Here is a 48,028-nt window from a genome sequence, read left to right as displayed (position 1 = left end):
ATGTCGATGCCCGGATAGTCGGCGGCAATCGTCTGCAACAAGGCCCCGTAGCTCATGGCTTTGTTCTGGAACGAGCGGCTCTTGCGTTTGACATCGAGATTGTAGGTGGGAGAAACGGCTTCGAGAGACAAATAAAACACGTCACGCACCGCCTTGATGCCGATCTCCAGAACGATTCCGGCAAAAAGCGGCGTGGCGTTGCCGGCGGCGTCTACCTGACTGATTTCAATGGGGGTCTGCGCCTGAGTCATTTGCACATAGCTGTCTTTCATTTCTTCCGGCACGATTCCGGTTAACGTGAGGCGGGCATGCTCATTCATTTTCTTCGTGATCGTCAACTCTACGAGATGAATCAATTCATAGGGAGAGACTTGCAAATTGTTGTAAGCAATAACGGAAAGACTCATTTTCCTTCCTCTCCTTTCGCAGCATCATCTGACTCAATCACCAGCGAATCCATCATTCCCCAGGCTGCCAGCTTCCAGTCTGCAAGCTCCTGCTCCGTGCAGTTGAATGTGCACAGCAGCGCACGCCCCTGCAGGGAGACAAAGCTTATCAGGTTGTAGATGTCCGCATCCAGCGCGGGCGTGATAAATTCGAAAAAGCCGACGTTTTTGCCCGCAATCTCCCGGATGCCTTCCTCCTGCCAGCGAGCGAGCGGCTGCGTCTTGCGCAATACCTGCTTCATGACGTCCATGAAAGCCTGGAGCTGGTCAGCAGAATCGGCCAGCTTGCTATCGGTATAGGTAAAAGCCACGTTGATTGAAGCAGTCTGATTGGTATAGATCACCTGCGGTCTGCGCTCGGACGGGTATTTGATGGCTGCGACCTGCGGCGACATCAGCGTAAACGTCCTAGGCAGGCGGATTCGCACACGGTCGTCCAGCAACCGCTTTTCTTCTACCGGAATCGTCCCTTCGCCCACGGTGATAAACGGCTTTTCCGCCATGTCCTGCCGCAGCTTTCCTTTTGGCCCGTAACGTCTCGTGACAGGTTGAGCGTCCTCCTCCGCAAGCTCGTTCATCATGCCGATAATGCTTTCATCCATGCGCTCCATTTGCCATTCCCCTTTCTGTCGTTAATCCACAATCACCCGCTGCCGCCCGGACGCCCTCCACTCCTGTCTGGGCTTGTTCCCGTTCTTCGCTTCCTCCAAGATGCGCCCCAAATATTTGACGATCTGCAGATTGGTGCCCGGACGGTAATTGCTCCCCAAACGGCTGCTTATATAATGAAGAATCAGGTTGCGCTCGACCCTGTCCGCGTTGATCCCTTGCATGGCGAAGGCGAGGTCGTAGGCATTTGTCGTCCCGGTTTTCAGCAACTCGTAGGAAAAGTAGCGCAGGATCGCCGGGGCAAGTGTCGGCTGCTCGTAGCCGGCATGCTCCACGTTTGCAAAAATCCACGTGTTGAATTCCGTGAGCAGATCGAGAAAATACGGGTAGTCCGCGCGCAGTCTGGCTCCTTCCTTGAGCTTGAAGCGGCCCAGCTCGCGCTCATCTTCGCTGATGGCTGTCTCCGAATCGAGCACATAGGATGTCTCGTAGGAAAAAAAGTCGGTCAACGTCGCCTGCTCGGCAAAACGGATTTTCAGCACCGTCTCGTGGCCTGTCGCCGTGTAGGGCAGGCGTTCTTCGCGCTCGAACAAATAGACGCGGCCACGATGCTTGACGATGCCCTTGCCGATGATGAGATGCCGGTCGTCTACCGTGACGTCCATACCGGAAATAATGCCGTCGCTGTACATCTGAAAATGCAAGTCGACAAAATGTCTGGGGTAATCCCGCAAATTTTCAAGCATCTCTCGCTTGAGAATTCGCCCCTTGTGAAACTGGGGATGGAGATGGGAAAACACCGCTGTTCCCCCCTTTTTCGTTCAATATGGCTCTCTCGTTATTTCATCCCGTCAAAGAAATCAAGCTCAGACAGGTCGCTTTCAAATGGACAGAACACTTTTTTGCCCAAAAACAACTGCTCGTTTTGCCGCGCGACCGGAAGCACATGGAAGCCCCATTCGTTGCCGCTGGAAAAGACGAAAAACTTGACTTCTCCGTTTTGGATCGAGTCGGTTTCCTCCTGCGGAATATGTCGGCCGTACTTGGCGCGGATGTCTTCGTAGAGTACAGGCTTGTAATGGGTCCGGTCGTCTGTGTACAAATAGCGTTTGCGCAAAAGGCCGTCGCTTTCCTTGAGGAAAAACTCCACCTCGCTGACTCCGAACGGGCGCGAGATGGCTCCGTGCACATGGCTCAGCTTTTCCTGGCTGCGAATCAGCACGCGCTCCTGCTTGTTGTGGGTAAAAGCGGTCACGGAATACGGAACGACAGGCGCGTGATTGGTAATGTGCGCTTCGATGAAGCCGGCCTTTTTCGCGCTCTGATAGCGCAACGCTCCGCGCAGGCAGGACAGCTTCAAGTCCGGCACTTTGCCCGTCTCCTCTGACCGTTGGCGAAACTCGATGCTGCGGCCTGGCACGAACTCCTTCAACGCTTCGCGGAACACGTCAATCCGGCACGACTGCCCCGTCAGCTTGATGATCGAGAAGTCCGCCAGCCTTCCCTCCTGGTAAAAGTCGTCCAGGAAAACGCGCAAAATCTCGTAAATGTCCGCCTTAATCAAGTGATTGATCTCTTTGCTGGTGAACACGACGTCAGGAAAGTCGTACACATCGCGGAAGCGCCCTTCCTCGCGAATGGACAGCACCCACCGCTCCACTGCGGTCAGCTTCAAATCCTGCTCCTGACGCTGCTCGCCTTCGGTAGTGAAGCGATTGCGCAAAATGCCTGTCTGGCGGAAAAATTCCTTTTTCATCTGCTCCGCGAGGTCCCACAAAAAATAAAAGTTGTTGCGGACGCGCTGGTAGTCGTCGCGGCTCTTGTTTTCGTAGGCTTTGTAGCAGGTGGGCAAAATCGCCTCGGCCTCCCGGTATCGCTCTTCAAACCGTTCATAGACGGAGTCGACGCCAAACTCATCTACATGCCGGAAAATTTCCGAGCCGGGAATGTCAATGAGCTGGTCGATGTCGGTTGTGTGCCGACCTTTGCTGTAGTAGTCCGCAAAGACGATTTTCATGAACTGCATGATCCGGTAGGTGATGTTGTTGCCGCCAAAGTTCGTATCGCCGTTTTCGTAGGTCGTGCTGATGTCGATGCGATACGAAATGTGGCCGTCCTCGATGCGGAAGCTGCACGATGACAAGTCTGTCGTTCCTCCGCCGCAGTCAATGACGAGCGCCTGGTACGTCTCGCCGTCGAGGAAGCTGTCTTTGTCGATTTGATCGGCAATCGTGTTGAACAGCACGGCCATCCCTTCATCGAGCGCGTCTTCTGTTTCGATGCGGTACTCCGGCAAAATTTCGGTAAACATCTCGATAAACTGTGTTTTCAGCTTGACCGGACTGGTGATGTGCAGGTGGCGAAAACGGCATTTGAATTGATGCTCTGCCATCTGGATGACGTGAAGCAAATAGTGGCGCAAAATGTCGCTGCGCTTGACCATCGCGGTATTGCCCTGGCTGTCCATGACCTCTTCCAGCTTGTGATAGCTGTTCACCCAGCGCTTGATGCCCATGAACACCGTCGCGTGCGAGCTGTATCCGTTCTTTTTCATGTGACGCAACGCTTCATAGCCGACGTGGAAGCGGACGTCATGCGGCGAGGAACAATCCGCCACACTGACGACTGTCGGCAGTACCTCGATCCATTCTTCCTTCTTTTGCGTCGTGTCCGGAAACGAGACGTAATTGATCGCATTCAGCTTGACCCGGCCATTCAGCAAATCGTTGCCGGGAGGGGCGCTAATGTATTCGTGGTCCAAAAAGGCGCCAGCCGTTGTCGAAGATGTGCCAAAATCAATCGCCAGCACCGCGTCCGTCTCTTCCAGCTCCCGGATTTCCAGATCGGCGACAGGCACTTTGTAATAGTGCAGATTGGTCGGCGGCAGCGGCTTGTCTTCGCTGTACGCTTTGTACAGGTAGTCCGAGTCCTGCTTGCGGAAAAAAAGCAGACTGTAGCTCTGGTTCACCGTTTTCCGCAGCGGAACGTCCTTGTGCGACAGCAGCCAGTAGTGCCCTGGCTTGTCGTCGTCTTTTCGCAGCTGCAAAATTCCGCACAGCTCCATGTGGTCATTGACCAAAAGGACATTGGATTCGGCCAGACCTTGGGCCGACTCCACCCGATAATCGTCCTGTCTGTTGACAGCCAGCCCGGCATACAGCGTCATCTTGGCCGGGATTTTGATGGAGTCCGCCCCAGGCAGCGGCGTGTTCAAGTACGCATGCAAAGCCGCTTCGATCCGCTCAAAGCCGCCCTCCACATCCGACTCGATAAACATGCTTTCTTCGGCGCCGCGGAATCGCAGGATCGTTTGCAGCAGTCCTTCCCGGTCGAGATTGTTTACCACCGAGCCAACCAGCTTTTCCTTGTGGCAAATGTTGCGCAACTGAAAGGTCGTCATCTCCATCAGCTCATCCCGCGTATAGGTCGTTTCGCTCTGCTGGACGTTGATGTTGCCTTTTTGGAGATGAAGCTTGTACGATAATTTTCTCATGACTCCGATCCTCCCACACTCACACGGCTTTCTCTCAAACTCTCTTGCGGTCTGTTAGTACAGGGCGATATGATCGATCTGCATCGTTTCCTCGACATCGAGGATGCCGAAGTGGTTTCGCCAATATATTTCCGTCTGGAAGCGGACAGGCAGAAAAATATCCAGTATCAGCGCCAGCCTGGCGCGTGCTGCGTCTGTCTCCGCCTGTCCGACGTAGAGCAGCAGCTCATCTTTTTCCTCGCAGTTGGCGTAGATGGTAGAGTGAGGAAAAATTTTTCGCATCGTATCGCGGAGCAGGTAAACCGCTTCTCCTGTCTCATAGAGCCGCAGCAGATTGCCGGCAATAATCTCCTGTTCGTCACGGGTGAACAGCTTGATGTTTTCCGCTGCCTGACTGCCGAACAGCCCCGCCTCCAGATCGCGCAAAACAAAGCGGATGTAGTATTCTCGCTTGTTCATCCCTTGTGTCAGGTCGATCTCGGCCAACAGGTGTGTCACGATGTCAAACAAGACCTGACGCAGTTCGGACTCGCCCGTGTAGTTGACGTCAAACAACTCGCGGAAAATGTCCTCAAAACGGTAGAACGGGTTTACCTCTACCGTCTTGTCCACCGTCTTCGCGTTGATCGCTTCCAGACTCAGCTCCATGTACGGCGAGTAAACCTTCGCCGCTTTGAACACCAGCTCTTCTTTGGCAATTCCGGCTCGCCTGGCCTTGATGACCAAATCCCAGATGTAGTTCACGCCCATTCTCCTTCGCACTTGTATTCCGGGAAGTACATCTGAATCTCGGAGACGAGAAAGCTCATCATGTCTTCCAAAATAAAGCTGTCTGCTCCGCGTCGGCGAAAGCCGAGCTGCATGATTTTTTTGTCGTGCTCCACGCGGACATTGTCGCTGATGAACGGGTTCATTTCGTACGTAGCGGAAGTGCGCCCGCCTTTTTCGCGAATCTCTACGTGCACAAGCTCCAGTTGCTCCGCCGCTTCAAAGGAATGGACGATGCGGATGATCTCGCCTTTGGCCCGCACCGGCATTCCTTGCTTGCGGGCGAAGCTGCCCACGAAGCTGCTTTTGCGCCGGTTGGACACCAGCGCGTATTGCAGACGGGACGTCGGGGTCGCGACAGGCTGGGTGATTTTGCAGACGTTCCAGATGCCCGACTTTTCCTGGGGGGAGACAATGGTCAGCTCTTCTGCCGAGCGCTTGATATAGCGGATCAGCGCTTCATCCCCGTCCACGAGATAGCCGTGCTGGCTCCCTGTCTTGCGCAGCGACAGGACATGCTCGAAGTTCACCCGGTCGATTGCTGGCACGGGAAAGCCGATGTTTTTCAAGGCCAGCCGCTCGATGTTCCAGAGCGGGATGACATCCAGCTTTTTGTACGGCTCCCATTCTTCCAGGTGCACCGTCACCTCCGCGATCTCCTCGTCTTCGCCCAACTCCCCCTCGCAGGAGACGAGAACGACATCGAAAAACTTGTTCGCATACGGATGATTCACGGTTTTCCACGGCATGCCGTTTTTCAAAAACATGTTGTACAGCTTTTCCAGCTCGTCGATGTACAGCGTGTTTTGCTGCAAACGCACCTCAATCGGGTATGACTTTTCTGTCGTCGTCAATCGGCCCTTGAACGTGCGTTTGCTGTTTATCAGCTCTTGAATCCGGCTGTAGCCGCACTCCATGAATATGGTCATGAGCACCGCCTGTTCCTGACGGGTGAGCTGTTCATGCAAAGCCTTGCGATCGCACAGCTTTCTTTGCTCGTCGCCGGGAATCATCGGGTACAAAAAGTCGTGGATGGGATCGAAATCGTCGCGATGGCAGAGCGTTACGTATATATCGAGCTTGTCTTCCTTGTCCTCGAATTCGGAAAAGACGCGCTGCTCCAGCTTTTTTTGCATTTCCTCCTGATATTCCACGAGGTGCAAAAAGACGCTGTTCATCATCTGCTTTAATATCCTGCGCTGTTCCAGGTCCTCCATTTTGTTCAAACGGTCGAGTACGATTTCTTTCATCATGGGGTGGTGACAGCCTCCTTTTGCGCCGGATTGGCTGTTGGTTCAGCTGGCTTGCTCCCGGTCCCGTCCGGCTGGGCGGAGGGAGCGAGGCTGGCAGCTTTCCCCGAATTGGTCGCAGGTGGCTCGGCTGCCGGGGCCAAGGGCGCAGACGAGGCAGAATTGGCACCTTGTCCCTGATTGCCCGCTGGCGGCTGAACAGCAGGAGCCTGATTCGCTGCCGGAGCTGAGTTGGCTCCATTCCCTGCATTCGTTCCGGATGTCGGAGCAGCAGAAGCCGGGGGCGCTGCCGGAGCTGGGCTCGTGGCATTTACCGGGTTGGCCGCTTGTGGCTGGACAGCCTGCGGAACAGCCTGGCTCGCTGGCGGTGCGGCTGGTGTTGGTGCTGCGGTTGCAGCGGCGGCTGGTGCTGCTGCGGCAGGCGGGTTCAGTTTTTCCTCTGCTTTGGTCACCTTGCGCTCCATCGCCAGTACCTTTTCCAACACGCCGATTTCCTGATAGATCTCCTGTGCCATCGTGAACGATTCGATTGCGCCGGCAAAGTCACCCGCAGCATAGCTGTCGTCGCCTTTTTTCTCCAGCTTGTCGGCGGAAAGCATTTTTTGCTCCTTGTCGATGCCCGTCTTTTTGGACCCGACTTCATCGAGCTTGGCCCGAATCTCTTTTTCTCCCGTGAGAAAGCCCGATTCCAGTGCCAGCTTTCTCGCTTTTTGGTAAAACGCCTCCGCACCCTCGTAATCCTGCGCCTCAAGCAGCATATCGCCTTCCTTTTTCCATTGCAGGACGAGCAGGTACGACTCTACCTTTTCCTTTTTGGCTGCGATCTCCGGCTCGTTGAAATCATCGCGGCCTTTCATTTCCTTGAGCGCCTTGTCGTACTTTTCCAGCGCCTTTGTATACTGCTCATCCTTCATCGCCGTATCTCCGTCGACGATGAGCTGGGTAATGCGCTGCTTTTTGTTCAAGAGCGCCGCGTGCACCTTGTCCTTGACGATGTTCGCCATGTTTCTCGCTTCGCTGTACTCTTTCAGCGCCTTGGGGTAGTCGCTCTCTTCGATATACGCATCCCCGTTCTGTTCATGCTCGAACATGCCTGTCGCCGCTTCCGCGATTCTCTCGGCCTCCTTCATCTTGAACAAAAGCGCGCCGCCGCCAGTCAAGACGAGCAGCAGGGCGATGAGCGCCACTCGTTTGATGATGCGCCATTTTTTCTGCGGGTCGATTTTGAATATTTTGTTTGCAAAAATGGCAGCGGCGGTATAGTTGTTCACCACCCGCTGCTGCTTGCCAAGTAGCACGTCCTCCAGCGTATCGAGCAGCGCCGTGGGATCTTTTGCCTCTTCCAGCGCATCCTGCATCTCGGCCGAATCGACTCTCTCCCACAAGCCGGGGGTCGTCAGCAGGAGGACATCGCCGTCATAGAGCGGCAGCTTTTTCGATATGTACGGCCGAAACTCGCCCGGCGTGCCCAAATAGCTCAACAGATTGTGGCGTTCCTCGTGATGATCGAGCACGTCCTCCGCGATTTCCTCCCGATCTGCCATCTGCTGGGACAAACTCTGGTCCTTGCTGCGCAGATGCAGCCGCCCGTTGCGAAACAAGTACAGCCGCGTATTGCCCGCCACGCCGTAAACCACGCGGGCATAGTCGGTGACGATCAGCGTCAGGCTGGCCTTCAGCCGCACCCGATAGCTTTCCTCCTTCAGCACGCGATGCGCCTCGCGCAAATAGCGGCTGATGCGATAACGGGAAAGCGACGGCTTTTGCATAAAGTGTCCCAGCACGGCTTTCGCTGCCAGCTCGGCGCTCTCCACCTCCTGATCGTTGTCCAGGCCGCGGGCGATTACCCAGCAGGCAATATCGTCCAGCTCGGTATAGGCAAAGTAATCCTTGTTGCGCACATGCGTGCCTGATTCGGACAAAAATCCGGTTACAAAATCACTGTTGTCCCTTCTCATCCTTAACTACCCGCTCCTCCTTGTCGTCCGGATGCCGATCGCCTTTTCGCCTTTACCAGCCTTTTTCCAGGATGACAACCGTCGCGTTGTCCTGGTTGGCTTTTTGCTTGCTCTCCACCGTCTCGATGATTTGCTCGGCAGCATCGTGAGCGGAGATTTTCTGGAACAGGATTCTCTCCAGCTCTAACTCTGTCAACGTATCGTAGACGCCATCGCTGAGCAAAAGCACCTTGTCTCCCTTCTCCAGCGGAAACGGCTCGCGGCCAATCTCGATGTTTTGAAAGCCTTCGTAGCCAAGGTAGTTAATCAGCTGCTTTTTCTTCGGATGGCTGATCGCCTCGTCCTTGCTGATCTCTCCGGCGAGGAAGCGCTCCTCCAAGACCGATTCATAGATGTCTTTCTGGTTGATCGGGATGAATTCACCCCTGCGAAAAACCGTCAAAATGCTGTCGCCGACCGCTCCCCAGTGCAGCATGCCATCGTGAATGACAGCGGCAACCAGCGTAGTTCCGCCCCGGCTTCCTTTTAGCGCCTGCAAAATTTCCGCGTTCGCAAGCGAGGCTGCCCTGGAAAAGTAAAGCGAGAGGTGGCGCGGATGATCGAGCTTGGAAAACTCGCGGATGAACGTGTTGACCGCAAGCGTCGAAGCCAGTCTGCCGTTGGCAAGTCCGCTGATCCCGTCTGCGAGTACGGCAATCGTTCCGTGCGAAGTCGTCGCCGTGGCAAAATAGTCGTCCTGCTCTTCTCTTCTGCCGATGGTCTGCCCATTGCCGATTTGCATGACCGGATTCTTTTCCTGCCGGATGATGGCAGCGCGGAGTCGAAACAACAAAATAATGGCGACGATCACGGCAACCACAACGAAATAAGGAATGACCTCCTGTAGAAACATGCTCATCATTCCTTGTCTTTGCCTGCGTCGTCCCATTCGAAGTGGACACCGCACAGCGGGATGAAAATAAACTTGCTGTTGCCGAGCTGAATGACGTCATAGGCGGTCAGCTCGACAGGCGTGTAGACTGCCTCGTTGTTGTGATAGGCCAAACCCGATGCGTCGCCGGGAAGCAGGTAAAAATTGCGTTTTTTCGGATCGTAGACGATGACGGCATGGTTTCGGCGTGAGATTTTGTTGTCTCCGATGATGCGGATGTGCATATCCTCGGCGCGGCCGATGAAGTTTTTTTCCGCCATGATGCGGTAATCCTGGCCTTGCTGCGGACCCTCGATACAAACCAGCCATCCCGTGACAGGCTCGATCTCTTCCGTGTCGCCCAAATAAGGCATCGTCTTGTCGTCTTCCTCGACGCCCCGGGCTTGCCTGCCCTCAGACTTTGCCGCCGGCTCCACCACCAGGCTGCAATAGGGGCATGTGTTGCCGTGTTTTCTGCTGCTAAACATGTGTCCATTCGCGCATCTTGTCAAACTCATTATGATCGTCCCCCGTTTCTACTCTCTCCAGCTCCCCGCTCTACTTCAGCAGCAAGCGTGTATTTGCTATGTAAATGATGTCGCCCGCCTTCACCTTGTAAGGCTGCTCGATTTCCAGCCTGTTTTTGTCACGGCTGTTCGCCTGCTTGATTCCGGTGCCGTTGCGGGAGTGAATGTCCTCGATAAACCAGTTTCCCGACGCGTAGTTGAGCACCGCATGCTGCTTGCTGATGAGAGCGGCGTACTCCGCGTCCGACAGGTCGATGTCCACTTCGTTCTGGCTCGTGCTTTTGCCGATCAACAGCGAAGTCGCGCCCTGGATAAACCACTCCTTCACACTCTCGCCGTCCTCATCCAGCAACACAAGCTTGGTAATGCCTGTTTCCTTTTTCTCCTCCGTCTCGTCCGGCGCTCCGACCTTGACGATGAAAACGCCAAACAGGAAAAGACCAAAGGCGATTCCGGTAAAAATCTTCAGAGCGTTGCTGTCGGTATAGCCAAAAACATAGATAAGTGCACCTATCGACAAACATGCAATCAACAGCTCGATCAGCTTCACTCTGAATGATTTTTGGTAGGACTTTCCGTTTTTTGCCATATCCAATACCCCCCTTTACGCAAAAAGTGCCCCAAGCTTTGGGAGAATGGTTTTTTGCTGACATCCATCCAAAGAAAGGAGCTGGTTGCTGCTTCTATGTCCATCAAGGAGCTGTCATCCGATCTGTCACGGCCTCGTTTCTTCTTGTGCCGTCAGGATGATCGCCCGATTTTTTCCTTTTCGGTATGCCGCCTGTTTTTGTTCGACTCTGTGTGAAAGCGTCTCATTTTTTCTTCATGCGGAAAAACTGCTCAAAGAGATCCGTCGTATCCAACGGATTTTTTTTGCCGCCATTCATGGCTTTTTTATTGACTTCCCCCGTCTTGGGGTTAAAACCAAAAAATCGTTCAAACGTACTTTCCAGATTTTCCATGTTCATGCCCGGATTCGCCCGCTCACGGGCTGTTCGCGTCTGCGTGTTGGCACCAGCCTTGCCTGCGCCGCTTTTTGGACGGGCTTGGCCCTTGCCTTGCACATAGGCTTCGTAGCGTTCGTCGTAGGCTTTCCGTGACGCCTCGTCTTGCAGTATCTGATACGCTTCGGTAATGTCCTTGAAAAGCTGTTCGGATTCCTTGCTTCCCGCGTTGACATCGGGATGATGCTTCTTCGCCAGCTGTCGGTACGCTTTCTTGATGTCGTTCAGAGAGGCTGTTTTCGCAACCCCCAAAATCTCGTAATAATTTTTCATCCTCGCACCTCTTGTCTGGCTTTATTTTGGGAAAACCGTACCTTGAACACGGCTTTCAAGGTACGGCTGATGTTTGGGGACAAAACTAGACAGCGTAGCCGCCTTCGATTTTGGCGAACTCGGTCTTGTCTTTCTTTTGCTTGATGAACAGGGTGAAGGTTCCTACCCCTTCTGTATCGCCGAAGCGCTCGGTGTAGTCCACGACGAAAGCGTTCGGGAAGTAGATTTTGCGGATCACTTGATCGGCAGCGATTACTTCCAGCGTTACTTTGCGGTAGCAGTCAGCTTTTTCTGCCGGAACCAGGGACCACAGTGCCAGCTTCATGGTATCGTCAGCGCTGTCGCCGTCTGTGGCGGTGATGATTTTGCCTGTCACACGCAGCGTTGCTCCTACGTCAGTGGAACGAGCGTTGGAATCATCTGGGGTATCCGTGTCATATACGACAGATGTGATGTTGTCCATCCCCAGCTCGATCGTTTCAGAACCTTCTACTTTGAGTCGAAAACCCATGAAAAATACCTCCTTGGTAAATATATGTGCTCTCGAAAGGCCAAATGGGCTTCGAGATTTATGTGCAAGGGTGCGCTTCTTGGGGAAGCACACCTCTAAACACCTGAGCAGTGTGCGGAAAAATTTCATAAAAGCGATCCCGAAAGCCTACGCTTTGACAGGCGTTGTGCCTTTGGTGATCGTAACCTCCAGATTCTTCACGTTTCCGTTGAAGATCAGGTCGATATGGCACAGGTTGCTCTTGTCGTCGATGATGTAGCTCATGTCGTCGCCATCCTGAATGATGGAGTTGACAAAGCCGCGCGTGCTGAGCCATTTGCTCTTTTGGCTGCTCGGATTGTTGCTGAAAAACTTGACGATGTTGTCGTGCTTGAAATCGCCGGTCTGGAAGCGGAGAATCCGCTCGATGTAGGTGCTGACCAGCGTTTTGTAGATCGGATCGAAGCCGTCCTCGGACATCGCCATGCTGCGCGCCTTGTACACCGTGATTCGCTTGATGTCTTTGCCCTGGATTTGCGCGTTTTCCGAAGAAAAGACAAACCCGAAGTTTTTGCGGTTGATCGAATCCTTGATGTTGTTGGTAAAGCCGGAAATTTCCTTGGCCATTGTCGTGACGGCGCGCAGACCGTTTTCGCCTGCTTCGATGTCAAAGCGCACGCCCGGATATTCGCGGCTGGCCACTTTGAATGTCTCGCGCAAATATTCAGGACACTGATACGCAGCCACAATTCCGGCAGCGACGTAGCTGGCCCCGACGTACACGCCCTCGATCCACAGCTTCAGGATGTCTTCTTTTTCCTGCGACAGCTTCACGCCGTCTTCGGTTTGCAGCATCCGGCTGTCGATGACCACCCCGGACTTGTCCTTTGGAATAATCGTAAAGTTCGGAATGCACGGAATCGCAAACTCGCTGAACTCTTTGCGGGTCAGAACACTGCACTTGTCCATGTACTTGTCGATGCCGGCGGTCGCCATGCTGTTGAAGGTCGTTTCTTCGCCTGTGCTGAAGCTGAAGAAAATCTGCACCTTGAAGTCTTTGACCACCTGCAAAAGCATCGTCAGCGACTCCATCGTGTTGCCGTCCTGCTTGACGAGCTTTTCGTTGCCGCGGAAGCGCTCGCGCGTCACCTTGGCTTTCGCTCCGGCATCCATGTCGATTGACGGCACGATTCCGAACCAGATTGTATCGGTGAAGTCGTTTTTCGAGTTGACGGTGTTCAGGTACGTTTCCAGGCGCGGGATGTTGCTGCTTTTCACCAGCATGTCCAGCTTGTTGTTGGTGATGAGCAGCGATGGCTGCATGCCTTTGTTCTTGGTCACGTACTGATCGAAGAACATTTTCACGCCGAGAATCTTCTCGACCAGCGGCTTCACTGTTTTCACGAAGTCGTCCTTCGCGTTCTTGTAGAACTCCAGGTACGTGTTGTAGTTTTGCACTTCTGTCTCGATGTCGATCTCGTTTTGAACGGATGGCAGCGGGCAGAAGGTGCGCACCACGAGGTCTTTTACATAGGAGGATGGCGTTTCCGTAATGGACTCGTAATCCTCCTCGAACACTCCCATCAGGCCGCTTCCGTTATTTTCGTCGATCACCATCAGCTCGCGGCTGTCGCTCTTCGGCGCTTCGATGATTTTCAGTTCACCGTTTTCCCCAATCGTCAGCATCCCGATCTGAATCGCTTCGGACTGGTTCTCTTCCTGCGCGCCGCCGAGCAGCAGGCGGGTTTTAATATCTTCAATGGCGAGCGGAAGCATTGCCATGACGTTGTTGTAGTTTTTGCTGGCATCCTCGAACAAGATGTTCAGCTTGTCGCCGAGATCCAGTTTTTTCGGATCGCCGTCGTCCAGCTTTTCGTATTGGTTGTACAGGTAGTGAATCTCCTTGCGCACCTGGCGAATGTCGTCCATCACTTTTTTCGGAGAAATCATGTCGAGGAGATTCTCGAATTTGAAGTCGACGTTCGTAATTCCCTGGCTGCGCTTCGTATCGATCAGCGTGAACAGCATTTTCAGAAAGTCGTTGTTCTGGTCGATCTTGATCTCGGAGATCGCGTCATCCGCAATGCCGTCCGGCTTTTTCAAGGTGTACACTACCTTTTGGTTGACGGCGTTGTAGAACGAGTAGACCGTAGGCGAAAACTTGTCCAAAAACTCGTCGAAGCTTCTCACCAGCAAATGCTCGTTGATCTCCTTGATCTTGTCGTCGCTCAGGCTGTCGATGCCTTTGACGTCACCCACGATCGTAATCAGATCGAGCTTTTCCGGGTTGATCTCTTCGAACAACATGGTTCTGTTGGTCTGGTTAATAATGTCCATAAGTGCCCCTTCCTTCTGTCTGACGTAAATGCTTGGTCCCAAGGTCTTCTAGCCTCTTCTAGTGTATGAGTGCTACTTGCCAACCAAATTACACTTCATGACATAAATTCCAATAAAACCAAAAATCTTGCCTCTAAAATAAACTCGCTCGCCATATTTTGTCAATCTATCGCCCATTACGACATTTTTCCTATTTGGAAAAAGACCATTCCCAGTATTTAGACCCATTTTATCCCACTTGTATTCCTTTTTCTGGTTGGGCGCTTTATGCTGGTTCCAGAGAGCCTTCCTACCTGCTTTTCCCGATAAAATCATCACCGCGCCTTACTTTGTCCCTACGTCGCGAAGCCGAGCCGTACAACGATTGGTACAGATCCGCTCCGAATGATCGACAAGGAAAGACAAACTCATCCTTGCTTTTTACAAAAATGGATATGGTTGTGCTATATATATCTCGGCAAAACAATTCTCACACTTTAGGCAAACTAGAATTTATAGGAAAATGGTCCTGTTTCAGCTAAATATGGACATTTTGTGAACTTTTGAACAAGAAGGGTGAAAACATGTACAAACAAATGACACACACCACACCTCTCCGAAAGTTTTTCAGGCTGGGGATATGGGCCATGCTGATTCCTCTCATCCTCTTTCTCTCGCCTGTCCCCGTCTCGGCAACCGGAACCGGTGAGACGGGCATCGACGCGGTCTTTGTCATCGACACGAGCAATTCGATGAACCAGACAGACCCGGGAAAAACAGCCGCCGAGGTCATCAGCATGTTTATCGACATGAGCGAGGCTTCCCGGACGCGAATCGGCTTCGTTGCCTACAGTGACCGCATCGTGCAGACACAGCCGCTCACCAGCATGGCGGAGAGCAGAGAGCGCGAACTGTTGAAAAGCAAGATTCAGGGATTGCGTTACTCGGGGTATTCCGATTTGGGGCTTGGTTTGCGAAAAGGGGAAGAAATGATCGCCCGTGCGAAGGATTCGTCGCGAAAGCCGTTTCTGATCCTGCTCTCGGACGGGGGGACGGATTTGCGGCAAAATGCGAACGGGCGAAGCGTGGCGGCGTCCAACAAGGATGTGGAATCCGTCATCGCCAAAGCGAAGGCTGCGGGCTATCCGATCTACACCATCGGGCTGAACAGCGACGGCTCGGTACAGAAGGAGCAATTGAAAAAAATTGCGGAGACAACGGGGGGAACCTCCTTCGTCACCCAAAGCACGGATGATTTGCCGGAGATTTTCAATCAGATTTTTGCCAAGCACATCCAGTCGCAGCTCGTGTCCGTAGCGGCCATGACCGCTACCGGCAGCTTGCAGGAGGTCACGGTCAACATTCCGAACTCCAGCATGCAGGAAGCAAACATCGTGCTTTTGTCCAACTACCCGCTTCTGGAATCGCAGGTGTACTATCAATCGAAAAACGTGCACTTTATCAAATCGAAAAAATATTCGCTGATGAAAATCGAGCAGCCGAAAAAAGGCAGCTACCTGGTCAAATTCAGAGGGCGTCCAGGGGATCTGGTGAAGGTCAATTTGCTTGGCAACTACAGCCTGAAAGCGGATGTCCAGGTTGCGCCTGAGTCTGTGACCAAAGGAAATCCGACGACGTTCACGACCTATCTGACCCAGCTTGAGAACAATCAGCGGCTGGCAGATGCCGATGTTTACTCGGCGATGCAGGCAGAGCTGATCGTAACAGATCTCGCCGGAAACGAAACAATGACCGTTCCGCTAAAAAAGGTGGACAACAGCTTTGTCGGCGACTATGTCTTCCCGCATTCAGGCAAGTACCAGTGGAAAGTTTTCATGAGCGGTCCGGATTTTTACCGGGAGACCGCAGTCCAAACGTTTGATATTGCCAACCTGGCGCCAGTCGCCGTGACGAACAACGAGCTGACCGTGGAAAAGGAAGACGGCGAGCAGACGATTGACTTGTCCGCCTATTTTACCGATGCCAACCAGGACAAGCTGACGTTTGCCCTCGTTTCTGGCGCTTCTGCCGACACATTTGAAGCGAGCATCCAAGGCGGTGGCTTGAAGCTGTCGCCGAAAAAAAGCGGGACTTCCGAAATCACGATCACAGCCACCGATCCCGAGGGGGCAAGCGTAACAGGCTCGCTTGTCATCACCGTGCATTCCGTCTGGGATCGCTACATCACGATTGGACTGATCGTACTCGCACTGGCGGCAATCGGTGCTGGCGTTTACTGGTTCACACGTCCAAAACCGCATTTTGTCGGACGACTGGAAGGGTATTTTCTGAACACCGCAAGCGGCAACGACATTCCCGTGAAGTTTTGGCCGCTCGCCGCGTTTGGCCAAAAACAGCGGATCACGCTGCACGAGCTGTTCACGAGTCTGGACGTCAATGAGCATTTGCCGGAATCGCAAAAAATTTACTTCCAGCCAGGGAAAAATCAGACGCTCATCATGACGAACCACAGCCAGTGTACTCTGCAAAAAGGCAAGGACATTTTGCCGCGCCATCAAAAAGTGGTGCTCCACTACAACGACAAAATATACGTGACGTTTGAGGACCGCGTGACCGAGATTGAACTTCGCTTTAAAGAAATGAAACCCAGCTCCGGACAGGCTGGGAGCTGGGAATCCGCGTAAACGAAAAATATCAGTTTTTCCCCGCAAGAAAGGGTAGCGGCAAACGCAGCTTGCCCTTTTGCAACAGATGCTCCGCACGGACGGCTGCTTCCAGCACCCGCAGTGAGGGGCATCTTTTTTTCGCCTCGACGGCCATCCCCCAGGAGATGACATTCGACAAAAGCCGCGGCACAGCGGCATTCAGCTCGCGAACAGAAGGCAGCCGATCCTCGATCACCCGCGCAGCCACATCAGCAGGCCGCTGTCCTGTCAGGCAGAAATAAAGCGTGGCCGACAGGCTGTACACGTCCGAAAAGACGCCTTGCCGGGACTTGCCGGAATAAAATTCGAGCGGAGAGTACCCTTCCGTCGTCACGATCTGCCGTGGCTCATGCGTGTCAATGCGAACTGCCGAACCGAAGTCGATCAGCATCGGCTTTCCTTCGTCCGTGACGATGATGTTTTGCGGCTTAATATCGCGGTGGATGATTCCCTGCTTGTGCAGGTAGTCCAGGCCGGAGATCAGCGGAAGCACAATCGTGCGCAAAAAGCTCCCGACTTCCAGCTCTTGCTGCTTTTGCATGTATTGGTCGAGCGTCCTGCCCTTGCATAGCTCGATGACCAGATAGGCTGTCCCATTTTCCGCAAAATGGTCGACATAGGAAGCGATATGCTCATGATGAAGCTCCTGCAAAATCGCCGCTTCCTGCCAAAAGCTCTCCAAAAGCGTGGCAAACCTGCCTTTTGCCGACGGCGTGCGGCAGATGACACTGCGATGATCCAGGTCGCGCATCGCCAGTGAGCGCGGAAAAAATTCCTTGAGGATCCGCGTCTTTTTCGCCCGCATCTGGTAGACGACGTACACGTTGGACAGCTCGCTCGTCGCAATCGCTTTTTTGATCCGGTAGACGCCCTGCAAAATCGTGCCTTTTTTCAGGCATCTTTCTTTATCCATCAGCCTTTGTGTCCACTCCCCCCTGGCCTCTTTTTCACTCTCCAGAAACGATACCAAATTCGCGGGCAGGATGGCAATATGTGGGGATTCGCCTCGCCTGGAGCACGCTTGGGACAGCAGGGATGCGTCACGAGTCGCATCTTGCAGTGTATGAAGCCACAGACGCTCGGTCAATCAAAAAAGCAGCCCGCACGACCCAGGCTGCTTTTTCTCTTCACTCATCACGCCTTCGCTTCGTCGGGGCGGGCGTATACGTTCTTCCCGGAAACGAACGTCAGCGTCACGTCAAAATTTTCGTCCAGCACGGTAATGTCCGCATCGTAGCCAGCCGCAAGACGTCCTTTTCGCTCGCCATAGCCGAGAATCGAGGCAGGTGTGTGGGAGGCCATCTCTACCGCTTCTGGCAATGGCACGCCGCTGAGCGTCACCATGTTCCCCACGGCCCGGTTCAACGTCAGGATGCTTCCGGCAAGGGTTCCGTCGGCCAGCTTGGCCTGATTTTCGCGGACGCGCACCTCCTGCCCGCCGAGATCGTAGGTGCCTTCTCCCAAGGCTGCGGCACGCATGGAGTCGCTGACCAGCGCGAGCCGCTCAGCCGTTTTCACCCGGTACAAAATGCGCATTACTGCCGGATGCACGTGAATGCCGTCTGCAATCAGCTCCGTGCTCAGCTGCTCATGGTACATCGCGGCTCCGACGACGCCCGGCTCCCGGTGATGCAGTCCGGTCATGGCGTTAAAGCAGTGGGTAAAATGACGCACGCCAGCATCAACCGCTTCTGCCGCCTGGGCAAACGTCGCTCCGGTATGTCCGGCCGAGACGATCACGCCCTGGTCTTTCAGCCAGGCAATCGCTTCGAGCGCCTCCGGCTGCTCCGGGGCGATGGTGACGACCTTCATCAGTCCTTGGGACAGTCCGTACAGCCGCTGCACCGCTTCCAGCTTGGGCAGGGCGATGTTTTCTTCCTTTTGCGCCCCTTTGTAGCGCGGATTGATCCACGGCCCTTCCAGATGAATGCCGATGACCTGTGCCCCGAAAAGCCCCTGCCTGCCCGCCTGTGCAATGTTTTGGAGCACTGGCTCCAGTTCCTTGTAAGGCGCTGTCATCGTCGTCGCCAAAAACGAGGTCACACCGTACCGCGCAAGCGCCGTGGAAATCGCCTGCAAAGATTCAGGCGTGCCATCCATCGTATCGTGTCCGTCAATGCCGTGCATGTGCATATCCACGAAGCCGGGGCAAATCCAGCCTGTCCCTGCTGTCACCACCGTTGCCGGCCACGGCTTGGTATAGCCCGCCGCTTCTCCGGCATACACAATGGTTCCGTCCGCCACGACGACAAGCCCGTCTTCGATGACTTGCCTGTCGGCGATTGTTTTCCCTTTGAGTGCGTACTCCTGTTTCATGTTTATTCCTCCGTCATGGCCCTGCCGTAATCTGTCAAAAGGACTGGCCTACACCAGGCTGCGGCATACCCGCTGCGCTTCCTCCACCAGTTGCAAGACAAGCTCGCCCGCTCCCAGCTCTCTTCCAAGCGGCGCAGCCTGCCCGGCCCACATCGACATGTACGCGCTTTGCTGCTTTTTGCCGGAAGCGGCGCGAATGTCTTTGGTCAGCGCGTTTTGCACCGGATAGGTCGGCAGCTCGTGCTCCAGTGCCGCCATTTTTTGCATGAAAGCGTTCTGGATGCCTCTGGCCCATTTTCCGGAAAAGGCACGCGTCAGCACGATGTTCTCGTCGCTCGTTTCCCGAATGGCTTGCTTGTGCAAAGGGTGCGCCCCGCTTTCCGCACAGGTCAAAAACGCCGTTCCCAGCTGTGCCGCCTGCGCTCCCAGCGCGAAAGCGGCGGCGATGCCTCGGCCATCCATGATTCCGCCTGCGGCAATGACGGGAATGCCCACCCGATCCACGATCTGCGGCACCAGCGCCATCGTCCCGATCAGATTGCTGGGGGCGTCCGGCAAAAACGACCCGCGATGCCCGCCCGCTTCACTGCCCTGGGCCACAATCATGTCCACTCCGCAAGCTTCGAGAGCGACCGCCTCGCGCACAGTCGTCGCCGTCCCGATGACCGTCACGCCTTTTTGCTTCAGCGCCTGGAGCGAGTGCGGATCGAGCAGGCCAAACGTAAAGCTGAACACCGCAGGCGCTTCTTCCAGTACGACGGCCATCTGCTCGGCAAAAGACTCGGCAAAGCTTTCTATCGGCGGATTTTCCGGGATGTCCAGCTCTCGTCGCACCTCATCGAGTGCCGCAGCCACATTGGCAGCGATCGGCTGCTTTTCGTCGAATGCTTCCGGGATGAACAGATTGACGCCAAAAGGCTTGTCCGTCCGCTCACGAATCTCGCGTATCGCTTCACGAATTTGCTCTGGACTCATGTAGCCCGCTCCGAGTGTGCCCAGTCCCCCGGCTTCCGATACGGCTGCGACCAGTGCCGGAGTAGTGGCTCCCCCCGCCATCGGCGCCTGAATAATCGGCCATTTGATGCGCAGACGTGACGTAACCGGATTTCCTTTCCACATGCTTCATCCACTCCCTCTGTCTGTTGCGTTCTTACTTGCAAGACCAGCCCTCGCCTGGAAGCCGTTCGAGAAAATGCGCGAGCACGCGCGCGGTCAGTCCCCAGATGACTCGTCCGTCCAGCTCGTAAAACAGATGCTCAACCTTGCCTGTGCGCCACGGATACCGTTTGCCGCCGGGGATCAAGTGATAAGGAAAGTCCTCCTCCGGCTCAGTGACAAGGGAAGACGTATAGGTGGAAGGTTTTGCCGCAGCGAGCCGCTCAAGCGAGATGACGAACACCTCACCGACCTCGTCGGGATTCGGCTTCATGTCGGCGATTCCCTCCACGAAGCCCACAAACGGATAAATGACGGCACGTCCCGGCCCGGTCAGCCAGTCCAGTTCTCCGACGAAATGAATGTTTTCGGGCGGCACACCCAGCTCCTCGCTCGTCTCCCGGCGCGCCGTCGCCCATTTTGACTCGTCGCTTTTCTCCGCCCGTCCGCCGGGAAAGCAAATTTCGTTGGCCTGCCTGCGCATGGTGCTGGCCCGCTTTTCAAACAACACGCCGAGCTTGCCGTCGTCCATTTTCACCAACGGGAGCAAAATGCCAAACTCCCCGACCTGCTGCGCCCCCATGATTCCTGGCGGGCGCTGCTGCAGCACGCGGGAAATTTCCGTTACTGCCGCTTCCTTTGCCAACGGCTCGGCAGCTTGCACATACTCCGCCACTTCAATGAGGTTATGATCCGGATCGCGCACGTAGACAGAACGGATCGGTCCCGCAGCTCCAGTCCGGTAAACCGGCCCCACCTCGATTGCCACGCCGCTGGCGGTCAATTTTTCCATGACCTGTTCCAGCGGCACTGCTGCAATCAGGCATAAGTCGGCAGAGCCTGGCTGCGGGTGCCGCGCTTTCGGCTCAAACTCGTGCCCAGCCAGATGAAGATTGATTTTTTGCTGCCCAAAGTGCAAGGCTCGCCTGCCATGGTCAAATGTCACGACCTGCATGCCCAGCACACGCTCGTAAAACTGGCAGGTTGCCTCCAGATCACGGACAGTCAACACCAGATGGTCCAGTCGGTCAATCACGCTCGCCACTCCTTCCTGTCCCGTCCCAAAACGATTGTCTAAAAACCTTTTCTGCTACCCCCATTATACAACCAAATCTCCGCATTACCGACCGCGAAAGGAAAGACAAGTGCATTCTTTTGCAAGGAACTCTCCAGCGCAACAGGCCGGAGCGCTTTTTCCTCCAAGGGGAGCCGATCAGTCGCCCAACAAAAAAGCGAGCGTACCTTCCAAATCCATTGGTTCGAAAGATACGCTCGCCGCTTTTCCAGCCTGATCGGTTTTCACTTGTTCTCGCGCTGGGGGCGAAGCTGCTCCCGCACCCTGGTCTGCACCATTGCGCTGTCCAGGCTATCGCTTTTTTCTACGCCCTTGAACGGGCAAGCAGGTACAAAAAGTACGGTGCCCCGATGACAGCGACCACAATGCCTGTCGGAATCTCGGACGGCTGCAACATCCAGCGCCCGAGCGTGTCGGCGACGATGACCAGAAGTGCGCCTGTCAACGCCGAGGCAGGCAGCAGCATCTCGTGCTTCGGCCCGACCAGCCTGCGGGCGAGATGCGGTCCAATCAGACCGACGAAGCCAATCCCGCCGCTGACCGCCACACACGATGCGGCGAGTCCGACTGATGCAGCCAACAGCTTGAGCTGCTCTCTCGCCACCGGAGCGCCAAGCCCGATCGACAGTTCCTCTCCCAGATTGAGGACGTTCATCACGCGCGCCTTGTAAAAGACAAAAGGCAGGAGGACGACGATCCACGGCAGGAGCGACAACACAAACTTCCAGTTGGTTCCCCAGATGCTTCCGGCAAGCCATGTCGCGACGACCTGGTATTTGTCCGGGCTCAGCTTGAGCGTCAGCACGATCATCGCCGCGCTCATTCCCGCAGCGACGGCAATCCCGGTCAGCAAGATGCGAATCGGCAACAAGCCTTTGTGCCGTTGATAGGAAAGAACGAAAATCAGGGCCGCCGTCAGGCTCGCCCCGACCAAAGCCAGTACCGGCAGCAAAAAGACAGGCGCGTCAGCCAGCGACGGATAGAAGGAAATGAACAGCATCACCATCAAGCCCGCCCCGGCGTTGATTCCCAAAATCCCCGGGTCCGCCAGGGCGTTGCGGGTAATCCCTTGAATGATACAGCCGGAAACAGCGAGACCTGCGCCGATCAAAATCGAGATCACGATGCGCGGCAAGCGGAAATCAAACAAAATCAGGTTTTGCTTCTCTGTCCCTGCCCCGAACAAGGTTTTGAGCAGTTCCAGCGGTGACAGACGGATGTATCCCGTATTCATGCTGATGATAAAGGCGATCAGGATCAGCACGGACAAAATCGTCATGACGAGGATGCCTCTCTTGCGCTTGCGGGCACCAAAATGAGCCATAGCCGGTTGCATGTTTACATCTCCCTTCTTTCTTTCCGTGCGAGGTAAAGGAAGAACGGAACGCCAATCAGCGCAATCAGGGCTCCCAGCGGTGTTTCATACGGCGGATTCACCATTCTCGCGGCCAGGTCGGCAAAAACGACAAGCAAGCTGCCCAACACGGCCGAGCATGGAATAATCCAGCGATAGTCGACCCCGACGAGATAGCGGGTCAGGTGCGGAACAATCAGGCCGACAAAGCCAACCGCGCCGACAACCGCAACAGCCGAGCCTGCCAAAATCAAGACGATGACGGTAGCCGCCAGTTTGACGAGGACAGTTCGCTGCCCCAATCCTTTGGCGACTTCCTCGCCGAGACTGAGCATCGTGATCGAACGCGACATCACAATCGCCCCCAGGATGGCCGCCGCAATCCAGGGGAACATCACCTTCAACTGGAACCATTTCGTTCCGGCTACCCCGCCTGCGTACCAGAAAGCGAGGTCTTGACCGATTTTGAAGTAGAGTGCAATCCCTTCACTGAGGGCGGACAAAAGTGCGCTGAGCGCTGCCCCGGCAAGCACGAGCCGCACAGGGGTCAGCCCTCCTTTGGCCATCGAGCCGATTCCGTAAACCAATCCTGCCCCAAGGCCAGCGCCCAAAAAGCCGTACAAAATCAGGTACATGAACGGCAATCCCGGCAAAAACGCAAAGCAAAGCGCAATCGCGAAGCCCGCTCCGGCATTCAGTCCAAGCAAGCCGGAGTCTGCGAGCGGATTGCGCGTCATCCCTTGCATGATCGCGCCTGCAACAGCGAAACTGGCTCCGACCATCGCGCCCCCCAGCAAGCGGGGAAGACGTATCTCCTGAATAATCTGATGCTGGGTAATATCTGGATTAAAATGAAAAATGGCATCCCAAACGACAGAAAACGCGATGTCTGCTGCCCCGAATGAGACGGACAGAAACATGCCCAATATCAATGCAAAGACCCCGCCCGTCAGGATCAGCGTTGCTGCCCACGGACGAGAACGAAACTGTTCCGCTTTCGATTGTTGCCCCATGCTAGCCCCCTTCTCCATTTCTTATGTACATAAACTGAACCATGAGAATGATTTTCAATGCATATTATACGGGGCTAAACGGGATTTGCCAAGCAAGCATGCAAGCCCCGTTCATCTGCGGTGCGGTTCAGCGATGAACGGGGCCTGCTCTTTTTCATTGGCTCCTACAGCGTGTAGTCGCGCTCTACCTTGCAGATGCGGGTAATGTAGTGGCCGTACCACATCTGCCTGCCTTTTTCCTGTGCCACGCGATGCTCCTCATGCTCCTTCCAGTCGCGGATCGCTTCCAGCGACGACCAGTACGAAACGGTAATGCCGAAGCCGGATGCATCCCGCGCGCTTTCTGCCCCCAAAAAACCGGGCTGCCCGGCAGCCAGCTCCACCATCCGCTGTGCCATTTCGCCATAGCCCTGATCGCCCTCTGTCCGCTGAGAGGAAAAAATGACCGCGTAGTACGGTGGCTTTGGCGTCTGTGCAAACAAACTCATGAGCGCTCCCCCGCTTCTTTTTCTGTATGCTCCAAGTCTACTATACCATTGCGAGTCGTACCGAAAAAGCCAGCCACGTTGCGAACTATACAACACCCAATCACCCCCTCGTCCGCAAAAATGGTCAACCTCTCTACGCCACTTGTCCAACCCCCCCGCTGGCGAGCACATAAGATATGGTAACGAAAGTGCAAGGAGGGATACCGATGAGCAACAAAAAACGCTTCAGTGCCAAACAAAGAAGGAGACGGACTTTCCGGCTCACGCTTCGTCCCGGTGACCGACTGATTGTAACGGTTCGCCGCCGCCGCGACGACTGATCCCCGACAAAAAAGAAAGCCACGATCCAAATGTTTCAGATCGTGGCTTTCTTTGCTTTTCGAGCGGAAAAGATGCGTGGTTCTAGTTGTAAATATATTTTTCAAACACTTTGCCAAAGTCTTTGACGACGTACTTTTCCCTGGCGTCCATGAGCCAGTCGAATGCGTACTGGTTGATCGACTTGAACTGGGCGGCTGCGTCTGCCTGCTGGCCTCTGCCGAGTACGCTTTGCGCCACAGTCAGGCTTTCCCGCGCGTGCTGGAGCGCGATTTCGTTTTCGTGCGTAATCGAGGCGATTTTCAGCAACGCTTTGTACAGGTCTTTCAGTTCTTCCAGATGTTTTTTGTTCACGTCGATGGAGTAATACTGCTCGCCGATGGTAAATTTGATTTCCACATCGAGGTCGATCGTGCCAGCTGTCTCCAAAGTGACGTTGGAGATTTTGTGCTTATCGTAAGAAAAACGGCGCAGCACGCGCTTTTTGCTGGTCGCGCTCGTTCCGTCCAGATGAATCAGCGCGAGGTTGGTGAAGCAGTATTCATCGGATTTGGATTTAATCAGGAAGTAGATTTTTTCGTTGTCTTCATGCATGACATAGTCGTCTGCATCGACCTTGTCGTAATCGGCGGGCTTTACCACGATCCCTACATTGCTCAAACCGAGCGCATCTGCTGCGAGTTTTCCAAACATCGTAAAACCTCCCTTATGGTTTTCCCTCAACGTACGGCTCAGACAGAGCGAAATTTCTCCATTTTCTGCCGTTTTCACATATTCCCATTCATTATATAGAATGGATCGCCGATTCGTATAGAGAGCAAAAACGAGTTGCGCCGGAAATGACGGGCGGCACATCAGGTTTTGTGGATTGCCTGATAAGCCCTGGCTTCGTCTGCTTTTTTGACGTAAATATCGTACTGAATCCGATCCTCGCGGGGGAACACGCCCGCACTGTCGCTCAAAAAGCGATTCGCATCCAAGTGCGAACGGGTTCGAAACGGTACGCCGCAGGCAGACAGCTTGTGCGCGATTTGCAAATATTGCTCGTCGCCAAACGCCGTATAGACCAGGCATTTGTATTTGGAAAAGAGCGTGAGAAAAAAATCCATGGTTGCGGCTCCTTTTCGCCTTTTTCGTCTCCGAATAAGAGATTGGGAAAAAAGACTGGCCCAGGCAAACGCGCATGGTTCAGTCTTGTTGCTCTCCTACAGCTCGATCACCGGAATGCCGTTCGTCTCCTGGGCTGGCTCGATCTGTCTGCCCGCCGAACGGACGAGCGTGTAATACTCGTAGCAGCCGATCACCGAAAAATCGCCGTCGATGACACCCGGATAGGCGCGGTTGACGGAATACACCTGGCTTTGGTGGGCGCGCAGCGCTTCGCCTTTTTGCGTCCGGTAGTCGGTGATGTCTACTTTGCCCGTGATGGGAACAGCAGGCTCGGGACCGCGATCCGGACAATGGTCGTAATAATGCGGAATGGAAACGTAGTACAAATCCGGATATTCCTGCAGTGCAAGCTGCTTCTCTGCTTGCTCGACAGCCAGTGTCGTCGCTTTGCAGGTGACAATGTGATCGGGGTGGCCTGTCACACCATCCGGCGGAAACGTGATGACGACATTTGGCTTCCACTCCACGATCACGTCGCGTATTTTGGCAACCAGCTCGTGCAGATCGACCTGCTGCAGGGAGCCGTCTGGATAGCGGAGCAAATCAAGACGCTTGATGCCGAGCACTTCCGCCGCCTTTGCCAGTTCCTGCTCGCGGTGACGGGCCAGCTTTTCCCTGCATTCAATCGCAAACGGTCCCGAGCGCCCCTTGCAGCCGGACGTGATGCACAACAGGCACGTCTCCCGGCCTGTTGCCTTGCATTTGGCGAGTGTTCCCCCGCAGGCGAATGATTCGTCATCCGGGTGGGGAAAAACGACCATCACTTTTTTCATTGTATGCACCTCACTTGCTGCCGGATTGACGCTCCAAATACGCCAATCCTTTTGCTATGACTCCGTAGATCGGGTCGTTTTGCGCATTTTCGATGACGACCTGGGCAGCGTAGCGCTGGACGTGCTCCGCGACGATTTTACGGACGCGCTCATCGTTTTGCAAAACCCCGCCCTGCATAATCAGCTGAAACGGCTTCGCTTGCATGTCCAAGGCATCCATGACAGCGCGAACGGCAGCAAACAACTCTTCTCCCGCCACCTGCAAAATGTGCGCCGCCACCTGATCTTTCGCGAGCGCCGCCTGACTGACCAAAGGAGACAGCTCGGCTACCTTTTCAACCGCGTAGTGCTCACTATACGTCCAATTGAACAGCTGGTCGACGCGTGCAAGCCCCAGGTGGGTCAGCAGCATCTCCTTCAACAGCGTCGGCTCGCCGCGGCCGTCTGCTGCCCGCAGCACAGCCATGATCGCCTGCTTGCCGATCCAGTAGCCGCTTCCCTCGTCGCCAACCCGATGCCCCCAGCCGCCAGCACGCGCCGTTTCTTGGGCCTCGTTGACGCCAAAGGCGATGGAACCTGTCCCGGCGATGACGAGAATGCCCGGCTTGCCGCCCGTTGCGCCGAGCAAGGCGGCAACCCCGTCGTTTTCCACGATCAGATGGTGGACCCGAATGCCGAGTTGATCGAGCACTTTCCGCACCATTTGCGAGATTACCTGCCGATCATGCTCCGTGTCCAGGCCCGCGATCCCGAAAACGGCGCAGTCCACTTCCCATTCCAGCTCGCCTGCGCCCTGTCCGGTGACAAACGGGGACAAGGTGCCGCGCGAGGTTGCGTCCTCCATCGCCTGGCGAATCGCTGCGGCCAGCTCGCGAGCAGCGGCTTTTTCTCCGATCCCCTGGTAATTGCAAGAGCCGGAACGTCCCTGGCCGACTTCTCTTGCCGATCGGTCCACGAGCACCGCCAAGCATTTGGTGCCCCCTCCGTCCACTGCCAGAAGAGGTATTCGCACCACTGCCATTACTCCACACTCCATTCGGCTATCATCTGGTCAAGCCTGTTCATTGCATCTGTGCAGGCTTGTTTTTTCGCTGCAAGCCATGCGTTTTCCTGCTGGAGCACAGCTCTGCGCTCTGCGATTTGCCGCTTGATTTCCTCCGGATTCGGTCCGCCCGGCAGCTTGCGGATCATGACGAAATGCACCGGATCGAGCGCCAGTCGCAGTTCCTCTGCCGTAATCGACAGCTCTCGGCCAATCACGTCCACCGCCGCACGGTTGACCAGCTCAAGGCTGATCTGGTTGGCCAAAAGGCTGGCGCTGGCCGCTTCCCTGACCACGCGGCTCACAATGTGGTGCGCCTTGCGAAACGAGAGGCGATCTGTACGCACCAGCGTATCCGCGAGCTCCGTCACGGTTGCGAAGCTGGCTTTGGCCCGCTCCAGCAACACATCCTTGTTAACTTCCATTGTCCCGACGACGCAGGCCATCAGGCGGTACATCTGCTCCAGCACGGCCATGCTTTTCCAGGCATACGGCTGCATGTCGTCTTCGGTGTCGACGATGTCGCCAAAAGGCGTGTTGTGCATCATCGTCAGCACCGTCGTGGCGTTTCCGGCGCTGGTAGACAGCAGTGAGCGGATATGTTCAAAGGAAACCGGATTGCGTTTTTGCGGCATGATCGAGCTGATCTGCACGTAGGGACTGGCGACTTTCAGCGCATGAAACTCCTGCGTGCACCAGAGCAGCATGTCCTGCACGGTGCGCCCCAGGTTGATTGCAGCCAGTTGAACCGCCGTCGCCACTTCGCCCAAATAATCCGCACCGCAGACGGCGTCATACGAATTTTCCACCAGTTCGTCAAAGCCGAGCAATTCGCGCATCCGCTCGCGGCTGATGGCAAAGCCGGAGGTCGTCAGGGCGGCTGCCCCCATCGGGGAACGGTTGACTGTCTGGTACGCCTGGATCAGCCGCTTGATGTCACGGCCGAGAAGGTCTGTCGCCGCCATGATGTAATGCGCCATAGTCGTTGGCTGCGCCTGCTGGGTATGCGTATAGCCGATCATGACCGTCTCGGCGTGTTCGTGCGCAAAGAGGAGCAAATGCTCTTTCAGATAGAGGGCAGATGCGATTGTCACCAGCAATTTTTCGCGCAGCACCATGCGGTAGATCGTGATCCCCATGTCATTGCGGCTGCGGGCCAGGTGCAGGTTGCCAGCCACATCAGGGGCCAGCTCCAGCAGACGGCTCTCTACCTGAAAGAACAAATCTTCAAACTGCCCGGTGTAGGCCGAGCGACGCAACTCTTCCAGATCGATCCCGCAAAGTGCGCGGGCAATCTGCCTGGCCTCGTCGTCCGTCAGCAGTTCCGTCTCGCGCAGCATTATCAGGTGCGCCTTGTTAATCGCCATCATCGGCTGCAACAGGTGGTGCTTGGCTTCGTTGAATGCCGGCTCCAACACCGCCTCCGCGTATGTCTTCCCGGGAAAACCGGCTCCCTCCTGCAAAAATATGCGCTCTCTGTAATCCATTTTTCTCGCCTCTCCTTCCCCGCCGATTGTTCAGCACTCATTTTTACTGCGACGGCTTCGTGCACCTCTGCTTGATTGCGTGTGCCTATTAGCCTCGGCGGAGCTTTGTCTTTTTGGGGCGGGGAGACGACCGAGCCCGATCATCTCGCCCTTCCCCGGCAAAACACCGTCTTTGGCAAAGCGAAGTGCCGCTTTTGCTACTGTTGCAGACTGACCATATTGACGAACATGCGGATCGCTCCAGGCACAAGCGCCGGAATTTCGCGGTACCAGACCAGTGAGCTGTACGTGTACGTTCCTTTGCCGTATTTGGCAGTGAGGAATGTGCCTGTAAACTCTTTTTCCCCTGGATCGCCATTGGCAATCAGCTCGGTGTATTCCTTGCCCCACTCGGACGGGTTGTAGGCCGAGCGGTCCTGAATCCAGTTGTTCCAGTCTTCTTCGGTTATTTTATTCGGCGTGTTGAATATGGCGTGGTCCGGTGCGAGCATCGTCACCTTCGAGTTCTCGTCCGTGACGCGCCACTCGATCAGCGGCGTGCCGATCTTGATTGGATACGGCGCCAGCTCCGGCTTCCATTTATCTTCCGGCTTGTGGTATTGCACGACGAGGTTGCCGCCGTTTTCCACGTATTTCAGCAAACGGGCGTTGCTCGAAATCAGCTCGGGCCGGAAGCCGTAAGCGCGAATGCCCAGCACTATCGTGTCGTACTGGTCGAGATCGCCGGATTCGATGTCTTTGGCCGTCAGGTTCGTCACATCGACGCCCAACTGCGCCAAATACTGATCGATGTTGTCGAAGCCGCTGGAAACATACCCAACCTTGAGTCCCGCCGGAACCTTCAGGTCAAACGCCTGAACGGTGAGGGTTGCCGGCTGTACGAAATACGTAGTGCCAATGTGCGGGTAACGGATGACTTGCGCCCCGTGACGGCTTTCTTTTCCACCGCCTGCGGCCACAGCCGTAATCGTGTAGGCAGCCGGCTTGACGGAAGCGGGTGCCTTGACCGTAAAGGCTGCCGACTTCGTTTCTCCTTTGGTGTCAAAGCGGAGCGGTGCCGCTTTTGGCTCCACATTCCAGCCTTCCGGCACTTCCAGAGAAATGCTCGTCTGTGCCGGACCTGGCTTGTAGTTTTTCACTGTCACTTTCACCGGAATCGGCTCTTGCGGCTGCAGCGTGTTCAGCACGGTTGCGTTCGGATCGAGCGTCATGGCGAATGCCGGGAGTACCGCAACCGCGTCTGACGGCACTACATGGCTGGTTGCTGTCGAGCCTGCAAAACTGTAGCTGACATCTGCCGTAATCGCCGGAGCTGCGTATGGCTGGAACAACTCCGCATGGGCAGGGACTGTCACTTCATAGGTCGTTTTCACTGTCTGGTTGTAGCCGAGCGACGGGAAGCTGGTGGTGGAAAGCGCCCGCGCCTGCCAGCCTTTCGGTACGTTCAGCGTCAGCTTCACGTTGTTCACCTTGGCCTGGCCGCCGTTGTACGCGCTCACTGTGACTTTTGTCGTTTGACCTGCGACCAGTTCATTCGTCTCCGGCTTCACCTTTGTCACGAGCGAGAGGGCTTCTGCACTCGCCTTGTACAGCTGTGCCTGCTTTACGCCCAAGCGATGGCGCAAGTCTGTTTTTGTATCGGCAGGAAGCGGGGACGACTCGACTTCGCGCAGCGCTTTTTGCACGTCAGCGAGCATCTCGTGCGCTTCCTTGGCTACTGCGGCAAAGCGCGGATAGGCAGCCATCACTTCCTCTGCGTCTTTTTGCAGCTTTTTCAATTCATTGGCGACTTTTTCGCCGCCGGATTGAGCAGCCGCTTCTTTCGCCAAATCGTCGAAGGTGTAGGCGATGCCTTCGAAAAAGTCGGCTTCTTTCGCCTTCGTCTCGACGATGGACTGAGCCAGCTTGTAGTAGCTATAGCTCGGCCCTTCGTCATAGTGGCGGCCCATGCCCTGGCTTTTGTGCATAAAGCGGGACTCTTCGCCCAGTTGCACGTAGGAAGCGCCGTAAATCTCGTCGTAGGCTCCGACAGGGATGCTCACGGAGTAGTCTTTTTCCTGGGCGGGCACATACAGCTTTTTCACCTGCCACGGGGACAGACCTTCTTTCCAGTGCTCGGGAAAAACGTTTGGATCTGCGGCATCCTTGAATGCCCGAACGGTCATGACGTTAATGGCGCGATGATGGCCGTGGGTCGAAGGTTCATTCAAAAATGCGGGAATCAGGACATCCGGTCTTAAGGTGCGGATTTTGCGGATCAGCCTTTCGTAAGCGATGTCCTCTCCCCACTTTTCCAATGTCTCTTCCGGGCTTTTGGAAAAGCCGAAGTCGAAAATGGGGTCGTCAATCTTTTCACTGAGGTTCTCCAGATGGATGTTCGTGATTTTGGAAGCTTCCTGCAATTCGCGGGTACGAATGATCCCCAGCGCGTTGCCCAGTTCGCTGCCAATTTCGTTTTGTCCACCTTCCCCGCGGTTGGCGATGACACTGGAGGTGTCTACCCCTTTGCCGAGCGACAAATAGGCGAGCATGGCACTGTGCTCGTCGTCCGGATGGGCTCCGGTATTCATCGCGCTGGCAATCGTGGTGAGCGGCTTGATCGCTTTCCACAGGTCGACGACTCCCCGATCGGCATGCACAGGCTGCGGCGCGAGCGGGATGACCAGACTGGCGGCAAGTGCGGATGCGGCCGCAATCGCGTAAAGCTTGGCGAGTTTCCCCTTCCTCAATGAACTCTCCTCCATTCCCTTTTCCGATTGAGGTTTGTATCCATCCTGGCGCGATGGATTGGGCTGTTCAGGCGAATGGCCTTTTTTGGCTTCCCTGTTACTTTTACCGGGATGGACTGCTCCGTATGCAGGAGTTGTTACTGCTAAACGTTTTTCGCTAGATGGCTGTGCTGCCCTGGTCTTTGGTCAGCTTGCCGGAGATGAACAGCACGAGGATGATGACGACGATTTGCAATACACCATAGGCGCAGGCGGTGCCGAATTCAAAGCTGTACATGCGCTGGAAAATGGCGACGGACAACGGGGTCGTCCGCGGCGTAAAGATCAGAATCGAGGCAACGAACTCCCCGATACACTGCACAAACGAAAGCAGCGTTCCGGCGAGAATTCCGCCCAGCGCCATCGGAAACACGACCCGCCGGAAGCTGTACCACCACGATGCGCCCAGATTGCGCGCCGCTTCCTCGACAGACGGGTCCATCTGCAGCAAGGTCGCGGACGTGGACCGAAAGACAAGCGGCAGGTGGCGGACAAAATAAGCGAGCGGAATAATCCAGAATGTTCCGACTAAAACTTGCCCAAAGCTGAACACCGAAGGTTCGCTGAACGCCGCGATCAGGTTCACCGCAACCACTGTGCCCGGCAAAGCCCACGGCAGCATAATCAGCACATCCAGGAGCGTCTTTCCGCGAAATTTCAGACGCACCATGGCATAAGCCGCCGCCACGCCGAACAGGACAATCCCAATGGTTGCAATCGCCGACAGTTGCAGGCTGTTGAAAATCGGCCGCCATGTTTTGCTGTCGGTAAACAAGTCCACGTAATGCTCCAAGGTGTACTGCGGAGGCAATATTTGCACCGTCCAGGTTCCATCCACCGAAAAGGAAATGAGCACGAGCACGAGAATCGGCAGCATCAAAATGACCGTACCGATAAAGGACAGCACAATCGTGGCGCAGCGCCCGGCCCTGCTTTTGATTTCCGTCCGGTGCACGCTGACGCCTTTGCTCACGTTTTGGTAGTTGCGCGCGCCCTGATACCAGCGCATGATGAACAGAAACGCAATCGAAACGATGGACAAAATCGTCGACTGCGCCGCCGCCATGTCGAGGTCGCCATTGGTGCGGGACAAATAAATCTGCATCGTCATCGTCCTGTCGATGCCGAAGATGAGCGGTGCGGTGTACGAAGCCATGGAAATCATGAACACGAGCAGCGAAGAAGCCACCATGGCAGGCGTGAGCATCGGCAAAATGACCCGACGCCAGACAGTAAAGCGGTTGGCGCCCAGGCTCGCGGCTGCTTCCTCCAGGGACGGGTCAAGCCCTTTGATTGCGGCGCTCGCGGTCATGAAAAAGTAGGTGTACATCGTAAACGTATGCACGACGACGACGCCCCAGATGCCTTTGAGCGAAAACGGCACCTGCTCCAGCCCGAACAGCTCCTTGATCGCTCGCGGAAAGATACCGCTCTCGCCGTACAAAAAAGTAAAAGAAAGCACGCCGATCAGCGGAGGCAAAGCCATCGGGACAAGCGCCAGCACCGAAAGAATTTTTCGCCCTGGAAACTCGTAGCGCTCCAGCAAAAACGCCATCGTCACGCCGACGATTCCACAGGTGATGACGCTGAGCACAGAGATGTACACACTCGTCCACAGCGCCTCCAGATTGGCAGTATGCTCCAGGCTGAAAAAGCGCGTGTAGTTTTTCCACGTAATCTGCCCGTCGACATGAATGCTGGCGACGAACGTTTCAAACAACGGATAGATCACATAAGCCAGCAAAATCAAAAAAAGCGGCGATACCAGCACATAGACGAAGGCGGGTGAAGCAGTGATCGACTTTCGTCCTGGCGTTTCCGGCGCTTGCTGCATTTGTGCTCTCAAAAGCTTCTCCCTCCTTATCCCGCGAAGTAGATGCTCTCCTTCGGTATGTGCAATCCAATGGCATCGCCGCGCTGCTTGACAGGGCGTCCCATGTTGATCGACATGCTGCGCAACTGCTCCTGCCCCACTGCCGTGACGTAATGGACGCACGCCCCGGTAAACTCAGACAGGACGACAGTGCCTGTGACGATGTTCATCCCTACCCGCTCACTGCTCTCCTGAACCGCTTCCGGGCGAATGGACAGCGTGACCTGCTCCCCGACTGCCAGCCTGGCTTTGGGGGACGCATTTTTCGCAAGCCCGCAAAGCACCTGGCCCGAAGAGATTCGTACGTGCACTTCCGCCTGATCGCGGCCAACCACGGTGCCTGCCCACAGATTGGTCTCCCCGATAAACGAAGCGACAAAGCGATTCACGGGACGGTGGTAGATTTCGTGCGGAGTGCCGACCTGCTGCACGACTCCGCCTTGCATGACCATAATCCGATCGGACATGGACATCGCTTCGGCCTGATCGTGCGTGACGTAAATCGTCGTAATTCCCAACTCCAACTGTAGCCGTTTGATCTCAAAGCGCGTCTCTTCCCGCAGCTTGGCATCCAGATTGGACAGCGGCTCATCCAACAGCAGAATCTGCGGCTCGATGACCAGCGCCCGCGCCAGTGCCACCCGTTGCTGCTGTCCGCCGGAAAGCTGGTCGATGCGCCGCTCGCCAAAGCCCTCCAGCCGGACCAGCTTCATGATCCGCTCTACGCGCTCCTTTATCTCTGCCTTGCCGACCGACCTCACCTGCAAGCCGAACGCGATATTTTCGAAAACAGTCATGTGCGGGAACAGTGCGTAGTTTTGAAAAACCATCCCTGTGTTGCGCTTGTGCGGAGGAACGGAAGTAACCTCCCTGGACCCGAAGCGGATTTGTCCTTCTGTCGGGTAGTAAAAGCCGGCAATCATCCGCAAGGTCGTCGTTTTGCCGCAACCGCTCGGACCGAGAAACGTAAAAAATTCACCTGACTCGATGTGAATGTGGACGTCTTCTACTCCTTTTGCCTTGCCAAACCTTTTGTGGACGTGATCGAGTGTTACGCTGCTCATCCGGTTTTGTTTCCTCCTTCGCCGCCAATCATTCCTGCCTGGCAGAAGCGGCCAGACGGCAAGGAACGCTCCTTCCCGTCCAGCCCGTTGCCGCTTACTTCTTGCCTTTGCCCTTGATGTTTTCGTCCCAGTGCTGCATCCACTCTTTCTCTTTGGCTGCCATGACTGCCCAATCGAGCTCCAGTGGTTTTAGCTCCAGGTTTTTCATGAAGTCTGGCAGATCATCCTTGCTAATATCCGTTCGGGACGGGAACTGGAAGCGCTCCTTCGCGAGCTGGGACGCCATCTCAGGACTCATCAAAAATTCCATAAATTTTTTCGCTGCATCCAGATTTTTCGCGCCTTTAATAAGTGCGACTCCGTCAACGAGAATCGGTGCTCCGCTCTTCGGATAGATGAAGTCGTACGGATGGTTGTTCTGCTTGCTCTGGATCAGGACGTCTTGCAGGTTCCACAGGGAAATGACGCCCTCTTGACGGTCAAGCTTCAGGTAAAGGTTGGTCGGGTCTTGCGTGTACTCTTTTGTATTGGCGTCCAGCTTCAGCAGCCAGTCGTAGCCTGCTTGCGGCGTGTCTGCGCCCTGGCGGTAAATCATCGCGGAGTAAATCGTCCGCATCGTACCGGATGGCAGAACGTTGCGGATGACGATTTTGTCCTTGTATTTCGGATCGATCAAATCATCCCAATCTTGCGGCGCTTCCTCCGGCTTGAGCGCCTGCGAGTTGTACATGATGACTTCCGGCAAAAGCATCTCGCCGTACCAGCGGTCCTGCGAGTCTTTGTACAAGTCCGGAATCTTGTCGGCAAATGTCGGCTTGTAAGGCTCCAGCAGTCCCTCGTCGGCGGCCGTACTCAGCGCAGATTGCGTACCGCCCCACCAAAAGTCAGCCTGCGGATTTGCCTTCTCGGCGCGAACCCGCTCCAAAATTTGCTGTGCACCCATCTCCAGCGTCTCCACTTCGATGTTCGGATACTTTTCCGCAAACTTCGGCAGCACGATTTCGAAAATGTTTTTATCGCGTGCGGTGTAAATGACCAGCTTCTGCGGCTCGCCGGATGCAGCTGACGTGGCTATTGTCTGTGTGTCCGTTTGACCGCCTGCGCTATTGTCAGCAGGCTTGGCTTCCTGTCCTCCACCCGAGCACGCGGCTACAGTCAGCGCCAAGGAGCTGACGAAGACACCTTTCAGCCAGGTTTTCAGCTTGTGATTGACCTTTTTCAAAATGGACTCCCCCTTTTGGTTGCCTGTTTTTCTCGGAACTCGCACGCCTGTACATCCACCGTCACAGAAGTTAGTTAAGTTTACGAGCAAAGGTGTCCATTTTATACAAGCAATTTGCACTTGTCTTTTGATTCAAATGTATTCGAAAAAGAAAAACCTCCATCCGTTCATACGGAAATGGAGGTTTGATTCAGGCACCGCCGATTCTTGCCGAGATCGCGGTCGCCTTTTCTTTTACTTTTTGAATGAGCTGCGGCAGCCTTTCCTCCGGGACACGGAAGGTCGGCGCATTGATGGACAGGGCTCCCACGAGCTGATTGCCGTAGCCGAAAACCGGGGCTGCGATTGCCATCGTCCCTTCCGTTTTCTCCCCGTAGCTGATGGTGTAGCCGTTTTTTCTGGCTAATGCCAGTTGCTCCAGAAATTCCTGCTGCCGATGCTCGGGCAACTGCGTTGTGACCACCTTGGTGATTTCCGCTGCCTTGGCATGGGCGAGAATGATTTTGCTGGGAGCGCCTACGGTGAGAGGAATGCGCTCCCCCAGTTTCTCGTCGATGCGGATTTTCAGCGGGCTTTCGACCTTTTCAATCGGCATCGAATCTGTCCCCGCCGGTACGTTGAGGAAAATGCTTTCCTCCACGTCGTTTGCCAGCTCTTCCATGAACGGACGCGCTACAGCCCGCAAATTCAGCTTTTCGTGCAGGATAAAGCCGATCTCCATCCAGGTATATCCCGGTTTGTAATGCTTGGTGACAGGGTCCTGCTCCACCAGGCCAAACTGGATCATCGAGTCAAGAAAACGATGGAGCGTGCTGATGGGCAAGCCAGTGGCTTCCGCCAGCTCCGAGATCGGCCAGGCAGGTTTTTCGTCAGATATTAGCACTCTGATTATTTTCATCGTCCGCTCGATAGATTGAACCATAATTGCTTCGTCCTCCGTAAAGCGTGCGTTACGCTGCAACATTCAACCCTTTGCCTTGCTTTTTCGGCGTCCGCCCGCGGGCCAGTCTTGCTTCCAGACGGTTGACAAAATAAGTGAACAGCATAATCAGCCCAAGATAATACATGCCGACAACCATGTACGTTTCCAGTTGCTTGTAGTTGGAAGCTGCCTCGCCGAGACCCGCCCCCCACAAATCCTGCATCCCTACGTACGCGACCAGTGACGAGTCCTTCAACCCGATAATGAACTGGTTGCCAAGAGACGGAATCGCCCGCCGGAAAGCCTGCGGCAAAATAATCCGGCGCATCGCCAGCGGATACGACATCCCGAGCGAGCGCGACGCTTCCATCTGCCCGCGGTCAATCGACTGGATCGAGCCGCGGAAAATCTCGGCGATATACGCGCCATTGTGGACCGCAAGCGCGATCGCTCCTGCCCAGAACTGGGAGAGCGTCACCATGTTCGCCAGTCCGAAGTACAAAATACAAATTTGCACGATCAACGGCGTCCCGCGAATGACCGTAATGTACACGTGCGCGAAGTAGTTGAGCAGCTTGGAATCGGATATGCGGAAAAAGGCAATGACCAGACCGACGATGCACCCGAGCAAGAGGGCGACAGCCGTAAGCTGCACAGTCAGCCATGTCGCTTTGAGGAAAAGGGGATAACTGGACAGGAAAATATCAATAATCATTGGAAAATCCTCCTCACATGAAGCGGAAAAAGGGGGGCGTCCAGACCGGACACCCCGTTGCCCACTTTATTGTTGTTGCAGGATATTGCGGCCAAACCATTTTTGGCTGATTTTCTCGTATGTGCCGTCTTTGATAATTTCGTCCAGCGCCTTGTTGATCCGGTCGACTGCCTCCTGGTCGCCCAGTCGCACGGCAATCGCCTGTTCGTCGTAGCTGAGCGGCTCGCCGACGTCGATCACGTCCCCGCCGCCTTCTTTTATAAAGCGCAAGCCTACGACCTGGTCGGTAATCACCGCATCGAGGCGTCCTGTCGGCAGGTCGAGCAACGCCGTAATGTCGCTGTCGTACTGCGTGATCTTGTCTTCATCCGTCAGCTTTCTCGCCCAGTCGAGGTAGTTGGAAGCCTTGACGACCCCGATCTTTTTTCCTTTCAGATCGTCCTTGCCCTTGATCGTCGTGTTGCCCTTCTTCACGAAAATTTGCGAGCCGGAGCGATAGTACGGGTTCGTGAAGGAAACTACCTTTTGCCGCTCTGGCGTCACGGTCAAGCTGCCGATGATCGTATCGTATTTTTTCGCTTCCAGGCCAGGGATGATCGTCTCAAACGGGTTGGTGATCGGCACCGGATTCATGCCCATTTTTTCCGCCAATGCCTTGCCGATTTCCACGTCAAAGCCTGTCAGTTCTCCGTTTTCCTTAAAGCTGAAAGGCTTGTACACTCCACTCATCGCATAAGTAAAATCTTTTTTGCCTTCGCCGCCCGCTGCCTGTCCGCCGCCTGCTGGCGCGCTGCTCTCCTGCGAGCCACATGCTGCGAGCAAAAGTGAGCCCAACAGTACAGTCGACACCAAAACTCTTGACCATTTTGCGCTTTTTTTCATTTGATATTCCCCCTGTTTTCTCTTTTTTTAGCGGATACTGCCCAAAAACTGTTTTGTTCTCTCATGCTGCGGGTTTTCAAAGAACGCACTAGGCGGTCCTTGCTCCAAAATTTGACCATTGTGCATGAATACAGCACGGTCGGCAACCTCGCGGGCGAAGCCCATCTCATGGGTTACGACGATCATGGTCATTCCTTCTTTTGCCAACTGCTTCATTACCTGCAGCACTTCGCCGACCAGCTCAGGGTCAAGTGCGGAGGTAGGTTCATCGAAAAGCATGATTTTCGGCTTCATCGCAAGCGCCCGCGCAATCGCCACGCGCTGCTTCTGTCCGCCGGAGAGCATGTCCGGGTAGACATCGGCCTTCTCATGCATGTTTACTTTTTTCAGCAGTTCGTAGGCCAACTCTTTTGCTTCCGCCACCTTCATTCCTTTTACGTGCACTGGCGCTTCGATCACGTTTTCCAGTACCGTCTTGTGCGGAAACAGGTTGAAGTGCTGGAAGACCATGCCCACATTCTCGCGGAAATGGTTCAGGTTCGTCTTGTGCGGGTCAATCTTCTCCCCGCCGATCCAGATTTCGCCGTCATCGTAAAACTCAAGGAAATTCAAGCAGCGCAGCAATGTGCTTTTGCCTGAACCGCTGGCCCCGAGCAAGACGACAACTTCTTTCTCCTGGACCGAAAGCGTTACCCCTTTCAGCACCGTAAGCGAGCCGAAAGATTTGACAAGCTGCTTAACCTCAATCATCCTGCTATCCCCCTATCGTTCTGTTGCCGGTGGATTGCTTCTTGCGTTTTTCCGAATACCGGAAACGATTTCCGATTCGAATTATACTGATTAAAATTATAATTGTATATTTTCAGACAATCAAGAAAAATTTAATTTACTGAATAAATATGCATGCATGTAACAAGAAAAATGGCTTCCTCCGGATCGTTAACCAGAGGAAGCCACTGTCGCTTTGCCAAGCCCTATGCGCCCGACTTTGCCTTTTTTACAGATGCTGCCTTGTTGTCGTCACTGCTCTTGCCCAGCTCGTGCTTGATAAATAAATAGTTTTCAATCTCGCGCAACAGGTAGAACAGCGATGCCCTCGTTTCGAACTCACGACGCGTACGCGGCAGCTCCGACTCCTTGATCTCCTGGCGCATCTTGCGCAGTTGGTCGATAAAGCGGTACGCCGTATTGCCCGGATGCACCGAAGCGCTGATTTGTTCCAGAAAGTCCGCGATACGCTGCCCCTGCGGCACCTGCGTGTCCAGTGAAGACACGATCGGCATCATCCGCTCCAGCAGCTCGAACTGCTTTTCGCGCATGACAAAATACTGATAGTACGAATCATCCCGGCGTCCCAGCCGGTTGTCGATGTCACGCGCGGCCAGCCGTATCGCTTTTTCCAGCAGACCGGGCGCCTCGATCATCTCTTTTCCGTCCCACTCGCTCTCGCCGTGCCGCAAGTAGTAGCTAAACTCCCGCAAAATTTGCCGGAACAGTTGCTCCACCTGCTTTTGCATGGCGCGCAAATCTTTGTCCAGGCTCGGCATGTACAGGTTCACGAGCAGCGCGACGCCCACGCCGATCACCAGCAGCCCCGCTTCGTTCAGGAGCAGTGGAAAATCCATTCGCTCCGCCGAGTACAGATGCATGAGCACGACCATGCTGTTAACGAAGCCTTCCTGAATCCCGAAGCGCACAGCCAGCGGCAAAAAGAACAGGATCACAAGCAAAATGGCAAGCGGCGTGTAACCGAGAAGAGAAAACAGCACCATCCCGATCCCCACCCCGAGAAAGCTGGCCATGATCCGGTTCCACGCTGTGCGAAACGACTGCTTGACTGTCACCTGGATGCAAAGAATCGTAATGATTCCCGCCGATGCCGGATACATCAGATCAAGCTGCTGGGCCAAAAAGATCGAGATCGCCGTCCCGATCGCCGTTTTTAATGTGCGATAGCCAATTTTCAGTTTGAGAAAGCCCAGTCTTGTTCCCCTCCGCTCTGATGTTGCTTGCTTTCTTTTTCCTCTACTGTACCAAAAAGCGGCCGGGAACCAAAGACAAGACTTGGTTTATAAAAGGTAAACGTTTTGTGAAGCGGCCTGCAAACGTAGTGCGCTGTCAGAAAAAGGCTGTCGCCGTCACACTTTTTTCCCGCAAGCAGGACAGTATTGATAGTCCGCCTGCACGCGCTGTCCACAGTACGGGCAAAACGCTTTTTCGCCCGCTGCTTCTGTCCTTGTCGGCTCTGCTGCTGTGCGCTCGCCGCCGTACTTGCGGTTCAGCGGATCGCCTTCTTCGCTCGCATCCGTAATATCGTAGAGCGACATCCGTTCTTCTCCCGTGGCGTTTTTAAAATGGTAGACAGCTTGCACAATGCCTATGATGACAAACACGACGCCAAACAGCGGAAAAATCGTGCCGACCATAGGAAACGGCGAATCTTGTGTGATCGAAAACGTAAGGATCGTCCAAAAAATGCCGAAAACAACGGCTGCGAGGCTTCCAACCACTCCCATTGCCGACTGCCCTCTGCCTGGCTTGATACTTTTCATCCGCATCCTCTCCCTCGCTTCCCGGACGTTTTTGCCGGAAGCGTTTTTCTTGTTGCTCACATTTTCCCCATCTATTACAAGTACGTTTGGCCGACAAATCGGTTTCCGGGAAAAAAAGACACCATCGTTCGCGTGATGGTGTCCAGTCCGTTGTCCTGCCTACAGGTCGTTTGCCCGGGCAGCTACTGATTTTTCTTTTTCAACTCGTAAAGGGCTTGCATCAACTCGGCCACGTCTCCCCGCGATACAGTCCCATCAGGCGCGAACGCGGCTGTCGACTTTCCTTTCATCAGGCCGAAAGCCGTCACCAGCGCCACTGCCGGCACCTGTTTTTTCGGCACGTCCTGATACGGTACGGTGAAAACCTCCGGCTTGTCCAGCACATCCCCGTAGCCGAGCATGCGGGCGGCGAGCTCCGCTGCCTCTGCACGCGTTGCCGCCCGGTCCGGCTCATACATTTTGCCTGTTTTCGGAATCAGACCGTATTGCAACCCTTTCTGAATCGCGGCATAATTCGGGTGCTTGCTGTCTACATCAGCAAATGTGTACAGCTTCTCGGCTTCGTCGCTACGGAAACGCGGCCGGAGGTTGCTAAACTCAATCCGGTTCGTCAAACGGCTAGCCATCTGGATCAGCTCGCCGCGCGTCACGAGTTTATCCGGCAAAAGCTTGCCGTCTTCTGCGATCATCCACTCCATGCGCACCGCCAGTTCGAGCGCTGCTTGCTGCGGATGGCCTTCGATGTCATTCGGCTTTTGCCGATTTTGCATCTCGGCAAAGCTCAGCCATTCGCCTGTACCAGCCTGGACAACGCCCTCATCGCCCACATAGCGGTACACGAGAATCGGCTGACTTGGCTTTTGTGGCACCGGCAATGGTTCACCCTGCGGCTGGTAATAGGTCAGCTGCAGCGTTTTTTGCTTCTGCACGGTCTTTTTCGCAGCAGCAGGAGCCACGATGTCTTTGCCTGCTTTTCCGTCAAACAACGTTGCTTCCCACATGTTGCGGTCGTTCAGCGCCTCGGCTTCCCCTGTTTCGGGATTGACCTCTACTGTAAACTGCACATGTTCAATCGGAATGCCATCTCGCAGCCAGCCAAACGTAAACGCGTACGGCTGCCCCTTCTCCTGCAAATACTGGAGCGCCTCCTTGGACGGCTTTTGCGTGACCAGGTAAATGTCACCAAGCCTGTCCGCGTAAAAGGTTCGCACCAGCTTGAGCGCAGATGCCTCTGCTTGTTCCCAGGCTACAGTCTTTTCCCATTTTTGGCCTCGAATCCGGAACCGCGCATTTTCGTTGGCACTGTACTCCACGAACTCGCCGCGGTCGTTGATCGTGATTTCTGTCTCTTCTTCAGGCGAACCCTTTCCCTGGAGCGGCATAAAGCTGAAACTCCATCTGCGTACCTCGACTCCATCCCTGCCAATGCTGGATCCGCCGCCGGAGTTGCCGTCAAAGCGATACTCTCCCGGCAGCTTTTTTATATACTGCTCCGCAATTTTCTGCGCCTCTTCTTTGGAAATCAGCGGTTTTTTCTCTGCTGTTCTGGCATGGGTGTTTCCCAACGGCTCGATGCTTCTCGCGCTTGCTGCCTTGCCATACGCATTGAGCACTTGTCCGGTAGCTGCATCCACGAATTGCGGATCGCCCGCTTCAAATTTATACACAAGCTGGTAGGAATCCAGACGCTCCAAGCTTCCGAACATGGACATGTTGCTGAAGAGCAGCGTAGGGGCTGCCTGTTCCTCCCACTTTTTCGCAGCTTCGGCGCTGTCTATGACACTTCCGGCATCAGGCAGCTTGCCTTCGTACCAATTCCGGTTAAAGCTCATCACTTCCCCGTTGTGATCCACGGTGAGCCAAAAACCGTTTTCCAAAAAAGGAATCTTGTTTTCCACACGGGTAAAGGCCACAGATTCCCTCTGTCTATCCTGACCAAAATACTGATTGGAAGGCTCATACTCATTGGCTTTGGACAGGCGTGCCCGTTCGTCTTCTGTCGTCACCCGCTCCAGAAATGCAAGGGCTGCTTTTTCCGCTTGCTCTCTGGAAATTTTGGCTGAACCGCCGTCGCTGTCGTTCTCTCCATATCGGTAATAGGACAGCAGTTTGCCTGATCGAGCATCAATCGATACGGAAATATTCGCATCGTTCCCCTTTTCCCAATTCAGCCACCAGTTCGGCTGGCTTGAATACGCTTCGTTTGCTCCATCATAACGAGCCTGCGTAAGCTTGTAGTCAGCCGGAACCTTCACCCATTTCTGCGCCTGCTTGATCGCTTCTTCCTGTGTCAGCACCTTCGCTGTCGGCTGCTCGGCCGCATAAGCCAACGGCGCTCCCCCGATTGCTCCCACGTTTGCAAGCAAAGTGGTGAATACAAGGGATGACGACACGCCCATTTTCAGCCCCCACGATTTTGCGCCTCTTAGCAAAGTTACCTTCTCCTCTCTTTCTTGTTTTGGGACAACCCTTTCTTATTTTAACACCAACATTTGGAAAATAAAGCAAAAAAACCTGCTGATGCGGTCATGTACTGCCGCACAACAGGTCTTTTGGACGGATCGCTAGACTTCCAGCTTTTTCGCGAGCGTTTCCTTGTTCAGCACGTTTCCGACAAGGAAGTTGCCGAATTCGCCAAAGCGGGCACTCACTTCGTCAAAGCGCATTTCGTAGACGATATGCTTGAATTCCAGCGGATCGTTGGCGAACAAGGTTACGCCCCACTCCCAATCGTCGAAACCGATGGAACCACCGATAATTTGCTTCACGCGGCCAGCGTAGGAGCGGCCGATCATGCCGTGAGAGCGCATCATTTCCTGGCGCTCCTGCATGCTCAGCATGTACCAGTTGTCTTGCAGATCGCGTTTTTTGTTCATTGGATAGAAGCAGATGTGCTCCCATTTTGGCAGGATTGGATACAGGCGCTCGCGGATATGCGGATTCGCTTTTGGATCTTCTCCCGGGTTATGTACGTAGTTGCTCAGCTCGACGACAGATACATACGAGTAAGGAGCTTCTGTATAGGAAGCAAAGCGGGTTTTATTGAAAGCCGTCTTGATTTCGTCGAGTTCTTGCATGGTTGGACGCAGGAACATGAACACGAGGTCTGCCTTGTGCCCAAGAATGGAGTAGAAAGCGGTGCTGCCCTGGTTCTCAGCTTCGTTAGCTTCCCAGGTGCGGATCAGGTCGTTCAACTCGTCCAGCGCTGCCTGACGCTCTTCTGCCGAAGCCGCTCTCCACTTTTCCCAATTGATGGTGCGGAAATTGTGATACGTGTACCAACCTTCCAATGTAAGCAACGCTTCGTTTGCGCTCATCGAAAATCAGCTCCTTTAGAAAAATCTGGTCAACCTCTTGGCAACACTCCCAGTATAGCATAACGGACAGACATATATTCGGAACAGATTGGTGAACAACAAAGAAACAAGCGGTGCCCGACGGCTACCGCTTGTCTTCGCTTCCCGCTGCGGCCGCGTCAAGCCGGCTTGCCGCAGCCTCGTCTACGATTACTGTCACATCCGGGTGAAGCTGGAGCAAGGAAGCGGGCACATCTGCTGTCGGCTCGCCTTCCAGCATCAGCCGCACAGCTTCGGCCTTGGCCTCGCCGCTCGCCAGAAGCACGATTTTTTTCGCGCCGAGAATCGTTTTGATCCCCATGGAGACAGCTTGCGTAGGCACTTCCTCGACGCTTGCAAAATAGCGGGCATTCGCTTCGATCGTACTCTGCGTCAGTTGCACCACGCGCGTCGTCGACTCGGCAGATGAGCCTGGCTCGTTGAAGCCGATATGTCCGTTGTTGCCGATCCCCAGCACCTGAATGTCAATCCCGCCCGCTTCGTGAATCGCTTCCTCGTAGCGCGCGCACTCTTTTTCCAGATCTTTGGCGTCTCCCGCCGGAACGTGTGCCTTGTCTTTTGGCAAATTAATGTGGCGAAACAAGTTTTCCTGCATATAAGCCCGATAGCTTTGCGGATGAGTAGAGGACAAGCCGACGTATTCATCCAGGTTGAAGCTGCTCGCCTGGGAAAAATCGATTCCCTCTTCCTGATACAGCTTCACCAGCTCCCGGTACATGCCGACGGGAGTGCCGCCCGTCGCCAGCCCCAGGACGGTCTGCGGATTGTTTTTCACTTCCTGCGCGAGCAGCTCCGCCGCTTTTCGGCTCATCTCCTGATAGTCTTTGACAATGACGAGCTTCAACTCATCTCACCTCGGTCAATATTTTCTCTCCAGCACGGCTTTGGCCGTCCGTTCCTTGTACGTGAGCGCTTTTTCCTTGTTGCGCAAGGCAATGGTCGTGCAGATGACGTCCAGCACGTGCAACTGGGCGATTTTTGCCGCAAGCGAGCCTCCCTGCAGCGGACCTTCCTGCGCTGCGGTCAAAAGCGTCATATCGGCTACATTCGTAATCGGCGAGCGGCGGTAATGCGTGATGCAGATAATCGTCGCTCCTGCCTCCTTGGCGACTTTCAGCGCGTCAATCGTGTCTTTGGTGCTGCCTGAAACGGACAACCCAACCGCCACGTCTCCCGGTCCCAATGTCGCCGCCGCCATCGCCTGCAGGTGCGACTCACTCATCGCGTCCACCCGCAGTCCGATCCGCAAGAACGCGTACTTGGCATCCTGCGCCGTCACGGCAGATGTTCCCACTCCGTAAAAGTGAATCGTGCCTGCCTGCTGCAAAAGCTCCACGCAGCGCTCCACCTGCTTTGGATCAAACAAGGCCGCCGTATCGGCAATCGCCTGCTGATTTGTCGCCGTCACTTTCTGCGCCAGCGTCTCCAGTGAATCTTCCTCGCCTACTTCGCCGTGCAAGTTTTTCACCGGGGCAACCATCTCCTGCGCCAGCGCCAGCTTGAACTCCTGATAGCCGCGAAAGCCGATCTTCCGGCAAAAGCGCAGCACGGTCGTCTCGCCCACACCCGCTTTTTCCGCAAGGTCGATCACGGATGAATAGATAACGCTGTCTGTCTGCTGCAAGACGATGCTCGCGACTTTCTGTTCCGATTTCGTAAAGGAGGGCAGAAGGCTTTGGATATGCAAAAGCGTATTGTTTTTCAGCCCCGGATTGGACAACTCCTGGGTGTGGCCTGGCATGTCGCTTCCTCCTTTGCTCATAAGCCCTGTTTCGTTCGTGTGATTGCCGAGCTTTTTGGATTGAAGTTGTTTTCTACCGTCATTATAAACAAGAATGGAGTTATCCGCCATCACTTTTGTATAAAGTGGAGTATTTCTCCTACACAAGAGTAGTCCGGTCTTCTAAAACCGCGCTATTCTAACCAAGAAGAGCAGTTCGTCTCCTGAAACGGCATTGTTCGCTCCAGAAAAGGTAGCTCGCCTCCTGAAACTGCATTGTTTCCCCAAAAAAGCAGTTCGCTTCCTGAAACCGCATGGTCCTCCCCAAAAAACGCAGCTCGCCTCCTGAAACTGCTATATCGCTTAAGCTTCCTTACCAATAAAAAAAGCTTCCCCCCGCAAGCGCTGCCTGCAAGAGAAAGCTTCGATGAACATCCGTTTTTTACGAGAACACGCGGTAGCCAAGCATGATGACGACTACCAACGCGACCAAACAGCCGATGAAAAAGCCCATGCTGTTTTCCTGTCTCTTCGCCCGACCGAGCGACATTTCGATCAAGCTGAAGGCGACGATCGCAATCAAGCCTTTCACGTAATAATAAACCTCGCTGGCATGAACGGTGAACAGCATCCACGCGCCGGATACGAGAATGATGACCATCATGAGTCTGAGCAGCATATGTACAATTTTTCCGGCCTTTTCCTTGCCCGCGCGGTACAGGAAGTAGGCTACGATCAACAGCACAATCGCGACTTCCCAGCTGCCTACGTGGGACTCGAGCAACGCTTTATACGGCACAGCATCCAACTCCTTTTTCCTCATTTATACTTGTCTCAGCCATTATAACAAAAGTGTCGGTAAAAAGCAGATGCCCTGATACGTGGCAGTATTGTGACACCGTTATATGCTGGACATGAACAAAACCGTTCACAAAACAATCTGCAGCATGCCGCCTCTTTTGTCCTGCCGCTATCCTCAGCGCAGCTGGAAACTGTCTTATAGCAGGGCGGGCGGATTCACGACTATTTGCCAGACAGTTCCGGCTCAAACGGATGAACGACCGCAAGCTTCGCCTCGCTCTGCTCCTTGATCGTTTTTGCCCCACTCCCTGCTTTTCGCTGCTCATTCTGCCTCAGCTTGGTCGTGCTGGGATATTTCCCCTTCCGATGAGGAAATGCTCCCTTCTGCCATGCTTATGTAATGGTCAACAAGCTCCGGATAGGCTGCCAGCTCCTTCTCTCCTGCTGTGGTAAGAGCATACACGCCTCGCTTGATTCGCGTGAACCACCCATAGTAATTTTTGCTGAGAATCGAGGATGTCTTGTCAGTCGCTCCTTTTTCCTTCAACTCCTTGGGCGCAAGCGGTCCATAGTGCTGAAGCAGCGCGGCGATCTGTATGCAACCTTGCTTGTAAGCCGTCATGATCTTTGTCTGGCTGCTGCCTCCCACGTTGTAATCGCCATAGCGGCCCTGTATCTCCTGGATAATGCGTGCCCGTTTTCTTTTGTTGAACTGCTTGCTTCTTTCCCGATCAAACGGCGCAGGAGAAATGCTCACTTCCATGACAGCGCCTTTTTTGGGAAAAGAAACGAGGATCAAGCCAAGCTCCAGCCTTCTGATAAGATATACTACATCTTGCCACTTTTTCGAAAACAATTTGTATTTAGGCTTGGGGATGGCCACGTACACATGATCGGTAAATCGCTGCCGCTTGGCTGCCTGGATCAGCAGTTCTACACTCAGGTTTCGCTTGAACTCGACGATAATCAGTTCATCTTCCTTGATCGCAGTCAAATCGCAATGATTGACCTCTCCAAAGACTTCATAGCCCTGCCCGACAAAATAGTCGCGAATGGGCGCGTACATGTCCGCTTCATATCGTTTGACCGGCTTTTGCTTCATCAGCTTCTCCTTCTTCGCGACTGCTTTGTTTCTCGTCCCATTCAGCTAAAATCCCCCGGCAAGCTAGGGTGTTTATACGCAAAAAAGCCACGCAATGATGTTTGCACGGCTTTTTACGCAACTATTTCATTTATTCCCTCAAAACTGAAT

41 protein-coding genes and 1 pseudogene are annotated in these 48,028 nt (G+C 54.6%); 1 reads left to right on the top strand and 41 read right to left on the bottom strand.

Features of this window, described 5'->3' with window-relative positions; all coding sequences use genetic code 11:
- The 13 genes and pseudogenes from EDM57_RS20970 to EDM57_RS20910 all read right to left on the bottom strand — a co-directional run.
- A pseudogene (locus EDM57_RS20970) lies at window positions 1–407 on the bottom strand (hypothetical protein); the annotation flags it as partial.
- Complete coding sequence (locus EDM57_RS20965) at window positions 404–1,057, bottom strand: hypothetical protein (protein ID WP_122906640.1); 654 nt, start codon at window positions 1,055–1,057, stop codon at window positions 404–406. The pseudogene EDM57_RS20970 and the gene EDM57_RS20965, both read right to left, overlap by 4 nt.
- Before the next feature lie 21 nt (window positions 1,058–1,078).
- Window positions 1,079–1,855: a DNA and RNA helicase gene (locus EDM57_RS20960; protein ID WP_122906639.1), complete on the bottom strand. Its 777-nt coding sequence runs from the start codon at window positions 1,853–1,855 to the stop codon at window positions 1,079–1,081.
- A gap of 38 nt (window positions 1,856–1,893) precedes the next feature.
- On the bottom strand, window positions 1,894–4,548 hold the full coding sequence (locus EDM57_RS20955) for an acetate and sugar kinases/Hsc70/actin family protein (protein WP_122906638.1): 2,655 nt from the start codon (window positions 4,546–4,548) through the stop codon (window positions 1,894–1,896).
- Window positions 4,549–4,602: 54 nt separating this feature from the next.
- Window positions 4,603–5,298 (bottom strand): iron-dependent peroxidase, encoded by a 696-nt coding sequence (locus tag EDM57_RS20950; RefSeq protein WP_122906637.1) that lies wholly within the window; start codon window positions 5,296–5,298, stop codon window positions 4,603–4,605.
- Window positions 5,289–6,566 (bottom strand): normocyte-binding protein, encoded by a 1,278-nt coding sequence (locus tag EDM57_RS20945; RefSeq protein WP_122906644.1) that lies wholly within the window; start codon window positions 6,564–6,566, stop codon window positions 5,289–5,291. Before EDM57_RS20945 ends, EDM57_RS20950 begins: the two co-directional genes overlap by 10 nt.
- Window positions 6,566–8,524, bottom strand: a complete 1,959-nt coding sequence (locus tag EDM57_RS20940) for a PP2C family protein-serine/threonine phosphatase (protein ID WP_246005875.1) — start codon at window positions 8,522–8,524, stop codon at window positions 6,566–6,568. Before EDM57_RS20940 ends, EDM57_RS20945 begins: the two co-directional genes overlap by 1 nt.
- A gap of 52 nt (window positions 8,525–8,576) precedes the next feature.
- Window positions 8,577–9,416 (bottom strand): PP2C family protein-serine/threonine phosphatase, encoded by an 840-nt coding sequence (locus EDM57_RS20935; RefSeq protein WP_122906636.1) that lies wholly within the window; start codon window positions 9,414–9,416, stop codon window positions 8,577–8,579.
- Window positions 9,417–9,421: 5 nt separating this feature from the next.
- Window positions 9,422–9,952 carry an FHA domain-containing protein gene (locus EDM57_RS20930; RefSeq protein WP_122906635.1) on the bottom strand — a complete coding sequence of 177 codons (531 nt, stop codon included), beginning with the start codon at window positions 9,950–9,952 and terminating at the stop codon, window positions 9,422–9,424.
- Between the two features lie 40 nt (window positions 9,953–9,992).
- The gene (locus EDM57_RS20925) at window positions 9,993–10,550 is read right to left on the bottom strand and encodes an FHA domain-containing protein (RefSeq protein WP_122906634.1); all 558 of its coding nucleotides are present in this window, start codon (window positions 10,548–10,550) and stop codon (window positions 9,993–9,995) included.
- A gap of 223 nt (window positions 10,551–10,773) precedes the next feature.
- Window positions 10,774–11,238 carry a DnaJ domain-containing protein gene (locus tag EDM57_RS20920; protein WP_122906633.1) on the bottom strand — a complete coding sequence of 155 codons (465 nt, stop codon included), beginning with the start codon at window positions 11,236–11,238 and terminating at the stop codon, window positions 10,774–10,776.
- 85 nt (window positions 11,239–11,323) lie between these two features.
- On the bottom strand, window positions 11,324–11,749 hold the full coding sequence (locus EDM57_RS20915; RefSeq protein ID WP_122906632.1) for a membrane-associated protease 1: 426 nt from the start codon (window positions 11,747–11,749) through the stop codon (window positions 11,324–11,326).
- A 147-nt stretch (window positions 11,750–11,896) separates the two neighbouring features.
- Window positions 11,897–14,065 carry a transcriptional regulator gene (locus tag EDM57_RS20910; RefSeq protein ID WP_122906631.1) on the bottom strand — a complete coding sequence of 723 codons (2,169 nt, stop codon included), beginning with the start codon at window positions 14,063–14,065 and terminating at the stop codon, window positions 11,897–11,899.
- A 563-nt stretch (window positions 14,066–14,628) separates the two neighbouring features.
- Between EDM57_RS20910 and EDM57_RS20900 the strand changes: the two genes are divergently transcribed.
- A complete protein-coding gene (locus EDM57_RS20900) occupies window positions 14,629–16,689 on the top strand; it encodes a VWA domain-containing protein (protein WP_122906629.1) in 2,061 nt (686 codons plus the stop codon).
- Window positions 16,690–16,699: 10 nt separating this feature from the next.
- On the opposite strand, the gene EDM57_RS20895 is transcribed toward EDM57_RS20900, so the two are convergent.
- The 28 genes from EDM57_RS20895 to EDM57_RS20760 form a co-directional block, all read right to left on the bottom strand.
- Entirely contained in the window at window positions 16,700–17,623 is a 924-nt protein-coding gene (locus EDM57_RS20895; RefSeq protein WP_122906628.1) for a serine/threonine protein kinase, read from the bottom strand.
- Between the two features lie 221 nt (window positions 17,624–17,844).
- A complete protein-coding gene (gene nagA / locus EDM57_RS20890; protein WP_122906627.1) occupies window positions 17,845–19,026 on the bottom strand; it encodes an N-acetylglucosamine-6-phosphate deacetylase in 1,182 nt (393 codons plus the stop codon).
- A 48-nt stretch (window positions 19,027–19,074) separates the two neighbouring features.
- On the bottom strand, window positions 19,075–20,145 hold the full coding sequence (locus EDM57_RS20885) for an NAD(P)H-dependent flavin oxidoreductase (protein WP_122906626.1): 1,071 nt from the start codon (window positions 20,143–20,145) through the stop codon (window positions 19,075–19,077).
- 31 nt (window positions 20,146–20,176) lie between these two features.
- The gene (locus EDM57_RS20880; protein ID WP_122906625.1) at window positions 20,177–21,217 is read right to left on the bottom strand and encodes a VOC family protein; all 1,041 of its coding nucleotides are present in this window, start codon (window positions 21,215–21,217) and stop codon (window positions 20,177–20,179) included.
- Between the two features lie 343 nt (window positions 21,218–21,560).
- A complete protein-coding gene (locus EDM57_RS20875) occupies window positions 21,561–22,592 on the bottom strand; it encodes a FecCD family ABC transporter permease (RefSeq protein WP_122906624.1) in 1,032 nt (343 codons plus the stop codon).
- Window positions 22,593–22,594: 2 nt separating this feature from the next.
- Complete coding sequence (locus EDM57_RS20870; RefSeq protein ID WP_246005874.1) at window positions 22,595–23,623, bottom strand: FecCD family ABC transporter permease; 1,029 nt, start codon at window positions 23,621–23,623, stop codon at window positions 22,595–22,597.
- Between the two features lie 164 nt (window positions 23,624–23,787).
- Window positions 23,788–24,111 (bottom strand): antibiotic biosynthesis monooxygenase family protein, encoded by a 324-nt coding sequence (locus tag EDM57_RS20865; protein ID WP_122906622.1) that lies wholly within the window; start codon window positions 24,109–24,111, stop codon window positions 23,788–23,790.
- A 402-nt stretch (window positions 24,112–24,513) separates the two neighbouring features.
- A complete protein-coding gene (locus tag EDM57_RS20860) occupies window positions 24,514–25,122 on the bottom strand; it encodes a PH domain-containing protein (protein ID WP_122906621.1) in 609 nt (202 codons plus the stop codon).
- 161 nt (window positions 25,123–25,283) lie between these two features.
- Window positions 25,284–25,538 carry a hypothetical protein gene (locus tag EDM57_RS20855; protein ID WP_122906620.1) on the bottom strand — a complete coding sequence of 85 codons (255 nt, stop codon included), beginning with the start codon at window positions 25,536–25,538 and terminating at the stop codon, window positions 25,284–25,286.
- 96 nt (window positions 25,539–25,634) lie between these two features.
- A complete protein-coding gene (locus EDM57_RS20850; protein ID WP_122906619.1) occupies window positions 25,635–26,372 on the bottom strand; it encodes a PIG-L deacetylase family protein in 738 nt (245 codons plus the stop codon).
- 10 nt (window positions 26,373–26,382) lie between these two features.
- Complete coding sequence (locus EDM57_RS20845) at window positions 26,383–27,393, bottom strand: N-acetylglucosamine kinase (protein ID WP_122906618.1); 1,011 nt, start codon at window positions 27,391–27,393, stop codon at window positions 26,383–26,385.
- Window positions 27,393–28,901 (bottom strand): argininosuccinate lyase, encoded by a 1,509-nt coding sequence (gene argH, locus EDM57_RS20840; RefSeq protein ID WP_122906617.1) that lies wholly within the window; start codon window positions 28,899–28,901, stop codon window positions 27,393–27,395. Before argH ends, EDM57_RS20845 begins: the two co-directional genes overlap by 1 nt.
- A 197-nt stretch (window positions 28,902–29,098) precedes the next feature.
- Window positions 29,099–31,630 carry an NEW3 domain-containing protein gene (locus EDM57_RS20835; RefSeq protein WP_122906616.1) on the bottom strand — a complete coding sequence of 844 codons (2,532 nt, stop codon included), beginning with the start codon at window positions 31,628–31,630 and terminating at the stop codon, window positions 29,099–29,101.
- A 157-nt stretch (window positions 31,631–31,787) separates the two neighbouring features.
- Window positions 31,788–33,503 carry an ABC transporter permease gene (locus EDM57_RS20830; RefSeq protein ID WP_122906643.1) on the bottom strand — a complete coding sequence of 572 codons (1,716 nt, stop codon included), beginning with the start codon at window positions 33,501–33,503 and terminating at the stop codon, window positions 31,788–31,790.
- A 26-nt stretch (window positions 33,504–33,529) separates the two neighbouring features.
- Window positions 33,530–34,606 carry an ABC transporter ATP-binding protein gene (locus EDM57_RS20825; protein WP_122906615.1) on the bottom strand — a complete coding sequence of 359 codons (1,077 nt, stop codon included), beginning with the start codon at window positions 34,604–34,606 and terminating at the stop codon, window positions 33,530–33,532.
- 94 nt (window positions 34,607–34,700) lie between these two features.
- Window positions 34,701–35,828: an extracellular solute-binding protein gene (locus EDM57_RS20820; protein WP_122906614.1), complete on the bottom strand. Its 1,128-nt coding sequence runs from the start codon at window positions 35,826–35,828 to the stop codon at window positions 34,701–34,703.
- 190 nt (window positions 35,829–36,018) lie between these two features.
- Window positions 36,019–36,750: an IclR family transcriptional regulator gene (locus EDM57_RS20815; RefSeq protein ID WP_122906642.1), complete on the bottom strand. Its 732-nt coding sequence runs from the start codon at window positions 36,748–36,750 to the stop codon at window positions 36,019–36,021.
- 28 nt (window positions 36,751–36,778) lie between these two features.
- Window positions 36,779–37,462: an amino acid ABC transporter permease gene (locus tag EDM57_RS20810; RefSeq protein WP_211338291.1), complete on the bottom strand. Its 684-nt coding sequence runs from the start codon at window positions 37,460–37,462 to the stop codon at window positions 36,779–36,781.
- Window positions 37,463–37,531: 69 nt separating this feature from the next.
- Window positions 37,532–38,347 (bottom strand): transporter substrate-binding domain-containing protein, encoded by an 816-nt coding sequence (locus EDM57_RS20805; protein WP_122906612.1) that lies wholly within the window; start codon window positions 38,345–38,347, stop codon window positions 37,532–37,534.
- A 27-nt stretch (window positions 38,348–38,374) separates the two neighbouring features.
- Complete coding sequence (locus tag EDM57_RS20800) at window positions 38,375–39,097, bottom strand: amino acid ABC transporter ATP-binding protein (protein WP_122906611.1); 723 nt, start codon at window positions 39,095–39,097, stop codon at window positions 38,375–38,377.
- A 224-nt stretch (window positions 39,098–39,321) separates the two neighbouring features.
- Window positions 39,322–40,308: an aromatic acid exporter family protein gene (locus EDM57_RS20795; RefSeq protein WP_281274253.1), complete on the bottom strand. Its 987-nt coding sequence runs from the start codon at window positions 40,306–40,308 to the stop codon at window positions 39,322–39,324.
- 177 nt (window positions 40,309–40,485) lie between these two features.
- Complete coding sequence (locus tag EDM57_RS20790) at window positions 40,486–40,899, bottom strand: zinc ribbon domain-containing protein (RefSeq protein WP_211338290.1); 414 nt, start codon at window positions 40,897–40,899, stop codon at window positions 40,486–40,488.
- Between the two features lie 182 nt (window positions 40,900–41,081).
- Window positions 41,082–43,331 carry a YcdB/YcdC domain-containing protein gene (locus EDM57_RS20785; RefSeq protein ID WP_246005872.1) on the bottom strand — a complete coding sequence of 750 codons (2,250 nt, stop codon included), beginning with the start codon at window positions 43,329–43,331 and terminating at the stop codon, window positions 41,082–41,084.
- Window positions 43,332–43,463: 132 nt separating this feature from the next.
- Window positions 43,464–44,216, bottom strand: a complete 753-nt coding sequence (hemQ, locus tag EDM57_RS20780; protein ID WP_122906608.1) for a hydrogen peroxide-dependent heme synthase — start codon at window positions 44,214–44,216, stop codon at window positions 43,464–43,466.
- 124 nt (window positions 44,217–44,340) lie between these two features.
- A complete protein-coding gene (gene nagB, locus EDM57_RS20775) occupies window positions 44,341–45,099 on the bottom strand; it encodes a glucosamine-6-phosphate deaminase (RefSeq protein ID WP_122906607.1) in 759 nt (252 codons plus the stop codon).
- A 15-nt stretch (window positions 45,100–45,114) separates the two neighbouring features.
- Window positions 45,115–45,996, bottom strand: coding sequence for a MurR/RpiR family transcriptional regulator (locus EDM57_RS20770; RefSeq protein ID WP_122906606.1), 882 nt, complete (start codon window positions 45,994–45,996; stop codon window positions 45,115–45,117).
- Window positions 45,997–46,417: 421 nt separating this feature from the next.
- Window positions 46,418–46,783 (bottom strand): YisL family protein, encoded by a 366-nt coding sequence (locus EDM57_RS20765; protein ID WP_122906605.1) that lies wholly within the window; start codon window positions 46,781–46,783, stop codon window positions 46,418–46,420.
- A gap of 315 nt (window positions 46,784–47,098) precedes the next feature.
- A complete protein-coding gene (locus tag EDM57_RS20760) occupies window positions 47,099–47,878 on the bottom strand; it encodes a DUF2161 domain-containing phosphodiesterase (protein ID WP_122906604.1) in 780 nt (259 codons plus the stop codon).
- Window positions 47,879–48,028 lie beyond the last annotated feature (150 nt).

This window comes from Brevibacillus gelatini (genome assembly GCF_003710935.1).
Lineage (GTDB): Bacteria > Bacillota > Bacilli > Brevibacillales > Brevibacillaceae > Brevibacillus > Brevibacillus gelatini.
This window is presented reverse-complemented; position numbering and strand designations above follow the sequence as displayed.

Excerpts from the sequence above, each read along its gene's own strand:
- EDM57_RS20965 (WP_122906640.1), bottom strand. The coding sequence starts at position 1,057 with ATGGAGCGCATGGATGAAAGCATTATCGGCATGATGAACGAGCTTGCG.
- EDM57_RS20955 (WP_122906638.1), bottom strand. The coding sequence starts at position 4,548 with ATGAGAAAATTATCGTACAAGCTTCATCTCCAAAAAGGCAACATCAAC.
- EDM57_RS20950 (WP_122906637.1), bottom strand. The coding sequence starts at position 5,298 with ATGGGCGTGAACTACATCTGGGATTTGGTCATCAAGGCCAGGCGAGCC.
- EDM57_RS20945 (WP_122906644.1), bottom strand. The coding sequence starts at position 6,566 with ATGAAAGAAATCGTACTCGACCGTTTGAACAAAATGGAGGACCTGGAA.
- EDM57_RS20940 (WP_246005875.1), bottom strand. The coding sequence starts at position 8,524 with ATGAGAAGGGACAACAGTGATTTTGTAACCGGATTTTTGTCCGAATCA.
- EDM57_RS20935 (WP_122906636.1), bottom strand. The coding sequence starts at position 9,416 with ATGTTTCTACAGGAGGTCATTCCTTATTTCGTTGTGGTTGCCGTGATC.
- EDM57_RS20930 (WP_122906635.1), bottom strand. The coding sequence starts at position 9,952 with ATGAGTTTGACAAGATGCGCGAATGGACACATGTTTAGCAGCAGAAAA.
- EDM57_RS20925 (WP_122906634.1), bottom strand. The coding sequence starts at position 10,550 with ATGGCAAAAAACGGAAAGTCCTACCAAAAATCATTCAGAGTGAAGCTG.
- EDM57_RS20920 (WP_122906633.1), bottom strand. The coding sequence starts at position 11,238 with ATGAAAAATTATTACGAGATTTTGGGGGTTGCGAAAACAGCCTCTCTG.
- EDM57_RS20915 (WP_122906632.1), bottom strand. The coding sequence starts at position 11,749 with ATGGGTTTTCGACTCAAAGTAGAAGGTTCTGAAACGATCGAGCTGGGG.
- EDM57_RS20910 (WP_122906631.1), bottom strand. The coding sequence starts at position 14,065 with ATGGACATTATTAACCAGACCAACAGAACCATGTTGTTCGAAGAGATC.
- EDM57_RS20900 (WP_122906629.1), top strand. The coding sequence starts at position 14,629 with ATGTACAAACAAATGACACACACCACACCTCTCCGAAAGTTTTTCAGG.
- EDM57_RS20895 (WP_122906628.1), bottom strand. The coding sequence starts at position 17,623 with ATGGATAAAGAAAGATGCCTGAAAAAAGGCACGATTTTGCAGGGCGTC.
- nagA (WP_122906627.1), bottom strand. The coding sequence starts at position 19,026 with ATGAAACAGGAGTACGCACTCAAAGGGAAAACAATCGCCGACAGGCAA.
- EDM57_RS20885 (WP_122906626.1), bottom strand. The coding sequence starts at position 20,145 with ATGTGGAAAGGAAATCCGGTTACGTCACGTCTGCGCATCAAATGGCCG.
- EDM57_RS20875 (WP_122906624.1), bottom strand. The coding sequence starts at position 22,592 with ATGCAACCGGCTATGGCTCATTTTGGTGCCCGCAAGCGCAAGAGAGGC.
- EDM57_RS20870 (WP_246005874.1), bottom strand. The coding sequence starts at position 23,623 with ATGGGGCAACAATCGAAAGCGGAACAGTTTCGTTCTCGTCCGTGGGCA.
- EDM57_RS20865 (WP_122906622.1), bottom strand. The coding sequence starts at position 24,111 with ATGAGTTTGTTTGCACAGACGCCAAAGCCACCGTACTACGCGGTCATT.
- EDM57_RS20860 (WP_122906621.1), bottom strand. The coding sequence starts at position 25,122 with ATGTTTGGAAAACTCGCAGCAGATGCGCTCGGTTTGAGCAATGTAGGG.
- EDM57_RS20855 (WP_122906620.1), bottom strand. The coding sequence starts at position 25,538 with ATGGATTTTTTTCTCACGCTCTTTTCCAAATACAAATGCCTGGTCTAT.
- EDM57_RS20850 (WP_122906619.1), bottom strand. The coding sequence starts at position 26,372 with ATGAAAAAAGTGATGGTCGTTTTTCCCCACCCGGATGACGAATCATTC.
- EDM57_RS20845 (WP_122906618.1), bottom strand. The coding sequence starts at position 27,393 with ATGGCAGTGGTGCGAATACCTCTTCTGGCAGTGGACGGAGGGGGCACC.
- argH (WP_122906617.1), bottom strand. The coding sequence starts at position 28,901 with ATGGATTACAGAGAGCGCATATTTTTGCAGGAGGGAGCCGGTTTTCCC.
- EDM57_RS20830 (WP_122906643.1), bottom strand. The coding sequence starts at position 33,503 with ATGCAGCAAGCGCCGGAAACGCCAGGACGAAAGTCGATCACTGCTTCA.
- EDM57_RS20825 (WP_122906615.1), bottom strand. The coding sequence starts at position 34,606 with ATGAGCAGCGTAACACTCGATCACGTCCACAAAAGGTTTGGCAAGGCA.
- EDM57_RS20815 (WP_122906642.1), bottom strand. The coding sequence starts at position 36,750 with ATGGTTCAATCTATCGAGCGGACGATGAAAATAATCAGAGTGCTAATA.
- EDM57_RS20805 (WP_122906612.1), bottom strand. The coding sequence starts at position 38,347 with ATGAAAAAAAGCGCAAAATGGTCAAGAGTTTTGGTGTCGACTGTACTG.
- EDM57_RS20800 (WP_122906611.1), bottom strand. The coding sequence starts at position 39,097 with ATGATTGAGGTTAAGCAGCTTGTCAAATCTTTCGGCTCGCTTACGGTG.
- EDM57_RS20790 (WP_211338290.1), bottom strand. The coding sequence starts at position 40,899 with ATGAAAAGTATCAAGCCAGGCAGAGGGCAGTCGGCAATGGGAGTGGTT.
- hemQ (WP_122906608.1), bottom strand. The coding sequence starts at position 44,216 with ATGAGCGCAAACGAAGCGTTGCTTACATTGGAAGGTTGGTACACGTAT.
- EDM57_RS20770 (WP_122906606.1), bottom strand. The coding sequence starts at position 45,996 with ATGCCAGGCCACACCCAGGAGTTGTCCAATCCGGGGCTGAAAAACAAT.
- EDM57_RS20760 (WP_122906604.1), bottom strand. The coding sequence starts at position 47,878 with ATGAAGCAAAAGCCGGTCAAACGATATGAAGCGGACATGTACGCGCCC.